A 57,671-nucleotide genomic window follows, 5' to 3' on the forward strand; every position below is an offset into this window, starting at 1 on the left:
TCCTTTCCAGACAGGGCAGGAGAACGTCTGGAAACGCCCCGTCCTGTCAATCAGATACCATCAATCCCCGCTGTTTACTTCCTTCTGTAATGCTTTAAGGAGTGCCGCCGCTTCATCAGCGTTCAACGTGATACCCTTTCCGCACTTCTCACGGTTCGGTGAAAAACTGCGGATGTCATATTTCGGCTCTCTCCCGTTCCATGAGATAAGATTGATTTCCTTTGTGTATCCGCTGTCACTCGCAGACAATACGGCGATTTCCTTTACAATCTCATATTGGATTTCTTTCATTCCCTGCCCCTTTTCTGTCTTGGCTTTCTGGTTTTTATCCGTCCAGAGTTTCATATTTACTTTCCGAAAAGAGAAGATTAGCGGCTGTCCCTGCCCCGTTTCCTCTGCAACTCACGCTCCAAAAGTTTGATGATGGTTTCCTCCATCTGTTTCGGCGTTGTGTTCTTCGGAAAATACTTTTTCAGCTTGCTTGTGTTGATTTTCAATGTTTCTTTCTGGTTTCCCTTTTCCTCGGTCATAATCGCAAATATCGTATCCATGTCAAGCTGCCCGCTCTGGCTTAACTGTTTCATCCGCTGTGCCTGTGAGAGTGAGGGCGTTGCTTCTTCGCTCTCCATCGTGGCAAAGAGGTTTTCCTGCTCGTCTTTCTTCAAAAAGGACAGCTCCACCGCAGGAGTGAGGGCGATTTTCCCCTCGTCCACCATCTGCAAAATCGGCGGTATCAATTCCGTCAAGCGGATAAATCTTTGTACGGTCATCCTGCCCACGCCGAAGCCCTGTGCCACTTTGTCGTCCGTCCGCAACTTCGTCACAACTTGTGACGAGGTTAAATCCGTGCGGAAACCCTGCCGCTTCATGGCTTCGGATTTCATCTTGTAGGCAAACGCCCGCTCGCTCGGCAGGATATTTTCACGCTGTAAATTGCTGTCTACAAGGGTAATGATGGCTCGGTCACGGTCTAAGGGCAGGACAAACGCAGGCACGGTATTTATCCCTGCAAGCTCAGAAGCACGGACACGCCGCTGTCCTGCAATCACTTCATAGCCGTTCCCGTCCTCTTTCGGGCGTGTGATTATCGGCGTGACAATGCCAAATTCCTTGATGCTTTCCGCTAACTCTGACAACGTTTCATCCTCTGCCACATGAAACGGATTGTCGGGAAACGGGTACAAGTCTTTGGTCTTTAACACCTTAAAATCCTGTTTCTTCATTCACATATCTACCTTTCTTTCACTCTGCTTTTATGGTTTTTCTGCAATTCTTCCAACACTTCTGGCGGTATTTTTGACAGCAGCCGCCCCATCTGCTCGTTGGTTCTCTGCAACTCAAATATCTTCTGATTCGCTTTCTGCACCTTTAGTTCCTGCTCATACTTTTCATCACGCATACGCCCCGCATAGTCTGATTCCTGTCCGATTTGCTCCTTTAGGCTGTCGATATAGGCACTCTGCTTACTGATTTCCTTTGAGAATTTCTCCACGTCTGGGAGCCATGCCGCAATCAGTTCCAGTGCCTTGTCACGCTTCTTCCCTGCATTAAAGGCGTTGATGTCGGACAGGGCAGACACGATTTCCTCATACTGTTTATCAAGCCTGCCGCCCAACTTATAGAGCCATGTGGGGACGTGTTTCCGTTTCGTTTCCATTGAGGACTGACCCCGTTCAAGCTGATTCCACCGTGAGGACATCCGCTTATGGTAGGCAGTCTGCCACTCGGATAATGATTTCTGGTTGCCTAAAATAGACTTTGCTGACAGCTTGTTGTCTGGCGTAATCGGCACAAAACAGAGGTGCATATGCGGCGTTCTCTCGTCCATGTGGACAACAGCGGAGAGGATATTTTTCTCCCCGACACGTTCCGAAATGAAATCCAGAGCCATCGTAAAATACGCTTTCTGTTCCTCTGGCGGCAGGCTGTTCATAAATTCTGGTGAAGCCGTGATAAGCGTTTCCACCATCATCACGCTGTCTTTCCTCGTCCTGCACCCCGCTTCGGCTACCATGCGGTTAATCTCTTTCTTGTAGGTGTAACGTGGCGGTTTTACAAGGTGGTAGTTATTTTTCGAGCGTTCCATATCTATATCTGGATTGCTTTTATAGGCTTCTTTCTTCCGCTCATTGTGGCGTTCGCAAGCCGCAACGCCGCCCGCTTTGCGTTTCTGGAAACGCAGGATTGCATAGGGCATAATCCATCATCTTCCTTTCTTCGGCGAGTAACTGCCCTTTGGGTGACAGCGGTGACGGCGGTGACAGCAGTTTTGGGATACCCCCTTATTGCCGTCACCGTCACCCCGATATTCTTTTATCCGAAGCCGCAAGGCGCAGGATAGCAGGGCGACAGCCCTGCTTTAAGGGAGTCCAGAGGGAACGTCTGGCACACGACTTTGCAGGGCAAAGTGTAGTGTGTTACACCCTGCAAACGCAGTCGGAAAAATCGGAGAGATTTTTCTGACCGCAGGGGTGGTTTTACACGCCCGAAAAGGGCGGGTGAATCCCACGCCTGCATTTTGCGTTTGCGGGGTGTTCTCCCGCAGGGATGACATCGGCGGGGTATCCTAAAATCACTGTCACCGCCGTCACCGCTGTCACCCGCAGGGCAGAACCGCCAACTTTACATGGCTTTAAGCGTCAATGACAGTAACAGGGGGTATCCCAAAACTGCTGTCACCACCGTCACCGCTGTCACCCGCCCTCCTTGCAAGGGCAATCTGCCTGCCGTCTTTCCTGCGGCTGTACTGGTAGCAGATACGGTTCTCGCTTAAAAATGTGGTGCGGTATTCATTCAGCCATTTCGTAATCACTGTGGGTATGGTTTCCGTTTCCCCCATAGCGGCTAACAGTTCCGTTGCCGTGCCTGCCCATTCTTCCTTATCCCTCATAAAATCCACCAACCGAAAAAGGACGTCTGGTATCGTTTCTTTCGCAAGCTGCTCCTGTGTTTTTCTCTCCACAAGTTCCCAACTGCAATCACGGAAACGCAGCGTGTATTCCTGATAAGGCGTGTCCCTGCCCGTCACATACAGCTTGGCGGTGTCGGATGCCCGTTTCTCCTTTTCCAACACAAAGGTAGCGTCTGCACTCCCCGTTAAGCCTGTCGTCCCAGACACCTTGTTGAACACGTCGCTGTCATTCTGCTTTCGGATGTGGTGTACGACAATGACCGCCAGAGAGTGCCTGTCGGCAAAATCTTTGATTAGGGAGATGTCCCCATAGTCGCTTGCGTAGGCATTGTCTTTGGATGCGGTTCGGACTTTCTGCAAGGTATCAATCACAATGAGCCTGCTGTCTGGATGGTCTTTCAGATAATCTTCCAACTGCACGATAAGACCGTCTGACAGCTTGCAGCTTGCCACGGCAAAATGAAGCCGCCCGCTTGCTTCATCCGTCAAGCGGAATAATCTGTCCTGTATGCGGCAGAACGTGTCCTCAAGGCAGAGGTAAAGCACATCGCCCTCCATTGTCGGCATGTTCCATAAAGGGATTCCCTGCGACACGCATAGGCATAGCTTCAGCATGAGCCAGCTCTTGCCTATCTTCTGTGAGCCGCAGAACAGCGACAAGCCTGTCGGGATAAGACTGTCCACCACAAAGGACGGCTTCTCAAGCGGCTCATAAAGGAGCGTTTCGGCGTTGACTGTCTGTAACTTCTGCATGGCTTTCCTCCTTTCGGGCAGTTATCTTGTTGTTGCACATAAGCGTTGACCTCCTTAAAAATAGATTTACTCCCATGAAAAAAATGAGAGTATGTAATGCCGCCAATCCCGTACAAATAAAAAACGGATTTCTTTTTCGGGCGGTGTCGGTCACGGTTGGAGATACTTTTTCATTTCCGCCTTTACTTTCTCCTTTGCAATCGCAACAGATTTCTGTATTGCCGAAGCGGTGCAATGCTCCATCGCAGCGATTTGATAAAAATTAAATTCGTACTCGTAGTAGAGCAGGAAACGCCGCCTTTGTATCTCTGGCAGTCTGTCAACCGCTTTACAAAGCAGTTCCGCCCGTTCTGCTTCAATCATTTGTTCCTCAATGCTCTTAGGCAGCTTTAACGCCCGCCTGTTCAGCGTTTCGTCCCATACTTCCGAAAACTCCCTGTGCCGCTCGTCCCATTGGAGAAGATTCCTGTTCCTGCGTTCCATTTGCCGAAACTCCATAAAGAACTGTTCCGACACTTCCAACTCGTGGGATTTGCCCTGCCCGTCCTTAAAGCTGATAAAATACCTTGTGCTGCTTTCCGTAGATTCCTCCCGAAGCGTGTATGCCTTAACTCTGTATGTCATCCTGCTTACCTCCTGCAAAAAATGAGTGAGGGGATTTCCATCCCTCACCCAGTAGCCCGCAGGACGGCAGGCTGTTTTAGACGCTATAAAATTTTCGTAGCTTCTTCCGCAGATGGTCTAACCTTGCGTAAATAGCACCAGTCGTCAAATGCACGAGCGGGGCAATTTCTTTTGTGGAATACCCCTGCATTTTCAGCAGGACGATTTTCAAGGTACGTCCGTCCACCGTGACTAATACTTGATAAAGATTTTCGCTCTCAATCTCGTCCAGTAACTCCGCAACCGTACCCACCTCCGTCTGCCGCTCCCTGTCTGCCATGTCCTCAAGGTATTCCGCAACGTCATTCGTCCATCGGTAAAACCGCCTGTTGGAATTGAAGTCTGCCCTGTCCGCAATGCGTATCTGCTCAATGGTCGCTTCATCAACGCCGCACTCACGCAGCAGCTTTTCCTCCGCTTCTTTCCAGATACGCCATTTCCTGTCCTCCCGTCCGTGGTTATATGCCATGCTTCTTTTCCTCCAATCAGAATTGATTGAGAGGGCAGAGAAAAACCCCCTCATTTTCCCAAAGGAAAAAACAAGGGGGCTGAACGCCTTAAATTTTAATTTTCTATTATCTTTCTTAGTTTTCTTAGGATTCTGGCTTTGCGTTTGTTCACAACGCTCTGGGTTATGCCGAACCTCGCCCCGACTTCACGCTCAGAAAGTCCGTCAAAAAAGATTGCCTGTATCAATTCCTGTTCACTATCCGACAGCAAAGGCAGGGCGGCTTTCAGCCTGTCCACCATAACCGCATTGACAACGGTTTCCGCAATGTCCGCCGCTTCATCAGCGATAAAGTCTAAAGGCTTCCCCTCGCTGTCCGTAAATCCATCCAGAGAAAGCAGGCTGTTCTTCGTATCTAATTTTTTCAGATAACGCCACCGTTCCTTATCTCGGTAGAAGTCCGTGTATTGCTCCCTCACGACTTCAAGCAGACAGCCTTGAACGGGAATAAACAGCTTGTCCATGTAGGTCTGGTCGGATTCCCTGCGGCGGCAGAAATCCATGTAGGACAGTTCCACATATCTGCCGCTTTCTTTGATAAATACCTTTCTTGGTGCATATTTCACCATAAATACCTCCCATCTGAATTTTTGAAATGTAAAAAATCCAGATGGAGAGGCGGAGAACGACACCGCATATCAGAAACAGCCCTACGGCACTTTCCAACAAAAATCGACAAAAGAAAAACCGCAAAGGCTCTGTGACCTTTACGGTTATAGGAAATAGTAATTCTATTGTATGGAGATTGTACTTCTACTTTCAAGGCAGGAAGTACCGCTGCACTGGCAGAAATTTTTTTAACTGGTTTCCTGCCGTTCTCTGATATGCTATGTATTGATAAATTTTGCTTCGTATGAGCAGATAGATAACTGCCCGAAAAAAGGACATAAAAAAATCCCTCCAAATTTAAAAACAAATTCAGAGGGTAATTTAGGGTATAACAAAATAACCCACCCGAATATCGTTTTTTTTATTTGGTGAGTTTGTTCTTTCAAATACGAAACAAAAAGAGCCGATGATTCGTGAATTGTTCCACAATTTCATCGGCTCTGCGTCTTAAGCGTCTGGCTCTTTGATGACAGTTATCTTCAAGTTGTCAACTTTAATCAATCTTTCTTGTCTGCATTTTGGACAATAAAGGGGATAATTCTCCAAAACAGTGTCCTTCCTAATTTTATTACGGGTTTTGCTCCCACAAACAGGACACAATATCCATTCGCATTTCATCATAATTAGTCTCTAATCCTTTCAAATCTCATTTTATATGACTTTTGCAAGCTGTTAAGCTAACTTGTGGAACATATGCCGAACCTTATCTATACGGCTATTCGGGCGGCGGGGTTGGCAAATAAATTTACCAATAGCTGTCTGGTATCCTTTTAACTCTGTCAAACAGACTCCCTGCCCATTTGTGAAATAAGTTAAATCGTTCCTGTATTCTTGAATACATCTGGCAGGGATTTCTCCTTTCAGAATGACCTCGTCATTCTTTATCTGAGTACTTACAATATCTGCACAATACCTTGGAGCATCATGATACGCCCGTGAGAGATATTCCTGCGGTGCATAAATTTCAAAGTGGAGATATGGCTCTAATAGTTCTGTCCCTGCTTTTTTTAAAGCCTGCTCCAATACGATAGGGGAAAGCAGCCGAAAGTCTGCGGGGGTACTTACAGGACTATAATACAATCCATATTCAAAACAGATTTTACAGTCTGTCACTTTCCATCCATACAGCCCCTGCTCGCAGCCATAAAGAACCCCCTCCATAACCGCATTTTGGAACGATTGGTTTAAATATCCAAGTGAAACTCTGCTTTCATACTGCACTCCGCTTCCAATAGGGAGCGGCTCTATGGACAACCCGACAGAAGCCCAGAAAGGATTTGGCGGGACTTCTATGTGGATGGTATATTCTGCTTTTCTAAGCGGTCTCTCCATATATATAACAGTAGGCTCTTTTATTTCTGCCTCCACATGATATTTTTCCTCAAGGATGGCACAAATGACTTCCATCTGCACATTCCCCAAAAAAGAAAGTATAATCTCATGCGTTGTAGTATCCACATAATATTTTAAAAGAGGGTCGCCATCTGAAATTTCTGTAAGTGCCCCAAGCAATATTTCCCGCTGTTCAGATTTCTTTACTGCAATCGTTGTTTGGAGCATAGGGAGAGGATTTTCAATAAATTTTCTCTGCGGCAACAGCATTTCGTTCCCCAAAATACTGTTTAGCTGCAAAACATCATTTGGTAAAATTACAATATCACCAGAGCAGGCTGTATCGGATGAATATAATTCACCGTTTGTCGGAACACACATCTCTGTGATTTTTATTTTCTCTTTTTCAGATATTCTAATAACATCCCTCAAATGCAATGTTCCGCTATATATACGCACATAAACAAAACGCCGCCTTTTCTCTGAATATTCAATCTTAAAAACCTGCCCGCATAGTTCAGATTGACCTTCAGGCGTTGATGAATAAAATTTACTGGCAATCACTTCTATAAGCTGCCGAATCCCCAGATTGTTTTTAGCGCTTCCGTGATAAACGGGAAATAACGTTCCGTTTTGGAATCTCCTGTTTTCTTCCTGTTCCAGTTCTGACATTTTAAACGGTTTCCCTGACATATATTTCTCTAATAGTTCATCGTTTCCCATAATTACCGTATCCCACTGTTCCATATCGTCATTGTCTGTTACATTTATATGGGGATGCTGCCCAACCTTTTGCTTCACTATAATTTCCGAAGAAAGCTTTGCTTTCATTTCTCGATATACCATTGGCAAATCAATCCCCTCTTGGTCAATTTTATTGATGAAAAAAATTGTCGGAATCTTCATTGTCTGTAGTGCATGAAACAGTATACGGGTCTGTGCCTGTATGCCATCCTTTGCAGAAACTAATAATACTGCTCCGTCTAATACGGATAAAGAACGGTATACTTCCGCCAAAAAATCCATATGGCCTGGCGTATCTATAATGTTGACTTTTACATCCTCCCACTGAAAAGATGTCACTGCTGTCTGGATAGTGATTCCCCTTTGACGCTCCAAATTCATTGTATCTGTCCTTGTTGTGCCTTTATCTACGCTCCCTGGTTCTGCAATTGCACCACTGGTATACAATAAACTCTCCGTTAATGTTGTCTTTCCTGCGTCAACGTGAGCCAGAATGCCTAAGTTAATTATTTTCATGTGATTTTCCTCCTATCAACACCCAAAAAAGGGCATAAAAATACCCAGTGATAAATACTCCTATCACTGGGTAAATAACTCCAATAGCCCCAAAACACTTATATGTTTTCGGGCATATAAAATTACATGATAAAAGCATTCTTAAACTGGGTACAAAAAACCAAGCCCCATATTAAAAGTGAAACGGGACTGCTACTTTTTGTTCCCACTATCAAATTGACAGTTTATTTAAGAATACCTTGCCGCATATTTATTAACTCCTTGTATAATACTGAATCTAATTATATTCCTTAACCCTTTATTTGTCAAGCTGACAAACTAAAGCAGAAAAAGCGGCAGGATTTCCCCCTGCCACTAATCATCTGTTTATGCAAAAATAATTTCCTTTTCCACAATCTCCCTCGCACAAGCCCTTATGTTATTGAGGCATCCTGTCCATTCTAAGGCGTTTTCTGCCTTTAGCCGTTATGCCCTGTGCCTGTTTCATACCCTCTATGAGCCTTTCAAAGCGTTCCTGTGCCTGTCTGTTGATGTCGGCAAGGTAGGCGTTTAGCCTGCCGCTTGTAAGAAGATTGGCGTATGTAACTTTACAGTACTGTTTTAGATAATCTAAATGCCGTTGCCCCCAGATGCCTATTGCCTGTTCTTCTTCGGCGGGTACAGTTAAGCACGGTATCAAATAATCCCCTTGCCTTTCGTATTTGCCGCCCAGTTCCTCAAATAATGATTTTGCCATTGTCTGTTACCTCCACATTCTTTTTTATTTTGAATGTCCGCAAAATCCGTCCTACATCTGTAGGTCAGTCCGGTCAGTAATGCTACTGCCATGGTGGCGCTCAGTCCTGGGAGCATTCCCATGATCAGTCCGGCAAATGTGGAAAGGAGCAGGACCCCCATGTTCATCGGTGTCAGCACAGCCCCGAACGCCTGCGCCAGATATTGTAAAGCCATAATCTTTCCCCTCCTTTATGGTAGTGGCACTCTGAAGCATACCTGGAACAGGAAGATAACCAGTCCGGTAACCAGAACCGAGATGACCACGATTTTAACAATGGAGCCCGCCTCCAGGAAGTACATCAGAAGAAGCATGAACAAAAAAGTTGCAAGCCAGAAAGGAAGCATTCCCAGAAGCACGAACGTGTACAGTCCCATCAGTACCACTCCCACCAGCATACGCATGGTGCCCCGGTCTGCCTTTACCTCACCGGACCAGGCTTTAAGCTCTGCGGCCCTGGCCTGCAGACCGCCCTCTTTCAGGCTCCCTGTAAACAGGACAATGGATAAAACCAGCAGTATGGTTCCCAGCATCAGCGGGATCAGGGCCGGTGAAAGATACAGCAGCTTTCCTGACTTTGTATATATGTTATATCCTTCAAAAAGCACGTACAGCGACAAACTAAATATCACGGCCGATGAAATAAAATCCTTCATTTTGTTGTTATTTTCCAAGATATCACCTCTCCCCATCAATCCGGAAGCGGAGGGTCCGTGTTCCAACCGCTCCGCTTCTTCTTAAGGCCTAACGGCTTATACCGAATTCTTCCGGTGAAATAGCCGCAACGCCGCAGTCATACAGTGTCCAGGTCACGGTAGAGGCCAGCTTGTCAACATAAGCCGCTGCTTCCTGTCTGCCCATACCGTTTACAATAAATCCTTTGGTCTCGCAGAATTTAAGGAAATCCTCGCTCTTTAGCGCCTCGTCAAAGGCCTTGTCCAATGCTTCCAGCACATAGTCCGGCTCACCCTTTGGAACAGCAATACCAGTGGTCTCGCCCATGGGCAGCTTTGACTCAAGGCTTGGAACAAACTGTAAAATAGATGGAATCACAGTACCGTTTTCCAGGGTGATATCTTCCGCCGTAAAGTTGGCAAGCGCCCTCATGTCTCCTGAAATAAACATATCCTGCATCTCAACCAGCAGCTGGCTGGTGAAATCAACCTCGCCTGCAAGGGCTGCCGTGATTGCCTTTCCGCCGCCCTCATAAGGAACATGCTTATATGTAAGTCCTGTCTCCGCGCAAAGCACCTCGATGCCAAGATGTCCGCCGGAACCCATGCCGCCGGTTCCGTCCGTGATGGAATCCGGGTTGGCCTTCATTGCATCCAGAAGTTCCTGTGCTGTCTGGTAGGGTGAGTCCTTGCGTACAGCCAGCACATTCGGTGTAAATGTAGCCAGATAGAAGTCCCAGTCCTTCTGTGTTGTTTCAGTATATCCCAGAACCGGCATGGCCGTAAGGGCCAGCATGCCGTTTGCCAGGATGTTATACCCGTCCTTTTCAGCCTTCTGTACGGTCAAGGAACCAACAGAACCGCCGGAACCAGGCGTATTGGTAACCACGATGTTTGTCCCCATGCTCTTGCCCATGGCGTCAGCCAGCGCGCGCCCTGTCAGGTCCGTGGAACCGCCCGGATTCCACGGTACGACCATATTGATGTCACGTGACGGATATTTATCCGTCTTATTACCTGTCTGCTGGTAGATGACCCCTGCTGCCAATGCAACCACTACGATTCCCGCTACTGCCATAAGAGACTTTTTGTTTTTCATTTCTTTCCTCCTTAAATATTAAGAAACTTATTTTATACGGAACCTTCCCTTTGGGAACGGCCTGTATTCCTGTAAGCAAACGATTGCCTATGCGCTATATGATAACAGCCTGCCTGGCACTTGCCAGTATGCCCGCCTCCTTTCAGGCTTTTCTTAACAACTTTTTATCGGCAAACGTTTGCCTATTGCTCAGAAAGAATCGCCTGCCGATTACAACCGGCAAACGGAATCCCCTTCTTTTAATGTTGCTTCCTGCACCCTCTGATAAGGTGCGATGGGCTGGTCATTGTTAATGATGTCAAACAGCATCTCGGCCGCCATGATCCCCATCCCCGTACCATTAAGGTCCACACAGGTATAATGGTTATTACCGGTCTGTACCCAGTCCGGCGCGCCTATAATCAGCACTGACAGATCCTCTCCCACCCGGATTCCCTTCCTGGACAGGAAGTCCACGCCGCCCCGGGCCTGTATGTTGTAGGCGTAGAGCACTGCCGTGATTTCAGGATGCTCTGCCAGCGCCCTGGCGGTCAGTTCCTCGCCGCTTTCCTCTGTAAATTCACCGTTATATACAATCTGGTCCTCACCCGTGACCCCATAGGCCTCAAGAATGGTGCGGTATGCCTGTTCCCTTCGCTCCAGACCGCCGAAATCAGCCTTCCATCCAATGAATGCAATGCGGCGGTGGCCGTTCTTTAACAGATGCTCTGCAGCCATATAGGTACTCTCATAGTTCTGGGCCGAAACCAGGAAATAGTCCTCATTGATATTCAGCAGACGGTCAACCACAACCATGGGCACGCCAATCTTGCGTATCTGCCGTGTATTCTTCCCCCCGTCCCTGCTGGGGGTGATGATATATCCATCCACGCGCTGGGCCTGCATCCTCCTGATGATCTCCAGTTCACGCTGGGGATCGTCGAATGTATTGCAGATGGAAAGGATATATCCGTAGCGGTCAGCCACCCTCTCCACCCCCAGCACCAGTTCCGTAAACATCTGGTTGGCAAACTGCGGGACCAGGACAGCTATTATCTTGCGCTTCTTGCCCTTAAGGCTGCTGGCCGCGCTGCTCTTGACATAATTCAGCTCTTTGGCCGCTGCCTCAACCCTGCGCCTCATGTCCTCGCTTACATAGCGCTTTGTCGAACCATTCAGGATATAGGATACCGTTGCCGCTGTCGTTCCCGCCCTCTCCGCCACATCCTTGAGCGTGGCATATTGTCCTTCCATAAAGTACCCTCTTTCATTACCATCGGATATCGGCAAACGTTTGCTTGTGATAAAATTATCATACCATAGTTCATTGGGACCGTCAATACCTACATTTTATCCAATTATAAACAGCGGGATCTGTCCATATCGCACAAGGAAGGGCCTGGCTCACATTCCCTGTGAAGCAGGCCCTTCTTTGTGTCTGTATTTGAATCATGGTTCCACATGATTCCCTATAACCCATGCAAACCCATAATCATCCTTTATAAGCCTTATGATTGCCGGACAGCCGACAGCTGTGCCAGCTGCGCCTTCAATGCGGCAATCTCCGTTTCATAGGACTGAAGCATCCTGTCTTTTTCTTCCAGTATCCGGTCCTTTTCCTCCAATATCCGTTTCTGCTCATTCACAATGCGCTGTACCATGCTGCGGTCCATCATGGATTCTATGATGTCCCTCAGCTCATCCACGGTCTCCCCAGGCGTCTTGCCCTCCTCGTCAATGGTGATGTCTGCATACTTCTCATAATAGGGCACCCTTTCATTGTAAAGGTCACGCAGGGTAAATCCTGGTTTTAAGGCCACGCCGCGGTCCACCACGTTGCCGATGCGTTTTTCCATCTCCTCGTAACTCATCTTAAGATAAACCACTTCGCTGATTTCCTTCAGATGGTTCATGGCCGCCTCGCCGTATATCACGCTGCCTCCCGGCGCGATGACGGAAAGCTGCACATCCAGTCCCGCATTGACGCGCTCCTCCACCTTCAGGAACCCGTCCATGCCTTCCCCGGCAATGATTTCCTTCAGCAGCCTTCCTTCCTTTTCCTGTATCACAATATCCACATCCACAAAGGAAAATCCCAGCCTCTTGGCCAGCAGCACGCCCACGGTGCTCTTGCCGGATGAAGGCATTCCAATCATGGTAATATTCGGTTTCACTGTCGTATCCTCCTGGTCTGTCGTCTTCCTGAAATACTTTAATCCAAACTATCCCTTTTTAGGGCCGTTCCTTTTCGGATGCCTGGGTTTAGTGTTTTTTCCATCCGGTACGCCGGGGCGTCTCTTCTTAATGTTCTTCTTCACCGAATATCCGAAGCTGCCCAGCTTTTTCCCCAGTTCAAAATACTCGCCGTGGGAATAGCATACAAGGCCGGAGGCGTTCAGGTTGAACCTGCCCCTGTCATCCATGTACTGGTTGTCAATGGTCACGCCCACCACCTCTGCAATGAACATATCGTGGCTTCCCAGTTCCTTTACTTCCTTCACCTTGCACTCAATATTAACCGGGCTTTCCTCAATCCCCGGCGCTTTCACATAACGGGATTCCTGGACCGTAAGCCGCGTCTCAGCAAACTTATCCACATCACGGCCCGACTTGACGCCGCAGTAATCCGTTGCCCGCACCAGCCTTTTATTCACCAGGTTTATGACAAACTCCCCTGTATCCCTGATGATATCATGGGAATGTCTCTCTTTTCTCACGGAAATGGACACCTGCGCCGGATCGGAACAAATGGTGCCCGCCCATGCCACCGTGATGATATTGGGCGTCTCCCCGGGACGTGCGCAGCTGACCATGACCGCGGGCACGGGATACAGCATATTGCCCGGCTTCCAGTATTCTTTTGACATATTTTCCCCCTAATCCTGTTCCGCCAGCATCAGCTCCGGAATCAACTGTTTTTTACGTGATACCACCCCCGGCAGGCTCAGGACCGGCTCTTCCTGGTCCTTTGCTTCCTCCGGATCCAGATGGAACGCCTTGGCCGCCAGCTGGACCGCTCCCTGTCCCTGGCATATGAGGTCCGTGGACTCGGTCAGTATATTGGTCAGCATGAAGAAGGTCATGTCCAGGCCGCTTCCCTCATGGGCCTTTTCCATGAAGGCAGTCATCCTGCCCCTCAGGTGCTGCAGCTCCTCGCCGTTCAGGGATGTGATCTGCCCCACGCCGATCAGCACCTTGCCGGCTGTAAAGCGCTTGAAATCCTGATAGAAGATTTCCTCATCCGACTTGTCCTTCAGGTCGCTGCCTGCCCCGAACATCTCCATTGCGTATTTCTCAATGTCCAGTCCCGCCATCTTGGCCAGGGCCCTGGCCGCCGTCTCATCCACGGACGTGCAGGTGGGCGAGCGGAACAGCAGGGTATCGGACACAATGGCGCTGCACAGCAGTCCGGCAATGGTCTTATCAATCTTAACCCCGGCCTCCTGGTACATCTGATAAATAATCGTGGCCGTGCAGCCCAGGGGCTGGTTGCGGAAAAATACAGGCGACATGGTCTGGACCGTGCCCAGCCTGTGGTGGTCAATGATTTCCTGGATTTCCGCGCTCTCAATGCCTGCCACTGCCTGGTTCTTCTCATTGTGGTCCACCAGGATCACCTGTTTGCCCCTTGCGCCCAGCAGGTTCCGGCGTGAAATCATTCCCAGGTATCTTCCCTCCTTGTCAAGGATCGGGAAGTCCCTGTGCCTCTTGCTGGCCATGACCTCACGGATTTCATCCGTATAGTCATCGCTGTTAAATGTAATCAGGTGCTCCCTTGTCATGAAGTAGCTGATGGGCATGCTCTGGTTAATCAGACGGGCAGCCGTATACGTGTCATAGGTTGTGGCTATCACGGTGCAGCCCCTGTCCTGGGCAATCTTCTTGATGGTCATGGACACCCCTGCCCCTTCGCACACAATGATGCAGGCAGCCCCCATCTCGATGGCGCACAGCTGTGACTCATACCGGTTGCCCAGGATGACCAGGTCGTGGGGTTCAATGTAAAACTCCATCAGGTCCGGATTGGCCGCTGCAATCAGGACCTTTCCCTTGTCAAAGTAAACATCCGCATCCCCTACCAGCAGGTCTGCCTCCAGGGTCTCGATGATATTGGAATACTGTGTATTGGCCTTGGACAAAATGCTGCTGTCATAGATATTCATGTATGTCTTTGTAATATCGCCCACCGTTATCAGGCCTTCCAGGGTCCCATCCGGCCTTACGGATGGAATGGTCACAACATTATTCTCCTGCATGATCTTCCATGCCTTTTTCAGGGAAATATTGTCCGCCACACCTTTGGTCTTGCGGATCTCGATATCCTTAACCTGGGTCCTCACATCCTCCACCAGCTTCGGCTCCTCAAGCCCAAAGTAGTTAAGCACGAACTGTGTCTCCCCGTTTACATGCCCGGCCCTTGCCGGGACATACTCATCCCCTGTCAGGGCGCGCTTCAGATTGGCATAACAGATAGCCGAGCAGATGGAGTCCGTATCCGGATTCCTGTGCCCGATTACCATTGTCTTTCTTTTTAATTCCTGTTCCATTCTCTCTCCCTCAATTCTCTGCAGCCCCGGCTGCCCGTGGTATGGCCAAAGGCAGTCCATGGCAATCTATGGTGATTTGTAATCTTTCATAATCTGTTTACATTGGATTCACATTTCGTTCATATTTATTTTTTATACTAATTTCATAAGAACTTGATATGTTCAAACAGGTTTAATGGTAAAATTGCACATAGATTTTTCATAATTGCCCCGGTTGTTGTTTGACCGGGGTCTCCTCATGTCATGGGTTGCCATACGGCATGGCTTCCCCTCATGTTCACGATTCTTCCCGCCATTTCAGTATATCAAACCAGATTTCTTTTTTCAACCAGAATATGGGCCGGGCGCCTCCATGGCATGTCCAAAACACATCCATTCCACGCTTCACGGATATCCCCTATACAAAAGCAGAGGGAGTGCAGCATCTGCCGCACTCCCTCTGCCCATGGATTCCATTTTCCTGCAGCCGCCTGCTTAGAGCGTGTCTGAAAATCCATTCCCGCCAGCCGCACGCCCTAAAGCTTATACTCCGCATCACACTCAAACTCCGGAAGCGCCGCGCCGGCGGACACCTTGCCGCCCTTTGCGCCGCTGCTGTCCGTGTGGTACAAGATCCCGCCGTCCAGCCGGTACTTATAAGTCCCGTCCACCTTGTAGGCCTTCTCATTGGTCTGTATCTTGCCCGCGGTATTCACCAGATACACCTTGCCGTCCACCTTAAAGGCCTGGTAGCCCGTGCCTTCCCCTGCCGCCACAAGAAGCCCGTCATAGTAAAGGAATCCGTCCTTTTCCCCGCTGAGCCCGGCTCCCTTGCCTGAACCGGATGCATTGAAATAAAACGTATGCTTTTCCCCGGAACCGTCTGCAATCCCGTCAATCCTGCCGGTGCGCATCTTACCGTCAGAATCCCTGTCCCCAAAATATCCGGTCAGGACCGTGTCCGGGGCCGTTACCCTCACAAGCCCGTTCTGCCTGCATCCATACTGGTCAAAGAAATATGCCTCTCCATTAATCTTAGTAATGGCCCCGTTCATGGTCCTTGCCGTGGTCTTAAGATATGCCGGGACACCGTCTTTCTCAAAGTAATACCACTCTTTATCCCCTTCCTGGGGCCCTTTGTAGGAATCCAGCCGGTTCAGCACGCCCTTATCCACGGAATCCCCCGGATGCCGGGACAGTTCCATCCACTGCCCCTTTACCAGATATCCGTCATCCGGTCCGCCCAGGTACACGAAACGGCTGATTCCCACCGCGTCCCCGGACTGCGGGGATGTCTTGACTGCGTGCCAGCCCGTAAGCATGACGCCATTTTCATCAAAGTAATATTTCTTCCCATCAATGGATGCATCCTTAAAGTCCTTGGAATCCGCCCGTTTAGCCCTGCCGTTGGACTGGAAATAAAACCACCGGGCCTCCTCACCCGCGCTGGCATATTCCTTGGATACCGAACCTTCCTGGGGCAGCTTATCCTCATCAAACCCCAGGCACATCCATCCCCTGGCCATGGCGCCGTCCTCACCCAGGTAATAAATGTTGTTGCCCTCATAATACCAGCCCGTACGCATCCTTGCATCACTGTCAAAACAGTATCTGCCGTCCCCTATATTCTTCCAGCCGTCTTCCTCGGCCTTGCCGTCCTTGCCAAGGTAATACCAGCCTTCTTCCTTAAGGCCGTCCTTGCCGTCGGCATGGATCCAGTCATTCCTGACCATGGCGCCGCTGCCATCCACGTAATAGGTGTTGGCAATCCAGGTGCTCTTCTCTATCTGCCCTTCGCTTCCCAGATAATAGGACTTTCCGTCCCTGGTCTTCCAGTCATTGACAACATAATTGCCCTTGCTGTCCTTATATCTCCAGCTTCCGTCTTCTTTTACCCAGCCGCCCGCGGACTTCTTCACGCCTGCTGCAACCGTTCCGTCCCCAGGCCCCTTTTCCTTTGGCACATCTTTCTTAACCCCTTCGGTAATGGTGTCATATGCCGGGCCCTTATCTGTGTCTTCCTCTCCCATGGCTGTCCCGGCTGCCGCTGCCGCCATCCACAGCCCTGCCGTCACTGCCCATATCACTCTTTTTGCGGTCATACAATCCACCTCCTTATAGATTTCATTTTACCAGAAACCGGAACAAAATAACAGGAATACAAAGGGGAAAATTACATAAGAATTCATTAATTTTCATGGGCGCCCCGGCTCTGCCCCATGCGTTTCACAGGTAAGCCATCTTTGGTAGGTCAGGTCAATGAGGAACGCCCCCAAGGGCGCCGTAATCAGGATTGAAAGCACTGCCACTGTCAGCACGATATTCCCGCAGGCCAGCCCCATGGACAGGGGAACGCCTCCAATGGCGGCCTGGACCGTTGCCTTGGGCATATACGCTACCATGCAGAACAGCCGTTCCTTAAGACTGAGGCGGGTCCTTACGAGACAGCACATGACACCCGCCATCCGGAATACCAGGACGCCCAGTATAAGCAGGATGACGGCCGCGCCGGCCGACACCGCATAACTTACGTCCACGGTTGCGCCCACCAGGACGAACAGAAGGATTTCCGCGCCCACCCACAGCTTGTTAAACTTCACGGAAAGCCGCATGGCCACAGGCCCCCGCCGCTTTTGAAGGCTGATACCCATGCACATGACGGAGATCAGGGATGAAAATGTAAATGCTCCTTTCAGGGAATCCTCAAGGGTCACCAGGATAAATGAGATGCATAACAGGATGATGACCTTCACCGTGTCCCGGATATGGACCTGTTTAAAATACAGGGCCAGAAGCACGCCGGCCCCGCACCCAATCAGGATACCGGCCAGGATGGAACCTGGTATCTGCACAAAACTGACCGGCGAGACCCTTCCCCCCTGCGCCAGCCCTGTAAATGCTGAAAACAGTACAATCACAAACACATCATCCACCGATGCCCCTGCCAAAATCAGCTGGGGGATGCTGTTGTCCGTGCCATACCCCTCCTCCATGAGTCTTATCATCTTCGGCACAATAACGGCAGGCGAAACAGCCGCAACCACGGAGCCCATGATTGCAGCCTCCAGGACCGTGATCCCAAGGAGCCTTGGCGCCAGGACCAGCATGCCCAGGATTTCAAAACAGGCCGGCACAAAACACATAAGGACAGCCGGCCGCCCTACCCGTTTCAGGTCGTCCACATCCAGCGACAGCCCTGCCCGCATCAGTATGATAATCAGGGCAATCTTACGAAGCTCCGCTGAAATCCCCAATATGGAGCCGTCAATCAGATCAAGGGCATAGGGTCCCAGCAGGATCCCGGTCAGGATCATTCCTGCAAGGCTTGGAAGGCGCAGTTTCCTTAAGACCCAGCCGGCCGCCATGCCCACCATTAACATGTACGCAATACTTAAAAGCATTTCCTTTTCCTCCTTAAGACGCAAAAAAGCCGATGGTTCCTGCGTGAAATCACACAGAAGTCATCAGCTTATATAAGCGGTTTTAGTGCAGCACTAAGGGAGAACCTCATTCCCTGTAAACAATCTTTGCTTGAGCAATCTTTACTATATCTCAATATGGACCGGTTGTCAATCCATTCAGGCACCGGGGCACAAAAAAGTGCAGAAAAAGCCGGGACAGAAGCTGGCAAAAATGGGGATTAAGTGCTAGAATGGGATAAAATCCGATTCCATACCCAAGAAAGGAGCAAAAGAATGCATACATCCACCATCAACATACGCACCGCCTCTCCCAGCGATGCGCCTGCCCTACTCTCCATCTACGCCCCCTATGTTGAGAATACAGCCATAACATTTGAGTATACGGTCCCCACCCCAGAGGATTTCAGGGAACGCATTGCCCGCACATTGGACCGGTATCCCTACCTTGTGGCCCAATTAAACGGGACCGTCATGGGGTATGCCTATGCCTCCGCCTTTCATCCACGCGCTGCATATGACTGGTCGGCAGAGGTGTCCATCTACGTATCAGAGGACGCAAGGGGAAGCGGCATCGGTACCCGGCTGTATGCCGCCCTGGAAGATATCCTGAAGCAGCAGAATATCGTCAATGTCAATGCCTGCATTGCCTTCCCCAACCCCGGCAGCATTTCTTTCCACGAAAAGCTGGGCTACCAGACAGTGGGGCATTTTACAAAATGCGGATATAAGCTTGGAAGGTGGTGGGATATGATCTGGATGGAAAAAATGCTGGGAGACCATCCGGATATCCCCGGCAGATTGATTCCTTATCCGGATTTGGACCTCTGACCCTTACCCGATTGGCAGGGCATGTGGGGCAGGAATCACGGACCGGTCCTGGCCTGGCTGGCGCCGCAGACCGGCCTATTCCTGGCCGCCATCACAGACCGGCCCAGTCCCGGCCGGAATTGCAGACCGGCCTATTCCTGACCGACATCACAGACTTGCCCATTCCCGGCCGGCATCCTAACAGCCCAGTCTGCCATATATCTTAGCCATACGCCTGCATTTTCCAATCAATGTCTCATCCAAATCCCCGGAGCACATCCTCCATCTCCAGTTCTTCCCCAGTGTTGACGGCTCATTCATCCGGGACTCCGTGCCCATGCCCAGGTAATCCTGTACCGGAATCACAGCCAGCCGGGCCGTACTTGCAAGCGCCAGCCGGATGAACTCCCAGTGCATCTCCTCCTTGGGCGTATAACGGCTGCCTATGTACTCCCTTGCAAATGCCTTATCCCTTTCATTCATGGATGCAAACCACCCGGCCAGGGTATCATTGTCATGGGTTCCGGTATAAACCACACAGTTCCTGCCGTATTTATGGGGAAGGTAAGCACTGTCCTCTGTATCGTCAAAGGCAAACTCCAGCACTTTCATGCCAGGAAAACCGGTGTCACTGACCAGCTTAAGGACAGTAGGGGTAAGGAATCCCAAATCCTCTGCAATGATAGGCAGGTCCTTACTGCCAAACCGTTCCTGCATTGCCTCAAATATCCCGATTCCCGGCCCCTGTTCCCAGTGTCCGTATTCCGCAGTCTTATCCCCATAGGGAATGGCATAATATTCATCAAATCCACGGAAATGATCCACCCGCACCACGTCGTAAAGATGAAAACAGTATGTCATGCGGTCCATCCACCATCGGTATCCGGTATCCTTGTGGTACTTCCAATCATAAAGGGGGTTCCCCCAAAGCTGTCCCGTGGCCGAGAAACCGTCCGGCGGGCATCCGGCCACTGCCACCGGCATGTTATCCGCATCAAACTGGAACAGTTCCGGATGCGACCAGCTGTCCGCGCCGTCAAACGCAACATAAATCGGGATATCCCCTATAATCCGGATTCCCAAGTCATTGGCATACCGCTTCAGGCTGCTCCACTGCTCCTCAAACTTAATCTGCAGGAATTCGTAAAAGCCAATCTCATCTGACAGCCTTTCACGATAGGCCGCCACTGCCTCCGGTTTCCTGAGACGTATATCCTCGTCCCACAGATTCCAGCTCTTGGAATCAAAAAAGTCCTTAACCGCCATGTAGAAACAGTATTCCCTGGTTTCATCCCCCAGGGTCCTGGCTGCAAGTCCATGGACCGCGTCCCCGTCCCCGGCTGCATCCGCAGCACTGTATTCCGGGTCCACTACCACCCTGGCCGCATCCGCAGCACCATCTTCCGGGCCCATTGCCGCCCCGGCTGCATCCGCAGCACTGCCCTGGGTTTCCTCTGGCACCCAGTCCCTGCCTGTCAGCCTACATTTCCATCTTCCATACGCCTTTCGAAGAAGCGGGAACCGGCCGTCATACAATTTTCCATAATCAATATCCCTGTCATCATTCCCAAAATCCACTGCCTGGCATTCCTCTTCTGTCAGCAGCCCCTCCTCTGTCAGCTTTTCCAAATCAATAAAATATGGATTCCCTGCAAAGGCTGAAAAGGACTGGTAAGGCGAATCCCCGAAACCAGTGGGGCCCAAAGGCAGGATCTGCCAGTACTGCTGTCCCGCCGCCTTTAATTTATCAATAAAATCATACGCTTCTTTTGAAAATGCCCCGATGCCGTACCTCGAAGGCAGGCTGGCAATCGGAAGCAGCATACCGCATTCCCGCATCCTGTTTATCTCCTTTATTCCAATCCTTGCTGAATCTGATTCCACTCCCTGGAAAATGTCGCTTAATTGTATCACAGTTTTATTCCGGATACAAGCCTGCAGCAGGCCGTTATACGCAGCGGCAGCAGCCAGCCATGTACAGCGGCAACCTGACTACATACAGCGGCCGCCTGGCCACATACACCGGCAGCCTGGCCACATACACCGGCAGCCTGGCCACATACACCGGCAGCCTGGCCACATACACCGGCTTCAGTCCATTTCCCAATCTTTCCTATACGCGCCCGGCGTCCCATGATACTTTTTCCGGAACAGCCGGTTAAAATAGGAAATATTATCAAAACCGCACTGCTGTGCAACGTCCGTCACCGGCAGCAATGTGGTCCGCAGTAATCCGGCTGCCTTTTCCAGCCTGAAATCATTGAGATACTGTGTAAACGGCATCCCCATGTACCGTTTAAAGAACTTCATGAAATGGGAATTGCTGTAAAAGCACAGGGCGGCCCCATCCTCCACCGTAATACGTTCCCCATAGTGTTCCTCGATATATCCAAGCAGCAGCTTCATTTTTTCCCTGGACTTGCTGGGACGCTCCCCATGGATTGGAAGGCTTTTTGCGGCCAGAAGGCACAGAAGCGAAAACAGTTCCCCCTTAACCCCCAGCTGGTAGCCATAGGGCTTATCCCTGCACAATGTATCCAGACGCCGGATGCATTCCGACAAAGACGCATAATCCTCCATACCCGCCTTCATATGGACCGGGCTTTTAATCCGGCCTTCGGCCAGGGGCAGGAGGAACTCTGCCGTGCACACATCCTGGTCAGCCGCCATGAGCATGGATGGGCGGAATATGATATTCTCATATTCCATTGCCTCCCCGCCCGTCTGGCTGATTCCATGCAGCTGTCCCGGAAATACAGCAACCGCATCCCCGGTCCCCACCTCGTAGGGAACCATGTCCACCGTGACCAGACCACGCCCCTTTTTTACGGAAATGATTTCCATTTCCTCATGCCAATGGACCGGCACCAGCTTAAAATCAAGGGGAATGGAGCAAGGATAAATATTAAAAGGGAAATCACGTCCCGCATGTTCCTTAATCTCATGGTAATCATAATAATGCCAATTTACGCGCCCATCCAACCGGTTTCATCCTCCCTGTCCATTTAATTTGATAGTATTGTACTATATATGGGCATAATTATGCAAGATTTTCTTTCCGCATCACACTATAATACAGACAAACGTATTAGAGCGTGTTTGAAAATTGCTTTCCGTCAGCTGTGCGTCCCACTTTGTGGGAGATTTGGTCACGATGAGGGAGGCGTAGCGGGCTACGTTGACCGAATTGGGACCAAATATGCCCGCGAAGGGGGGCGGGCTTTGCCCTAAGGGGTACCTATGGTGGATTCCTTAGGGCAGATGGCGGGAATGAATTTTCAAACACGCTCTCGAGGTGTATCTGAACACTGCTTTTTTCCAGGTGCCCTCTGTCATCCATATCCATAATATAGTTACGTAACCCCATGTCAGGGCGCGTCCGAACATTCATTCCCGCCATCTGCGCGCCCGGCATTCATTGAAAGGAAGTAATCCCATGAATCAAAAACAACTGGAAGAAATGCTCACCGCTGCATGTAAAAAGGACCTGTCTGCCTGCTCTGACCAGGAGATTTACACAGGCCTCCTGGGCCTGGTAAAAGAACTGGCCGGTACGCACAGATCTGGTACAGGGAAGAAAAAGCTCTATTACATTTCCGCTGAATTCCTTATTGGAAAACTGCTGTCCAACAATATGATTAACCTTGGGATTTATGACAGCGTAAAAAACATCCTGGACACCCACGGCATATCCTTAAGCCGGATTGAGGAGATGGAACCGGAACCCTCCCTTGGCAACGGAGGACTGGGCCGCCTGGCCGCCTGCTTCCTGGATTCCATTGCAACCCTTGGATTGAACGGGGATGGGATTGGCCTTAATTATCATTTCGGCCTTTTTAAACAGCTGTTTAAAGATAACCTTCAGGACGAGGAACCGAATCCCTGGATTAAGGACGCCTCATGGCTGACCAAAACAGACGTGACCTACAAGATTCCCTACAAGGGCTTTACCCTTACCTCCAGGATGTACGACATCCAGGTAACCGGCTATGGAAACCGCACCAATACCCTTCATCTGTTTGACGTGGAGACCGTGGACGAATCCCTGGTAACAGAAGGCATTTCCTTTGACAAAAAGGATATCCGCAAAAACCTTACCCTGTTCCTGTACCCGGACGACAGTGACAAGGCAGGCCAGGTCCTGCGCATCTGCCAGCAGTATTTCATGGTCAGCAATGCCGCGCGCCTGATTCTGTCAGAAGCACTTGGCAAAGGCTCCAGCCTTTACGACCTGCCCGATTATGCGGTCATCCAGATCAATGACACACACCCGACCATGGTCATACCGGAACTGATACGGCTGCTCACCACGGAACACGGCATGGAAATGGACGATGCCATCCAGGTGGTAAGCAGGACCTGCGCCTACACCAACCACACCATACTGGCGGAAGCCCTGGAAACATGGCCCATGGAATATTTTAAGGAAACCGTGCCCCAGCTGATTCCAATCATGGAGGTGCTGGATGACAAGGTGCGCCGCAGGTTTGACGACCAGTCCGTGGCCATCATCGACAAAGGCGACCGGGTCCATATGGCCCATATGGATATCCACTATGGCTTCAGCGTCAACGGCGTTGCCGCCCTCCATACGGATATCCTGAAGGAAAATGAACTGAACAACTTTTATCAGATTTATCCTGAGAAATTCAATAACAAGACAAATGGCATCACCTTCCGCCGGTGGCTCCTTCACTGCAATCCCCAGCTGACCGCGCTCATTGAAGAATTAATCGGCAGCGGGTTTAAAAAGGATGCCATGGAGTTAAAGAAGCTGGGCGCCCCGGAATTCATAAATAACATGAAGACGCTGCACCGCCTCTTAGCCATCAAGGACAGGAAAAAAGAAGACCTGGCCCTGTATCTTAAGGAGACCCAGGGAGTGGAGATAAATCCTCAGTCCATATTTGACATCCAGATCAAACGCCTTCACGAATACAAGCGCCAGCAGATGAACGCCCTGTATCTGGTCCACAAATACCTGGAGATTAAAAAGGGCAAAAAGCCGACCACCCCCATTACCGCCTTATTCGGGGCCAAGGCAGCGCCTGCTTATGTGATTGCAAAGGATATCATCCACATGATCCTCTGCCTGGAACAGATCATTGACAATGACCCGGATGTAAAACCATGGCTGCAGGTAATCATGGTCAATAACTACAACGTGACCCTGGCTGAGAAGCTGATACCTGCCTGCGATATATCCGAACAGATTTCCCTTGCCTCCAAGGAAGCCAGCGGCACAGGCAACATGAAGTTCATGCTCAACGGCGCCGTTACCCTGGGAACGGACGACGGGGCCAATGTGGAAATCCACGAACTTGTGGGAGATGACAATATCTATATCTTTGGTGATTCCAGCGAAACAGTAATCCAGCGTTACAAGGACGGAAGCTACTGCTCCAGGGCCTACTATGACGGGAATCCATCCATCCGGGAAGCCGTGGACTTCATCACCGGTCCCCAGATGATGGCCGTGGGTTCAAAGGAACACCTGGAGCGTCTGTCAAATGAACTGCTGACCAAGGACTGGTTCATGACCTTCCCTGACTTTGACGCCTACTGCCAGGCCAAGGAACAGGCATACAATGACTATGAGGACCGCACGGACTGGGCCAGGAAAATGCTCATCAACATCAGCCAAGCCGGTTTCTTCTCTTCCGACCGCACCATTGAAGAGTATAACCGCGATATATGGAAGCTGGATTAAGCCTGATTTGTAATATATTTGAAGAAAATTTCATAAAATCTTCAAGATCATGTGATATCTTATGTGCTATACTATTACAATGCAGCGTAAGCGCGGTTTAGATATATACATGAAAAGGAGTAACTCAGATATGAACAAATTCACGGCGGCTGCCCTCCCGCTTGCCATGACAGCAGCACTTGCGGCAGCCCCAATCCATACGGCACCTGCGGCGTACCCGGGACAGGGCGTATTCACACAATACGATGCTGACTCAGGACAGGATTCATTCGCACCATATGCAATAGGACCAGGCCTCAACAACCTCTCCACCCAGGATGACTATGCTGCTTACCAATGGGCCTTTAAGAACGACGGACAGGTACAGAAGATTGAGCGGAAGCTGGATATAAAGACAGTGGAACCCATTATCCGGACAGATGAGAACGGAGTGGACACCATATCCCTTCCGCCTCTTGGACCCAGCAACTTTAAGGCCAGCACCATTGACGCGGTAAAGGGGATTGATATCAACCTACAGCCTGCCTGGGAACTTTATAATCAGATTGAGAACAAACGTCCGGTCATTGTGGCAATCATTGACACGGGTATTGATGTGGATCACCCGGACCTTAAGGACGCCATGTGGGTCAATGAGGATGAGATTCCCGGCGACGGTATTGACAATGACGGCAATGGCTTCATTGACGATGTGAACGGCTGGAACTTCATTGACAATAACAACCAGCTCTACACAGGGAAGGAAGACAACCACGGCACCCACGCCGCAGGCACCATCGCAGCTTCCAGGAACAACGGCGGTTCGGTGGGAATCACGGATAACCAGTATGTCAAAATCATGTCCATCAAAGCCCTTGGGGGTGAGGAAGGAAAAGGAAGCCCGGAAAGTGTGATTGCCGCTATCCGCTATGCAGAAGCCAACGGGGCCCAGATATGTAACCTAAGCTTTGGTTCCGAAAACTGCACCGAGGAGTTCCGCGCAGCCATCCAGGGTTCCAAGATGCTGTTTGTGGTTGCGGCAGGCAATGGGAACGAAGATGAAATCGGTTATAATATTGATCAGAATCCGGTCTACCCTGCCAGCCTGCCATACGATAATATCATCACCGTGGCCAACCTGATATTCAACGGCAAACTGGACAGAAGCTCCAATTTCGGCCCGGCCAGCGTGGATATTGCCGCGCCGGGTACATTCATCCTGAGCACCATCCCGGATAAATCCTATGCCTTCATGTCCGGCACTTCCATGGCAGCGCCCATGGTGGCCGGCGCTGCAGCCATGCTCTACTCTGCCCGGCCGGAACTGAGCCTGCAGGATGTGAGGAATATCCTCATTACCTCGGCCCATAAGCTGGATACCCTGAACGGAAGGGTATATAGCGGGGGGATGCTGGATGTTTATTCTGCCCTTCAGTGGGCACGGCAGTAAGATAAAATACATCAAAACAGGACGGGCCATCTGCTAAAACCCGTCCTGCTTTTTTAACCCTGAAAGCTAACCCTGAGAGCGTTTCCTCATCTCCAGAATCCCTTTCTTCAATAACCCCAGTTCACTGTCACAGCTGAACATGGTCATACCTTTACAGCGGCACTGTTTAATCAGTTCGGTCTTGGATGTAATGATTCCGCTGGGCAGTCCTGCTTTTTTTGATTCCTCAATCACAGTGCTGATGCAGCGTTCCATTGCTGGTGTAGAAAAGTCTCCCATTGTACCCAGGTCACACGCCAGGTCATTGGGCCCGATAAAAATACCATCCAGACCGGGGACTGAAACGATATCGCCTATATTATCAACTCCCTTTTTCGTTTCAATCTGGGCAAACAGCATAATCCGTCCATTGGCTGCCGATGTATACTCCTGCAGGCTCCCCGGATTGTAATTACTGTGGGGACGCATGGTAGATATGCCACGTTTCCCTTCAGGTGCATATTTCCCATACCTCACCAGCATCCGGGCCTGCTCTTTTGTCTCCAGCATGGGAACCAGAAGTCCGTCCACGCCTGCGTCCAGATACTTCTGGATACAATCCCTTGCCACGGACGGGATCCGGACAATTACAGGAAAATGGATTCCATTTCCCACCGCTGCTAAGGCCGCTACCTGTGAATAGTCAAAATATCCGTGCTCACAGTCCACAATCACATAATCAAGCCCTGATGCCTGCATCAGACGCAGTAGGTTCGGAGCCGCGATTTCCGACAGGAATACACCGGTTACTTCCTGCCCCCCTCTGATTTCCTGTTTCATCCCAATCCATCCTTTCCGCACACTTAAGCACTAATTTCTGCATTCCCCTGAATACCTCATCATCCGCAGCACAGACAATCTCCTGAATTTCCAGTTCCTGCTGTATCGCCTCCTGTAATTTCCTGTTTTTCAGGATTGCTCCCCCTGTAAAATATATGGTTTTCTTCCGGGCTTCCTGTCCGCTCAGATAATCCGCGAATTCCCTATATTTTCTTCCAAAGTCTAAAGCAGTTGCCCACATTACATTCTTAAGTTTCAGGTTATCATGGTTTATATGCCGTATACTCCCATCTGCCAGCCGATCCGGCAGTTCATAGAACCCGCAGTCCACCTCCAGCCCCTGTGTGTCATGCCAGGGTTCCATGTGATGCAGTCTGTTCCATATCTCTTCCCGGTTCAAGGATGAACCGAATATCTGCCTTCCTATATCCCGGATATAATCAATCTGTACATCAAAATTCCGCCCTCCCGGCATGCAGGATATGACATTACAATAATTGTTCTCATAGAAAGGCCTTATTTCATAATTTCCCGGTACATACCGGTCCGTTATGTAAATCAGCTGCCCACTGGTTCCTATATTAATAATAAGGTCCCCTGTCACGGCATCTGTCCCATATACGCTGGTCTGTACATCCCCCACATCAGGAAACACGCCTAACCGTACATCCCCCTCCTGATAATACCCGCAGCATTCCATCTGGCTGGTTATGGCAGGCAGCTTTATGAACCCCAGCCCGGCCTGTTCCAGCATATCGGTACGCCATGTATTATCCAGGATATTGGCAAACCCCATGGGAGCGGCATTTGTAATATGGCAGATTCCATTTCCTGTCAGCTTTTCAATGATGTAAGAGCCAAGCGTATGCACGTGTGTCTCACATTTCCTTGACAACCCCTGTTCCTCAAACAAAGTATACAAGTTACACAGCGCCAATGCCGGTTTTATATAAACACCGTTGGGTTCCATCATTTCTCTGGAAAACCGCGCCTTCAGCTCTTCTATGTAGCTGTATCCACTGCTTTCCCTGCGCTTCAGGCACCTGGTATCCTGCCATGAAATATAAGTATCCCCTTCAAGTTCCGGATGGCAGACAACACATCCATGCTGCTGGGTAGAAAACAGGATTCCAGTTGTATCCGGATGTTTCCTGCAGCAGTCATGAATAATTCCCTTTACTATCCCCACCACTTCCATGGCGTCATTCTCATAATAACTGCTGTCATGATTTGCCTTTCTGGGAGGTGTGGGATATTTTGTCTTCTCTATCTGCTTCTTCAGGCCTACATCAAACAGACCGGCTTTTATGAATGTACTCCCTATATCTACCATTATAAATTTCATGGACTATCCCCTCTATCTCATCAGCATATTCGGGATTCCGGTTACAAGCCACGGAAACGCCCATAATATAATAACCTCAACCATCAGGACAAACAGAAACGGCCAGAGTTTTTTACACACCTGTTCCATGGATAGATGCTCTATGCTGCAGGTCGTCATCAGCACCACCCCTACCGGCGGTGTGATATTGCCTATCATCGCAATTACGATAATACAGATGCCTGCATGTACCGGATCAAATCCCGCTGCATTCAGCAAGGGCAGTATCATAGGAACGAATACCATGATATTCACATTTGGGTCACTCAAACAACCAAGTATGAGAAACAGCACAGTAACACAAAGAGCCACTAAAAACTTGCTGTCTCCTGCAAATGATGTGAGAAGCGCATATAATTTGACCTGCAGGTTTTCTGCTGTCATGACAAAGCTGAAACATTTGGCCGCCGGAATCACAAGAAGCACAGAGCCGCTGGTAATAAATACGCTCTTCAGGCTCTCAATAAAATCTTTGATCTTCATAGTACGGTATACCAAGACCCCCAGCACCAAGGCATATAATACTGCCAGCGCTGCCGCTTCCGTGGTAGTGACCACTCCCAGATAAATACCTCCTAAGAGGATGGCCGGGGTCAGAAGGGGAAGTATGCAGGAGAACAGCGAATACAGCAAATGTACCAGATAATACCGCCATCCCTGCCATTTCAGCCTTGGCCCATTGTGCCGCAGGGAGTAAAGGTATACATATGCCATCAGGATAAGGCCCATAATCAGTCCTGGCAGTATGCCTCCGAACAAAAGACGGCCTACCGACACATTGGCCACCATGGCGTAAACAACTGCCGGTATACTTGGGGGTATGATCGGGCCTATGGTAGATGAGGCAACCGTGGTGGATGCGCTGAATTCCCTGTCAAACCCCTCATCCACCATTGCCTGATAGGCCAGATGTCCGATTCCTCCGGCATCTGCCACGGCTGAACCTGACATTCCGGCAAATATGATACTTGTTGTAATGTTAACGTGCCCCATACCTCCCGGTATATATCCCACCATGTCCCTGCAGAATTTAAAAATACGGTCCGCCACGGATGTACGGTTCATTACTTCAGCAGTAAGGATAAACAGCGGAATCGCTACCAGGGCAAAGTTATTAAGCCCTGTAAACATCTTGGTCCCCATGATGGCAAGCCCCATCCCGCTGTTTAATGCGTACATAAAGGAGGATATGATCATGGCTGCTGCAATCGGCATCCCTAATACAAAAAATGCGATGAAACTAACTAAAAACAACGCGATGCTAGACATTTACCTTTCCTCCTCCCTTATGTGCCCTCATGAAGCATTGGGTATCCATTATCATATTACACAAAATATGATAGCTCATAAGCCCAAAACTAACCGGCAGGATTGCATACACATATTTTAAAGGAAGCCTCATCACACTGGATATGGCCAGCTGCCCCAGGAGTTCCATGAGGGCCGGAATGTACATCACAAAAAATACCAGCATAATAATGTTCATCAACTGCCTTATGACATATTGGACAGATTTCGGAAACAGGCTTACAAAGGCAGCCACATTCAGATGCTTGTCATCGCCCATGGCATAAGCCGATGCCAGGAATCCCATCCATACAAACAGGAATTGATTCAGTTCATCAGACCAGTTAAATCCGCTGTGCAGACAATACCGCAGCATGGCATTGGAAATCATGACTGTAAATAGCACGCCAAGACAGATACATCCACAGGCCTTTTCTATCTGTTTCAGTTTTGTGTTAATCCAAAAAATCCCCTGTAATGCCTTTTCCATGGAACCTCTCCCCTTCTGCTGTTATTTCATCGCCTGAATCTGATTGTACCACTCTTTCCATGCAGGATAATTTTCTACCACCTTCTGTGCATTTTCCTTAAACGGCGTGGTGTCAATATCTTCAATTAATGTCATACCGTTGGACACACACTCGTCAATCAGGGCAGACTCATTTTCAACGGTCATTTTATCCACGTTATTACCCATATTGGTAAATACTTCTGAGAAAATAGCCTTATCATCCTCAGGCAGTCCATCCCACAAACCTTGATTAATGATGGTCGATGAACAGGCAAGCATATGCTGTGTCATAATCAGATAATCCTGGACTTCATAGAACTTCATGGTTACAATCTGTGTTACCGGATTTTCCTCACAGTCCGCAACGCCTGTCTGCAGGGACATGTACACATCCTCAATGGGTATTGAGGTAATGGCTACCTGGAAAACATCCTTCAGTGTGGAATACGGCTCAAAGTTCACGCACCGCAGTGTCAGTCCGTTGAAATCTTCTAATGTACGTATCTCCTTATTGGCAGTCAGATTGCGGAAACCGAAGTTATACATGTTCAGCTGATTAATGCCTCCCACTGCTTTACTGATTTCCCCGCGCATCTCCGTACATAAATCACTCTCCTTAAATGACTGCCAATGTTCGTAGCTGTCAAAGCAATATGGCGCAAACAGCACGCCTCCTGCTTCCAGCCAGTCGGACGCACTGTCCAGACATGCGATATCCAGAGTCCCCATCTGGCATGCCGTAATACTGTCCGTATAATTTCCATATGTACCGTTAGGATAAATAACCAGTTTATACCTCCCTCCGGTCTTATCATAAAGTTCATCCGAAGCCTGCAAAAACGCCTGATGGACCGGATGGCTTTCTGCAAATACATGGGATACCTTAAGCTCCTTGGTTTCCACATCCCCATCTGCCTGTGCAGGTGTTTCCTCACTTTTCCCTGCTTCTGTTGAGGAGGCTGCCTCTGTCCCAACAGATGGACCCGTTGATTCCGTCTGTGAAGAATTCCCCCCTGAACAAGCCGTAATGCCTAATGCCATTGTTAATGCCAACCCCATTACCACTAATTTCTTCATATACCTTTCTCCTTTTCATTTTAGATATGGTTTAAATTATCTGCTACTAATGTAGCACATTTTTTATAAAGTGTCAACTTATTAACACAAAATGTCGACATTTTATTTCGAGTTGTATATAACAAAATGGCAGTATCTGATACCATTGATTTCAGATACTGCCATTGACTATTTCTCCATGTACACACTATTTAATACTGATTTGGATATTATCTCCGCATCCATAATATGTTTCTTTAATTCCTGATAACTGTCCTTATCATCTGACAGCCACAGCTCATATAACCGCCGATGTTTTTCAAAAAAAGTAGATGCATATTCCTCGCCATATCCGGCAGATGTATTAAAACTCATAAGAGTGTAGATGAGTTGGGCGTTGCTTTCCCAGGCATTTATGACAAACAGGTTTCCTGAAGAACGTACCTGCGCCCTGTGGAACTGGACATCCAGGTCATACCAGTCAATATTCCCATCATTGGACAGGCATGCTTTTTCTATCTTTTCCAGTACCTTGGCTATTAAAGGAAACATGGAATTCTTCTGGCTCAGCATTAATCTCAGGGCTTCCTGTTCCAGCAGGCAGCGGAAATTATATAATTCCATTACCTGTTTCTCAGTAAATTCCACCACTTCCCGCCGTCCGTTACTGTGTGTGATGATCAGTCCTTCGTTGGATAGGATCTGCAGGGCTGTCCTCACGGAACTTCTGCTTGCGCAAAAACGCCTGGCCAGCTGGTTCTCCGCCATCTTATCACCCTTTTTTATTGTCTGCCGCAGGATATCCAGACGCAGCTGGGTGGCTATTTTATCCGGTGCAGCCGCAGACCCACGGTTTACCACATTTCTCTCCTGTACCATCTGATGGATTTTATTACTGAGCATCTCGTTAACAGGTACGGCAATACCTGCCTTCCTGCCCAGTTCCAATACAGTGTCACCTAATATGTCCATCTCCAGAGGGCGCCCCTGCCAGTAATCCTGAAGCATGGAGGACCGTCCCTGGGAGGTCAGGTTTTGCAGGCTGTCTTCCCAGGCCCTGATATTCTCTTCACTTAAAGAAACCCCAAAATGGTTGGCCAGCGCAATCACCTCACGTTGGGCACTCCTCATTGTCTCCATGGCTCCTTCGCTCTCCCTCATCTGACCATAATTCATCTGATATGCTGTGCTGGTCTGATTGCATCCCACATTGATAAGGAATTTCTCCCAAAGCTTGTGTTCCATATCCTCCGGTATCTGATAATCAATACCGCTTTCCTCTAAAAATGCAGCTACTTCCCGAACCGGCCCTGAATATTGCCCTTTGTTTATCTTCTCTCCAAAATGCAGGCACCCCGCCTTATTAAAGGTCACCTGATTACCGTTTTTGTTGGCATCCGCGCCAGTAACAGTTGCATACAGCACATGTCCATCCCCAAATGCCTGAATCAGCTTCTCCTCGCTGGTCAACCCGTTTAATAATGACAAAATCTTCGTGTCCGGCCCCACCATTGACGCCATATGCTTAATCACATCCGGCAGATTATATGATTTCACAGCCACAATAATCAAATCCATTGGGTGGTTCATCTGTTCTTCAAAAGAACAGTACTGCAGGGAAAGTTTCCGGCCATTTACTAAGACAGGTTTTTCTCTATATCTCCGGGAATCCTTCACAATACCATACAGGACCACATCTTTATTACATTCTGCAATCTGCCAGGCGTACCCCGCTCCCATTGCGCCTAACCCAATTATTGCCACTTCTCTTATTTTCCTCATCACACAACCCTCTTAACCGCCTTCTGACACCGCTCCGGCCTATCATATATTTAAATCCTAGTTCTATCTTACGAAGGTTTTGACATTTACGCAAGTTTTATTTTAGCTCAGGGGGTACATGACCCCGGTTATCAGGAAAGGCTGCCCCCAACCGGAGACAGCCTTTGCATACATATCATCATCAGTTATTTCGTACTTCCCTCTGTTACAGCCCTTATCCCATTTACACAGGATAAGCCTTACTCTCCTTATCAGCCACAGAGCTGTCCACCTTGGTCTGCTGGGCGGCCCTGTACTCAAAGAAGTCCTTTGCAACAGCCGGGAACAGTGCATAACTCAGCACATCCTCATCCTGCTGCTTCCACTGTGCGCATTCCTTCTCAAACTGAGGAAGCTGAGGCGGAATCAGGTCGGCTGGACGGCAGGTGATTGGCGTCTCATCGCCGATGATCTTCTTCTGGACTTCAGGATTAAAGGGCTTAACGGTCTGGCCGAACTCGCCCAGCATGATCTTCTTGGACTCCTTGGGAACCATCTTATAGCGCTCGCCCATGATGACGTTCATGACAGCCTGGGTACCGACAATCTGTGAAGACGGAGTAACCAGGGGCGGCTCGCCAAAGTCCTTACGCACCCTGGGGATTTCCTCTAAAACCTGGCGGTACTTGTCTTCCTGTCCGGCTTCCTTTAACTGGCTTACCAGGTTGGAAAGCATGCCGCCCGGAACCTGGTACTGAAGGGTCTTGATATTAACGCCCAGCACCTTTGGATTCAGGAGGCCGCTCTTAAGCGCCTGCTCACGCACGGGCTGGAAGTGGTCTGCAATCTCAGCCAGCAGCGTCTGGTCATAACCAGTGTCGTAAGGTGTGCCGCGGAAGGTCTCAACCATGACCTCGGTTGCGGGCTGGCTGGTTCCCAGTGCCAGAGGAGACATTGCACAGTCAATGATCTCACAGCCTGCCTCTACTGCCTTTAAGTAGGTCATGGAAGCAACGCCGGAGGTGTAATGGGTATGCAGGTCGATTGGAAGCTTGGTTCCTTCCTTCAGGGCCTGTACCAGCTCAGCTGCAGCGTACGGTGTCAGAAGTCCGGCCATATCCTTGATACACAGGGAATCAGCGCCCATGTCCTCAATCCTCTTGGCAATGTCCTTCCAGTAATCCAGTGTATATGCGTCACCCAGTGTATAGCACAGGGCAATCTGGGCATGACCCTTTTCCTTGTTGGTAGCCTTAACAGCTGTCTCCAGGTTGCGGATATCGTTCAGACAGTCAAAAATACGAATGATATCAATACCATTGGCAATGGACTTCTGTACAAAGTACTCCACCACATCATCTGCATAGTGGTTATATCCCAGGATATTCTGTCCGCGGAACAGCATCTGCAGCTTGGTATTCTTAAAACCATCCCTCAGTTTCCTCAGTCTGTCCCATGGGTCTTCCTTCAGGAAACGAAGGCAGGAGTCAAATGTAGCGCCGCCCCAGCACTCAACTGCGTGGTAGCCTACTTTGTCCATCTTATCAATAATGGGCAGCATCTGCTCAGTAGACATCCTGGTTGCAAGCAAGGACTGATGGGCGTCACGAAGGACGGTCTCCACAATCTTTACTGGCCTCTTCTCTATCTCTGCCATAGTTATAATCCTCCTATAATTGTCAAAATGTTATACCGTTATACCCCAAAGATTGCCATGAACGTACCGGCTGCAACCGCAGTACCGATAACGCCTGCAACGTTGGGTCCCATGGCATGCATCAGCAGGAAGTTGGTAGGATCTGCTTCAGAACCAACCTTCTGGGATACACGCGCGGCCATAGGAACTGCAGATACGCCTGCGGAACCGATTAACGGGTTGATCTTTCCTCCGGTAATCTTGCAGAGGAGCTTTCCGAAAAGAACGCCGCCAATGGTGCCGAAACAGAATGCAACAAGGCCCAGGACAACAATCTTAACGGTGGTTGCATTTAAAAATGCTTCAGCGCTGGTGGTTGCTCCGACTGAAGTTCCCAGCAGGATGACTACAATATACATCAGCGCGTTGCTTGCCGTGTCAGCCAGCTGCTTCACAACGCCGCTCTCACGGAACAGGTTGCCTAACATCAGCATGCCCACAAGAGGAGCTGTGGACGGCAGGATCAGACACACTACCACGGTTACGATGATTGGGAATAAAATCTTCTCCAGCTTGGATACCGGACGAAGCTGTTCCATCTTGATCTTACGTTCTTTCTCAGTTGTAAGCAGCTTCATGAACGGCGGCTGGATGATCGGCACCAGCGCCATATAGGAATATGCTGCCACTGCAATGGGTCCCATGATCTGTGTCTGTCCCAGCTTGCTGCACAGGAACAGGGATGTGGGGCCGTCCGCTCCGCCGATGATGGAGATGGCGGCCGCTTCCTTGCCCGAGAATCCCAGCAGGATAGCCAGGAAATAAGCGGAATAGATACCCAGCTGCGCCGCGGCTCCCATAATAAAGCTGATTGGGTTGGCTATCAGCGGACCAAAGTCCGTCATGGCGCCCACGCCCAGGAATATAAGGGACGGTAAAATGCTCCACTCATCCAGCTGGAAGAAATACCACAAAAGCCCTCCGGTCCCATTGGATGTCTGTTCCGGTGAATACATGATCTCAGGATAAATATTAACCAGCAGCATACCGAATGCAATGGGAATCAGAAGCAGGGGCTCATACCCCTTCCTGATGGCCAGATACAAGAACACCAGGGCTACTACGATCATTGCATAATTGCCTGCGTCCAAATGGAAAAACGCCATCTGGTTCAGCAGGTTGTTAACTATATTGCCAAAATCCATAATGTTCCCTCCATAATGAATCCCATATTACTATGGACCCACCTATTTTATTAGTTCAGAGTAGCCAAAACCGCGCCTGATTCAACGGAATCGCCAGTGGATACATTAATGCTGGCAATGGTTCCATCCTGAGGAGCCACGATATCATTTTCCATCTTCATTGCTTCCAGGACCAGGATGACGTCGCCCTTCTTCACAGCCTGGCCAACAGCGCCCTTAACAGCCACTACCTTGCCAGGCATTGGAGCCGCAACCTGTACGGAGCCTGCTGCGCCTGCCGGTGCAGGAGCTGCCGCCGGCGCGGGAGCTGCTGCCGGTGCCGGTGCCGCTGCTGGCGCAACAGGAGCTGCTGCCGGTGCAGCACCTGCGGCTGCGCCTTCTTCTACGGTTACTGCATATGCTTTTCCATTAACTGTAATTGTATATGTCTTCATTATATAATTCCTCCTGAAATTAAGAATAATTACGGAATCCTGTTCCTATCTCCGCCTGGAACCCTGTACGCGGCGGATGGAACGAACCACCAGACCGTTAGAAGAAGTTCCCTCATAAGCGGCTATGGCCGCTGTGATAACTGCTACAAGCTCGGCATCGCCGGATAAATCCGGGCCTGCTGCCGGTGCTGCGGGCGCTGCCTTTACCGGAACCGGTGCTGGCGCCGGCGCATCATTCTTTGCTTTAAGCCCATTCTCCCACTTGTGGATCAATTTGAAGCAGGCAATCAGCAGGCTGATGAAAATCAAAACAGTAAACACTGTCCCGATACCAATCACAGCATATACCGTGGCTGTCTCCAGCAGGCTGCCCACGCTCTTATCATCTTCCGACGCATCAACCAGTTCGGTAAACTCAGATACAACCTTGCCGGTGGCATCATTTACATTGACCACATACTGCATCTTTCCTTCGGTGAAGGTAACCGGAAGGGCAACCGTATAGCTGCCGTCAGACAGGAGCACCACCGATGCGCCGTCCAGATCCACATCCCTTACTTCGCCGAATTCATGCTTCGCATCAATCAGGACATTAAAGTAATTAACGCTGTCTTCGGTTCCCACTTTCTCATACATGGCCTTCTGGACATTCAGCTGTTCCAGGGATACTGACAAATCCTGTGCCGCCTGTATTTTCTTACTGATGGCCATGTTCTCATCTACGGGGGTTCCCTCCATGCTGATCTGGGGAACTTTTGCTGCAGCATCATCCTGTTTAGCAGAGCAGGCAGACAGGCTCATCAGGCAGGCAGCCATCAGAACCGCTGCTGCCGCTCGTTTCATTAATCGTCTCATATACCTGTCACCTCTCTTTAAACCGTGCCATGCTTCTTAGACGGACGGTCCTCTCTCTTTGTGAACAGCATTTCAAAGGCCGCGATTACCCTCTGACGGGTCTCCTCTGCCTTGATGATATCATCTACATATCCTCTCTTAGCAGCCGCTACGGCGCTGGACTGCAGCGTGGTATACTCTGCTGTCTTCTCCGCAATCAGGGCAGCCGCGTTCCCGGATGCGCTGATTTCGCCTGCGTACATGATTTTAACTGCTTCAGCCGGATTCATCATGCCGATGACAGCGTTCGGCCATGCGTAAACCACATCCGCGCCAATGGACTTGCTGCCCATGGTCAGGTATGCGCTGCCGAATGCCTCCTTCACAACAACCGTTACCTTTGGCACGCTTGCATTGGCATATGCATAGGTAAGGCGCGCCGCTGCCTTGGCAATCCTTCTCTCGCTGCACTTCTTAGCCTTGTAGCCCTTAACGTTCACAAGGGTAAGTACAGGAATGTTGAAGGCGTCACAGAAATTGATGAAGTCCGTTGCCTTATCACAGCCCTTGCCGGACAGTACGGCCTCAAACTCTTCCTTCTTCTCACCGTCTTCATAAACCTCGGTGCGGTTTGCAACGCAGCCAATGGTTGTCCCATTCAGGCGGATGAAGCCGGTTACCATGCAGGGTTCATAAGCTTTCTTAACTTCCATAAAGAAATTATTGTCAGAAATCATGGACAATGCCAGGGCCGTATCCCCTGTGCATGCACCCAGGTTCTCACATATGCGGTTTAAATCATCCTGGCACTCGCCATAGGACATATCATCTTCATTATTGGATGGCAGTATGGATACCAGGCTGCGTATCTGGGACAGGATAGAGGCTTCGTCCCCTGTAAAATCAGCCAGACCTGACTCCCTGGCCTGGAATTCAGCTGAGGAAGTGTCACATTTTTCCTTGTAGTTCCCATCAATTGCATTCGGTGCATTGACAAACAGCCTGCCGGACTTCTCTTCCATAAAGGTGAAATCCGTAATGCCTGCAGATACCGCCATGCCGCCGCCGCAGGTTCCAAAGATTGCTGTTATCTGTGGAATCACGCCGGATGCCATGGTCTGGCTTAAATACAGCTTCCCAAAGCCGTCCAGTGCGTCGGTTGCTTCCTGAAGACGCAGTCCTGCACAGTCCACTAGGCCAACCACAGGCGCTCCCATCTTCATTGCCATGGAATAGATGTTGCAGATCTTCTTTGCATGCATTTCACCCATGGAACCGCCTAATACTGACGCATCCTGGCTGTATACATACACCAGGCATCCACCGATGGTACCATAACCGGTAACCACACCATCAGCCGGGGTCTCCTGCTCAGTCATGTTAAAGTCCGTACTTCTGGCAGTGATGTACGCGCCGACTTCAACAAAACTGTTCTCATCAAGCAGTGCCGCGATGCGGCTGCTTGCTGAAGTTTGTGCTGAATTACTCATTTTCCAGTCCTCCATCATTCATAAGTTTAACAATATCTAAGCATCACAGCCGCCCAAAACAGCCATGACGCAAAAAAAAGCAGAAATATTGCCACATACTATTATAATAATAAATTTGTCAAATTTCAAGTTCTTTCGGTATAAAAAGGTGAAAATATTAACGAACCGCCAAATGGGGAATATGGAAAGGAGTTGTAGCATTTCCAAAAGAAAAAGAAAGGCTGCAGCTCCATTTTTGTTAGATAGTACTCAATAATTTTTATCCGATTGAAAAAAATTTGTCATGGATGACCTGGACCGCTTTATCCGCATCCTTCTTGTCAACCAGTACCGATATCTTAATCTCGCTGGTGGAAATCATGTTGATGTTGATATTGGCATCGTAAAGCGCCTCAAACAGCGTGGCTGCCACCCCGGGATTGTTGATCATGCCCGCGCCCACAACAGAGACCTTTGCGATTTCCGTGTTGGTCTCAAGCCGCGCATAGCGGATTTCATCCCTGTGGTCCTCAAGAAGCCCGGCCGCCCTTAAAAGGTCTGATTCGGCAACGGTAAAGCAGATGTCCTTGCCCTCCTCATGGCCAATGCCCTGAAGGATGATGTCCACATTGATGTGGTTCTGGGCCAGAAGGGAAAACACCTTAAAAGAGGTTCCTATTTCGTTGGGCACCCCAATCAGTGCAATCCTTGAAATATTCTTATCCTTTGCCACGCTGCTGATATATGACTTTTCCATACGCTTTACTACTCCCTTCACTTTTGTGCCCGGATGGCCCGTAAAGCTTGAGAGCACCTCCAGTCTCACATTATATTTCTTTGCCATCTCCACCGAACGGTTATGTAACACCCGGGCGCCCAGGGTGGCCAGCTCCAGCATCTCGTTGTAGGTCACCTCATCCAGCTTCCTGGCTCCCTTTACCGTCCTTGGATCCGCGGTGTATACGCCGTCCACATCCGTGTAAATCTGACATAATTCCGCATCCAGGGCGGCTGCCAGGGCCACTGCCGACGTGTCGGATCCCCCCCTTCCAAGGGTGGTGATATCCTGGTTCCTGTTGATTCCCTGGAATCCGGTGACAATGACAATCTTCCTCTGGTTCAGCTCCGCCTCAATCCGCTCCGTGTCCACCCGCTTGATCCTGGCGTTCCTGGAAACCGTGTTGGTGAACATGCCGGCCTGCCAGCCCGTAAGGGATATGACGGGGCAGCCCAGGGCTTCAATGGCCATGGCGCACAGGGATACTGATATCTGTTCCCCTGTGGACAGCAGCATATCCATCTCCCGGTTGGATGCATTGGGATTCACCTTCCCTGCCATCGCTATCAGGTCGTCCGTGGTGTCTCCCTGTGCGGAAAGCACGGCCACTACCTGGTTTCCCGCCTTATAGGTGTCCGTGATGATTTTTGCCACATTACGGAGCCTGTCTGTGTCAGCTACCGAGGTCCCTCCGAATTTCTGTACAATTAAACCCATACCTGTTCCTTTCCATACCTGTTCTGTGTACTCCCGGAATCTCCGGGAGTACACTTCTATAAAAAGGAGCAGCGACCACCAGGTACACTGCTCCTTAAGCCTTTTCTATTAATATTTTACACGCTGGGCCTTGTTTGTCAACCAGAGCGTGTTTGAAAATTGCTTTCCGTCGGCTGTGCGTCCCACTTTGTGGGAGATTTGGCCCAAATGAGCGCGGCGTAGCGGGCTACGTTAAGTGAATTTGGGCCAAATATACCGCGAAGTGGGGCGGGCAGACGGCGGGAATGAATTTTCAAACACGCTCCAGGGCCTTTAATTTTCCAGGCTCCTCCACTTAAAGTTTGGCACCACATCGGACCATTTGCTGATACCGATGATGGGTTTGGCAAACTCCGTTGCCTCCAGGGTGGCATTTTTCTTATCAATATCCCTGAATACCTGCCATATCTTCTTGCGCTTGGTTGCCACTATCAGGTTGGGCTGGTTCATATCGCATTCCCAGAGTCCGAACTTCAGGCCGTCCTTTGCCTCTGAAGGCGCATCCACCTGGCGGCTCACCGTATAGGCGTCAATATATGGGTTGCTGTCCACCAGGTAATAGGAGTAGGCATAAGCTGCCGCCTGGATTTCAGGTATGTTGCCCCTGGTGGGGCTGTAGGACGTAAAGCCCTGCTCGGTCAGTATGATATGGCGCACATGGCCGGAGGGGGTGCGCAGCGTATCCTGCACAAAATAATCCGTCAGCACGTTCAGGTTGGCAAAGTTGATGACCGGGGAATTAAAATCATTGGTAAAAAGTCCTGTGGACTGCGGGTCATCCCAGAATTCCGGCTCCGTCATGGGGCATGGATACGGATGATATGCCAGCCCCCACTCCATCTGTCCCTCTGTGTTGGCAATGGAGTTGAAACTGTCCACAATCTGCTTGCCGCCGTATTTTAGCTTGCCGTCAATCTCGTTCATCCAGTTATAGTCCAGGGAGAAGTAGACCCTGTCGTTGGCATTGGTGCTCTTGATGGCAGTGTAAATCACGCGGAAGGCTTTCTGGTACGCCCTCACATAGGCGGTCAGGTCCGTTGGCCCCATGTAATTCCACTGCTGGTTATTAATCTCATTGCCGATGATCCAGTTGGACACCTTGCCGTAATTGGGGTTCTTGCCGCTGTAATGGTCTGCCAGGAAGGAGGCGATTGCCTTGGTCTGCTCAAATCCGTTCTCAGTCTGCGCATTGAACATATAGTAAAATGCATTGGAATTCTTCTGGGTCCCCGGGTAGATAAGGTCGGGGGTGTTGGGGTTCCAGTCGTTAAGCAGGATGACCGTAACGGTCATTCCCTTGCCGGACAGGGCGCTTATGGTCTCGTCATAGGCATCCACCACCGCCTTGTTGAAGTTGTAGGTCACCCCGTCATAATCATAGGTGATGCCGGTACCCATGATCTGGGAAAATGCAATGTTGGTGGTCACATGCTTCACGCCCAGGTCAAAGGCGTCGCTGAGCATGTCAATCTCAATATTCAGGCCCTTCTTGGTTAACGGGTCCTTGAAGGCTTCCTGGTTCTTTGCCACGATCTCCGGATTGGTAATATAGTGGGGTTTGCTGACCGACAGGAAGTCCGCTCCGTCATACACAGCCAGCACGAACCTGCTGTACAGGCGGTCCTGGGGTGTTCCCAGGTTCAGGGGAATGGTCACCGAAGTGCTCCCAAGGGCTGCTGCCGATGCGGCATAATCCCTGCGGCTTCCAATCTCATCCTCAAAGGGCTGCATCTCAAAGATATAAATCTTCCCGTCCGTGCCGGCCGCGTCCCCGCTGCTGCTAAACCCAATCTCAATGTTCTGTTTATCCCCGGTAATCTTGCAGGAGGTTATCTGCCCCGACACGGCCGGGACAAATGCCTGGTCCTGGGCCGCCGCCTGGGCTGCCTGGTCCTGGGCCGTGTCCGCATAAGCGTACGTGCTGCCCAGTGCCGCAGTGGAACATAGCAGGGCTGCTGCCAGCGCAAACATCTTTCCTCCCTTGAATATGGTTCTTTTCATTCTTTTATTCCTCCCAGCTTTCTCCAGAATAGGATACAAGGTACATCATACAGGATTAAGTTTACATTTTCCGTGAACTTTTTATTACATGTCTCTTAATTTTCCCACCGCAAAAACAGCGGTATTTTGCTGCTTTTCTCAGATATCGGTGACTGAACCGTGTCCAATGAGGCATGATGCCAGGAGGATTTTAAGAGATACCGGGATGGCGCCCTTAACACAGGATGGCGTCCAGGCAGTCCCTGCCTCGAAGTGGGGCGTATAGATGGCGGGAATGAATTATCAAACACGCTCTAGGGCAGATGGCGGGAATGAATTTTCAAACACACCCTGGTACGCGTTCTTTTGGTACCCTTTCATTTTATGTCCACTCTGTATTTTTATGATAGGATGGAAGAAATTTTACATTTTACCCGGTGGAAACCCAGGCTGATATACTATTGATAAAACATTTCCCATGTGATACCATGTAAATAATACCATGAGACTAATTTAAAGCGGAGGGACAACCGTGAGTATCAGCCAGGACGCACAGGAAAGAATCAATCAATATGCAAAAAAACGTGTTGTAAGTACTCTTATCAATGACATGGTCTCAGAGGCACCGGCCCCGCAAGAGTCCATTCAAAGCACTGGCAATACTGACGACACCAGCCTTGCCGACAATACCATCCATACTGACAATACCGGCCATACCCACACTGCCGTCAATACCCACAATGCCGGCTATACCCACAATGCCGGCCATACCCACTATACCGGCCGGGAAACGGAAGGCCTTATTTATGGCGGTTTCATCATCATTGGTATTGCCGCAGGGGCATTGTCCGGGTATTTCTGCGGCGGCGGGCATAAAAAATTCTTATCCGGCGGCTGGGCCGATACATTCGCCGGAAGCATGGCAGGGCTGATGATTGGCATAGGTTTAGGGAAGATTGTAAATGCAGTCCTTCATATAACGTGTAATAAATAACCGCCCTGCCCCAGTTCCGGATTGATATCACGTATCAATCCAGCTTCGACACATCAATTACAGCCCCTGTATCAGCCGGACCTACCAGCGCCGCATACTTGGCCATGGCAGGTTTCCTGGGCTTTCTGATTGGCACGAATGTTTTCCGCCTTCTGTCAAATTCCTCTTCTGTCACCTCAATATGCAGGCTGCGGCCCGGGATATCAATCTCTATGATATCCCCGTCCTCCACCAGACCGATGGGTCCGCCGGATGCTGCCTCAGGCGATACATGGCCCACGCAGGGCCCATGGGTTGCGCCTGAGAACCGTCCGTCCGTGACCAGGGCGCAGTCCTCATCCATGCCCCGGCCCATGATAAGGGCTGTGGTGGAAAGCATTTCCCTCATGCCCGGGCCTCCCTTGGGGCCTTCATACCGGATGACAATGACAGTTCCCTTTTCTATCCCGCCGCCGCTGACAGCCGCGTCCGCTTCCTCCATGGAATCAAAGACCCTTGCCTTCCCACGGAAATGATACATGGCAGGCTTTACCCCTGACTGCTTTACCACCGCGCCCGAGGGCGCCAGGTTTCCCTTGAGGACCGCAATGCCCCCTTCCGGCTTCTGGGGCTTATCCATGGATTTTAACACCAGGTCCGGCCGGGCCTGGATTGATTCAAGAAGTGCTCCCAGCGGCCTGCCGGTAATGGTCAGGACATCCTTATGAAGCCTGGTCTCAATTGTCTTAAGCACTGCCTGGATTCCGCCGCTGGCATCCAGGGATACAATGGGATAATCCCCTGAGGGCTGGAGATTGCACACAAACGGTACCTGGCGGCTGATGCGGTCAAAGTCCTCCAGTGTCAGTTCCACCCCTGCCTCATGGGCAATGGCCATCAGATGAAGCACCAGGTTGGTGGAGGAACCGGTTGCCATGGCCCCGGCGATACCGTTGAGCATGGCCTCCCTGGTCAGTATCTTTCTTGGGGTTAGGCCTTCCTTAAGCAGTTCCATCACACACCGCCCCGATGCCTTGGCAATACGTTTCCTCTTATTGGACACGGCCGGGGCGGTTCCCGCGCCGGGCAGGGCCATTCCCAGTACCTCGGTCAGCATGCACATGGAATTGGCGGTTCCCAGATGGGCGCAGCTTCCAACCGTTGGAAGGGCGGCCTTCTCAGCCTCCTTCATCTCCTCCAACGTCACGGTCCCCATCTCCAACCGGCCCGGATACTCCCGCAGCTCTGAGGAACAGAACAGCGGGTTGCCCCCCACGTTGCCGGGAAGCATGGGACCGCCGGGTACAATCACGGCCGGAATATCCAGCCTGGCGGCAGCCATCAGCATGCCGGGTATGATCTTGTCACAGCCAGGCAGCAGTACCATGGCGTCAAAATGATGGGCCTCCACCACCATTTCCACGGAATCCGCAATCAGGTCCCTGCTGGCCAGCGGATAACACATCCCCTTATGTCCCTGGCACAGGCCGTCACAGATTGCAATGGTTTCCGACTGCCTTGGCACTCCGCCCGCTTCTATGATACCCTGCTTCACATAGTCCGCCAGTTCCCGAAGATGCACATGCCCCGGCACCATCTCGCTGAAGGAGCCGATAACCGCTACAAATGGCTTCTTCATATCCTCCTCGTCCATGCCCGTGGCGTATAAAAGAGCCCTCTGGCCGGACCGCCCAAGACCATTGGTCAATGTGCTGCTGCGGTACCTCCTGTCCTTCATCTCAAATTCATCCTCAATCCCTTTCCCAATTTCTTCCCTGATTTCTTTCCCAATTTCTTTCCCAGTTTCTTTTTCAGTTTCTTTCTCAGTCCCTTTCCCAAAATCCATATCACGGCCTCCTTTGTCCATCATCAATCCTGCACTGCGCAGATATTCCATATCTTTATTATAATCCCCGGTTTTCAGGAAGTAAAATTAATAGTTATTGATGCAGTGTTAATTTTTCTAACAGTATTATTTTTCCATTATTGTTTTTCTTTTCATTTCCTTCTATAATAAAGATAGAATGAAGAAGGAGGCTTCCATGAACCTGAAGGAAATTGAATACATTGTGAAAATATCCGAGGAACGCAATGTGACAAGGGCAGCGGAAAAGCTTTTTATCACCCCGTCCGCCCTGAACCAGCAGCTGCTGCACCTGGAGCGGGATATCGGCACGCCTCTGTTCAACCGCTCCCGCACCGGCTGGACCCCTACAGAAGCCGGGGAAGTCTATCTGGAGACCGCAAGGGAGATGCTGCGCATGAAGCGTGAGGCCTACCACCGCCTGCAGGATATCGCGGCAGTCAAAAAGGGCACCCTTTCCATTGGTTTCCCGCCGGAAAGAGGCGCCCACATGTTCACGTATGTATATCCTGATTTTCACAGGGAGTATCCGGGGATTGTCATCCATGTAACTGAGGCAAGCGTGCGCAGGCAGCAGCAGATGATTGCCCGGGGCGGCCTGGATATCGGCTTCATGACCCTGAGCGACAGCCAGAAGACAGAGGATACATATATCCATATTGCCTCTGAGGAACTGATTCTTGCAGTCCCTTCCGTCCATCCCCTGTGCGGCCAGGCTTACCGGGACGGCAGCGGCCCCTATCCGGTGCTGGATATCACCGGGCTTAAGTACGAACCATTTGCCCTGATGTACAGGGAGTCCACCATACGGGAATGTGTGGACAGCATTTTCCGGCAGGCCGGTTTTGTGCCTAATGTACTGTTTGAGACTTCCAGGGCCAAAACCATCATTGATATCATTGCTGCCAGGATGTGCTGCGGACTGGTCCCCTACACGGATTCCATCCCGCCCAGGAAGGAAGTGGCCTTTTTCTGCCTTCCCGGCCATCCCACCTGGAACCTGGCCGCCAGCTACCGTAAGAACAGCTATCTGAGCATGCCTGCCAGACATTTTATTGAACTGGCATCCGCCTACTGGAAAGAGGAACTGGCGCCGCACCATATGGATACCAGTGCTTCATCCGGCCAGTAACTACAGTGACAGTACCGTATATTTTGTCAGTCTGCAAGGCGGAGGAGGGAAGCGGAGTGGTTCCTCCGCTGACTGACGACAACGCGGCAGATGGCGGGAATGAATTTTCAAACACACCCTAGCACAGCTTTTCCATGACGGATGCGGATGTCTTTTCATTATTAATACTGCAGGTATCATAGTACCTTCTGTAATATTCCGTGTACAGAAGGTCAATCAGGAACAGCTGGCTGATTTCCGCGGATGAGGAACCTGCCTGAAGAGGGCTTTCATTGGCTCCGCAGAGCAGCACCATGTCCCCGTAGGCGGTAAGGGGGGACTTGATGAAACGGGTGATGCATACAATATCCGCCCCTGCCTTCTTGGCCAGTTCCGCCACATGGATGGTGTCCTTGGTTGCGCCTGAATAGGAAAATACAACCGCGGTTTCCCCCTTTGTCATGGTGGAGGCCATCATGGCCTGCATGTGGGAGTCCGGGACACAGTATACCTTGGGTTCGATTTTTAAGAACTTATCGGCAGCCTTCATGGCAGTGGTCATGCTGGTCCCCACTCCGTAAAAGCAGATTCGCTTTGCACGGCGGAAGCACTCAATGACCTTCTCAAAGTTCTCGCGTTTTAACAAAGAATGGGTCTCCCTCAGGGCGTCGATATTGGAAGCCAGGACTTTCTGCGCCACCTGGGCAAAGGAGTCTTCCCTGCTTATATCGCCTTCAATCTGTCCCAGACCCTGCTTGCCTTCATTCAGGCTCAGTGACAGAAGCATTTTAAATTCCTGGTATCCTTTGCAGTCCATGGTCTTGCAGAAACGGAAAACGCTGGTATCCCCCACGCCGCAGGCTTCTGCCAGTTCCGTGATGGACATGAACAGAACCTTTTTGGGATTATTGAGGATAAAATCCGCCACCTTTTTTTCCGCTTTTGTAAATTGGTTGTATTCTCCCCTGATTCCCACTAAAAAATCCGCTGTCATATGCCTTCCTCCTTTGGATGCCCGCTATATGAAAAATTAATTTATCTTTATTATAAAAAAAAATATTTCTTTTAGCAAGAGAGGGGTGTTCCTATTATGAAGAAATTTTCCAAAAAAGAGCTTTTATCCATTCCTAACCTGATGGGATATTTCCGTCTGCTCATGATTCCGGCCTTTGCCTGGCTGTATCTGACCGCGTCCACGGACATGGATTATTACATGGCTGCCCTGGTCATGGGTATCTCCTCGCTGACCGATATGTTTGACGGCATGGTGGCAAGGAAATTCAACATGATCACGGAGTTCGGCAAGTTCCTGGATCCCCTGGCTGACAAACTGTCCCACGGCGCCATCCTTCTCTGCCTTTTAAGCCGGTATCCGCTGATTCTTCTGATGCTGGTCCTCTATGTGATAAAGGAAGGCTTCATGCTGGTCATGGGCATCCTCAAACTGCGCCAGGGCAAGAAACTCAATGGCGCCAAGTGGTTTGGGAAATGCTGTACCGCCCTTTTATACGTGGTCCTGTTCATTTTCCTGCTCTTTCCCCGTCTGCCGCTGGGGATTGTTAACGGGCTGATATATCTGTGCGCTGCCGCCATGGCCCTTACCCTGGCCCTGTACATACCGGTCTTCCGGAACCTGTAGGCGCTGCGGCCCTGTGGGCCGGTCTTCCGGTTCCTGCAGGCGCTGCGGCTCCAGCCATTGCTCATTGGTCCCCATCGCCGTAATCAGCCTCCTGGTACGCAGCGTCCTGGTATACCCGTTTCATGGTAAAACCGCGCCCCCTGACCTCATTAATCTGGTTGATTATCATAAATGCTTCCGGGTCCTGGTCCATCACAAGCTGGTTAAGCTTTGGCAGGTCGCGGCGCGCAATGACGGCCAGTATCATGTCCTGTTCCTTGTGCAGGTAACCTGTCTCCATATGCAGCAGGGAGGTGCCGCAGTCCAGGCGCTCTGCAATCAGCCGGTTTATCCGCTCATAATACCGGGTGACCACCTTCACCTGTATCCTCACATTACCGGACATCAGAACCTTGTTAAGCACCATGGTATATACGATGATCAGCAGGATTCCGTACAGGATTGCATGGGAATCAGCCACAATGAACTGCAGTCCCAGCACCACGCAGTCCATCAGGTAAAGGCTGAAGGAGATATTGACATCAAATTTCTTCTTAAGGATCAGGGATGGTATGTCCATGCCGCCCGTGGACGCCCCTGCCCGCATGACGATACCGATGCCGCCGCCTATAAGGATACCTGCGTAGATTACCGCCACCATCTTTTCCTCAAGCACAAACCCGCCAAAGCCGGAGCCTTCCAAAAGCCCCAGCATCACAGGGTAGATGATGGTGCTGATTACCGTGGTGACCGCAAACTGTTTTCCCAGGATCCACGCCCCCAGGATGAACATGGTAATATTGAAAATGCTGACAAAAAGGCTGATTGGTATTCCCACGGTGTGGGAGGCAAACAGGGCCAGTCCCGTGGTTCCTCCTGTTATCAGCCCATTTGGCACGATGAACATTACCACTGCCAGGGCATACATGGTGTTGCCAAGGACAATCTGTCCGATTCTTATGAGTTCCCTTGTTATCTTGTTTTTCTCTTCCATGTTTTTAGTCCTTTCTCACTGTAGCCGGGTAAAATCCGCAATAAAAAACAGCAGATTTCTCTGCTGTCATATCGTTCTATATGGAATGCTGCATGTAGTGCGGCCGCGCCGGGCCCTTAATGGTGATAAACCAATCTTCATCTGTTTAACCTTCTGTTCCTGTTCTGCCAGCCAAACGTAACCTGCCGAAAGGATATGGCATATCTGCCCGGCGGCCGGATCATCCTGCTGTATGCGTATGATAACACGCAGAAATAATGGTAACACGTTTTCTGCTGCATGTCAAGGCGGCCATTTGCGTCCCATTTTTTTCATTTCCATCCATCCCTCACTTCCAATCCCATCCGTCCTGTGTTAAACTAGAACTATAAAATACATAAGAGGGGGTATCACCATGAAACGACTCATCCGCTGCGCGAACCAGTATATCTGGGAATCTGACTGGAAACTCATCAGCTTACTGAAGTTCTGCCTTCTGTCCCTTGGCATCTGTATCGGTCTTTATGTGCCCAGCCAGAAGAAGAAACCCGTATTTTACATAGCTGCCGCCGCCTTCATCGTGAGCTACATTCCGCTTATGGCAAAGTTCCTCCGGATTGTGTGCGCCGATGATGGGAAATGATGGCGGATGCCGGTAACAGCAAAGCCTGAAATCACAGATGTCTAAAAACACAGATATTTAAAATGACAGATATCTAAAATCACAAATATGGCAAAAGCCGGCATCCCCCCACTTATTCATCGGGGACTGACCGGCTTTTGCCATATTCTTATATTCTACCATCCCTATGATGGCCTGCCGTCCACACGCAGCAGCGGATCCCTGCTTATGACCTTCATGTAAATACCGCAGAGCGCAATCTGCAGCAGGGTGGAGGCCGGCGTTGCCAGGCCGATCCGAAACAGGGAAACCGGTGCCAGCCTGCTCATCAGGTAAGACACGGGAATCCTGACCCCAAACGCCCCTGCAATTCCCTGAAGCATCACAAAGGCAGTTTTGCCGCATCCGTTGAAAAAACCTGTCATGCAGAACATGAAGGACACCAGCAGACAGTCAATGGCGTAGGCCCTCAGGTAATCAGCTGACGCCAGGACCACTTCCCTGTCCCTGGAGAAAATACCGGACAATATGTCTCCGTGGAAAAAGGTGAACCAGGCCAGGAACACACCGGCCCCCAGGGAGGTCAGGATACCGTATGCCAGGGCCTTCCTTGCCCGGTCCGGGCGCTTTGCCCCGATATTCTGTGCCACAAAGGCTGACATGGCCTGGCTGTAGGCCGATGGCACCAGAAGCACGAAGCCGGCCAGCTTTTCCGCCACCCCTACTCCGGCTGAAGGTATGACTCCCAGCGTGTTCACGATGGCTGATATGACAAGAAAGGAAATGGACACCAGCACATCCTGGAACGCAATGGGGAACCCCAGCTTTACGATGTGCCGCACCAGCGGCCGGTTCCAGCGGATGCTCTTCCGGTCAAATACAAAGGGCAGTTCCTGTTTCCTGATGATTGCAAAGGACAGCACAACGCTCACCACCTGCGCAAAGACTGTTGCAATGGCCGCGCCCGCCGACGCCATGCCAAGCGCCCCCACCAGCAGAAGGTCGCCTGCAATATTGACCAGGCATGCAATGGACACGGAAATCAGGGGAATCCTGGAGTTTCCCAGTCCCCGGAATATGCTTCCCATCACATTATACGCCACGATAAACACGGCGCCTGCCGAACATATCCTTACGTATGATGCGGTGCTGTCAAATGCTTCCATGGGCGCGCGCATCCACCCGGCGGCAGGCACTGCCAAAAACTGCATTACCACAGTGACCACAATCCCAATCCATGCAAATAACCAGATGCCCGCGCCTGCCACACGGCCCGCCTCTTCCGGCTGTTTTTCCCCAATCCTCCTGCCCAGCAGGATGGTGGTCCCCATGGAAAGTCCCACGATTGCAGTGGTTATGGTCTGCATGATCCAGCTTCCCGTGGACACGGCCGACACCTCTGAGGCCTGGCTGAACCGGCCCACAATCATCATGTCCACTGCCCCGTACATGGTCTGCAGGAACAGGGCTGCCAGCACCGGAAGTGCAAACCCCATAAGGGATGACAGGATATTCCCTTCTGTCAGGTTCTTTGGTTGGCTCATCTCTTCATTTCCTCCAAAAAAACCCCTGAAATGCTTTCACATTCCAGGGGTTCAATTTACGCTTGGACACAATATCTATTCAGATATACCTATAAAGGCAAATATGATTCATATAAAATGAATTATTCGATAACGCTTACAACCCTGCCGGAACCAACAGTCCTTCCGCCTTCACGGATAGCGAAACGAAGACCCTGCTCCATAGCTACTGGATGAATCAGCTCTACGGTCATCTCTACGTTATCGCCAGGCATACACATCTCAATACCTGCAGGCAGTTCGCAAACGCCTGTTACGTCAGTTGTCCTGAAGTAGAACTGAGGACGGTAGTTGTTGAAGAAAGGTGTATGACGGCCACCCTCGTCTTTGGTCAGAACGTAAACCTGAGCGGTAAACTTCTTGTGGCACTTAACGGAACCTGGCTTACACAGACACTGTCCTCTTTCGATTTCAGTTCTCTGGATACCACGCAGCAGAGCGCCGATGTTGTCACCAGCCTGAGCCTCGTCAAGCAGCTTACGGAACATCTCGATACCGGTGATAACAGTCTTGCGGATGTCCTCATGGATACCGATGATTTCAACTTCATCACTGAGGTGAAGGGTACCACGCTCAACCCTACCGGTAGCAACAGTACCACGGCCGGTAATGGTGAATACGTCCTCAACTGGCATCAGGAAAGGCTTGTCAGTCTCACGCACTGGATCTGGAACCCACTCGTCAACAGCACTCATAAGCTCAAGGATCTTATCGCCCCACTCGCTGGAAGGATCTTCCAGAGCCTTCAGTGCAGAACCCTGGATGATTGGTGTATCATCGCCTGGGAACTCATATTCATTTAACAGTTCACGGATTTCCATATCTACTAATTCAAGCAGCTCTGGATCGTCAACCATATCACACTTGTTCATGAAAACAACGATATAAGGAACGCCTACCTGACGGGAAAGCAGGATATGCTCTCTTGTCTGAGCCATAACACCATCGGTAGCAGCTACAACCAGGATAGCGCCGTCCATCTGGGCAGCACCAGTAATCATGTTCTTAACATAGTCAGCATGTCCTGGGCAGTCAACGTGTGCATAGTGTCTCTTCTCGGTCTCATACTCAACGTGAGCAGTAGAGATGGTGATACCACGCTCTCTCTCTTCTGGAGCCTTATCGATATTCTCGAAAGCAACAGCCTCGCCGGTACCTAATCTCTCATGAAGAGTCTTTGTGATTGCTGCGGTTAAAGTTGTTTTACCATGGTCAACGTGTCCGATGGTACCAATGTTACAATGAGGTTTGTTTCTTTCAAACTTAGCTTTAGCCATTTTATAACGTCCTCCTTAATTTGCGCCCTGTATAATGGGCTATTATAGTTAATGTCAGGCTATCAATCATTATATTCTATTTTCCTTGGATTTACAAGCCTTTTGTTAATTATTTCTTGTGGTCGGAAAGCACCTTTTCCTGTACATTCTTGGGAACCGGCTCGTACTTATCAAAGAACATTGAGTAGTTTCCGCGGCCCTGGGTCCTGGAACGCAGGTCTGTTGAATAACCGAACATTTCTGACAGCGGGACGTATGCCCTTACCATTTTTCCGCCGCCGATATCTTCCATACCTTCGATACGTCCACGACGGGAATTGATGTCACCGATGACATCGCCCATGTAGTCTTCCGGCATGGTTACTTCTACCTTCATGATCGGCTCAAGCAGGATTGGGTTGCCCTTGTGCATTGCATCCTTGAATGCCATGGAACCGGCAATGTGGAATGCCATTTCAGATGAGTCAACCTCATGGTAAGAACCATCGTATACATCAGCGTGGACGCCCAGTACCGGGAATCCGCCAAGGATACCGGTCTTGCATGCTTCTGCGATACCTTCTCCAACAGCCGGGATGTATTCCTTCGGAATGGCGCCGCCGACAACGGAAGAAGTAAACTTGAAGGTTTCCTCTGCGTTTGCTTCCATTGGCGTGAAGTGAACCTTACAGTGACCGTACTGTCCACGTCCGCCGGACTGCTTCGCATACTTGCTGTCAACATCCACAGCCTTGGTAAATGTTTCCTTATATGCAACCTGAGGAGCACCTACGTTGGCCTCTACGTTAAATTCACGCAGCAGACGGTCAACAATGATGTCCAGATGAAGCTCACCCATACCGGAGATAATGGTCTGGCCAGTCTCTTCATCGGTGCGTACACGGAAGGTCGGGTCTTCCTCAGCCAGCTTAACCAGAGCGTCGCCCATCTTATCCTGGCTTGCCTTGGTCTTGGGCTCGATTGCGATGTCGATAACCGGCTCTGGGAATTCCATGGACTCCAGGATAACCGGGTTCTTCTCATCACAGATGGTATCGCCTGTGGATGTCACCTTAAATCCAACAGCTGCCGCGATATCACCGGCATAAACCTTATCCAGTTCGTTTCTCTTGTTGGCATGCATCTGAAGGATACGTCCAACACGCTCCTTCTTGCCCTTTGTGGCATTCAGTACATAAGAACCGGAGTTCAGGCTTCCTGAATACACGCGGAAGAATGCAAGCTTACCAACGAACGGGTCTGTCATGATCTTGAATGCAAGGGCTGCAAAGGGCTCTTCATCCGATGAATGACGCTCAACCTCATTGCCATCCAGGTCAACACCCTTGATGGAAGGAATGTCTAATGGAGAAGGCATGAACTCGATAACCGCATCCAGCAGCTTCTGGACTCCCTTGTTCCTGTAAGCAGTACCGCAGCATACCGGAATCGCGGCACACTGACAGGTAGCTGTCCTCAGCGCCTTTTTCAGCTCCTCGTTGCTGGGCTCCTCGCCCTCAAGGTAAGCCATCATTAAATCGTCATCCAGCTCGCAGATTTTCTCCACTAACTCGGAACGGTATAATTCAGCATCATCCTTCATATCCTCAGGGATATCAACAACAGATATATCATCGCCCTTATCATCATTATAGATGTAGGCTTTCATTTCAAACAGGTCAATGATTCCTTTGAAATCATCTTCCTTGCCGATTGGCAGCTGAATGCAGATTGCATTCTTGCCAAGTCTGGTCTTAATCTGGTCCACAGCGCCGTAGAAGTTCGCACCCAGGATGTCCATCTTATTGATGAAGGCCATACGGGGTACGTTGTAGGTATCAGCCTGGCGCCATACGTTCTCAGACTGGGGCTCTACACCGCCCTTTGCACAAAATACGCCAACAGCGCCATCAAGTACACGCAGGGAACGCTCAACCTCAACAGTGAAGTCAACGTGTCCTGGAGTATCAATGATGTTGATACGATGCTCTAATGCACCTGGCTTTGGCTTGCAGTTTTCCTGCAGGGTCCAGTGACAAGTGGTAGCAGCGGAAGTAATGGTGATACCTCTCTCCTGCTCCTGAGCCATCCAGTCCATGGTAGCAGTACCCTCGTGGGTATCGCCAATTTTATAGTTTACACCAGTGTAATAAAGGATACGCTCAGTCGTTGTGGTCTTACCAGCATCGATATGGGCCATGATTCCGATATTCCTGGTTCTCTCCAATGGATATTCTCTTCCAGCCAAGGGATTTTCCTCCTTAAATAATCAAACAGGTCTCGCACACGACCGCAATTAGAAGCGGAAGTGTGAAAACGCCTTGTTTGCTTCTGCCATCTTGTGCATGTCTTCTTTCTTCTTTACAGATGCGCCGGTGTTGTTGGCAGCGTCCATAATCTCGTTTGCCAGTCTGTCCTTCTGGGTCTTCTCGCCTCTCTTGCGGGAGTACAGGGTAATCCAGCGAAGAGCCAGTGTCTGTCTCCTCTCAGGCCGAACCTCAATCGGTACCTGATAGGTAGCTCCACCGATACGTTTTGCCTTAACTTCCAGAACAGGCATGATGTTGTTCATTGCTTCTTCAAATACTTCCATAGCGTCCTTGCCGGTTGTCTCAGCAACACGGTCGAAAGCGCCATATACAATTTTCTGCGCAACACCCTTTTTACCATCTAACATAATGTTGTTGATTAACTTGGTAACAACCTTGTTATTGTAAATCGGGTCTGCCAGAACGTCTCTTTTCTGAGTATGTCCTTTACGTGGCACGTTACTTCCCTCCTTAATAGAGCTGTCCGGACCTGCCGTGCAAATCCATTCCAGCGTTTCATTAGATCATAGGTACTCGCATTGAGTGCTTAGCGAGGTCTTTTCGAGCTTAGCAATCAAGCGCGCCTGCGAAACGAGCGCGTCTTTTGCGCGACATTGAGCATGGTGCCCCAGCTCATTGTACTTCCTCATAAAGCCTTCCCGCCAGCTAATACGTTCATGCACGGTACTACAATATATAATCCTGCAACCCACAGGTCAATATCATCATTCCGGCACAATTCCTACAATTCAAATTTGCGGTCTAACTGAATTATTTCTTGTCTTTCGGTCTCTTAGCGCCGTATTTGGAACGGGCCTGCCTTCTGTTGGCAACACCTGCTGTATCCAGTGTACCTCTAACGATATGGTACCTGGTACCTGGCAGATCCTTTACCCTGCCTCCACGGATAAGAACAACACTATGCTCCTGAAGGTTGTGACCCTCTCCTGGAATGTAGCTTGTAACCTCGATGCCGTTGGAAAGACGGACTCTGGCAATCTTCCTCAGTGCTGAGTTAGGCTTCTTAGGGGTAGCAGTCTTAACTGCGGTGCACACGCCGCGCTTCTGTGGTGCGGATGCGTCGGTTGCCTTCTTCTGTAAGGAGTTGTAACCCCTCTGCAGAGCGGGTGCAGTAGACTTCTTTTCGCTGGTCTGTCTTCCCTTTCTCACTAACTGGTTAATTGTTGGCATTCTTTTCACCTCCTGTGATATTGTCTGCGGTTGCTGTATGTCAGCTTTTTGCGCACAAAAACATTACGTGTTCAAGCACGCCATATTATTATATACATGTAAAAATATTCTGTCAAGGAATTTCTTTTTATATTCCTGAAATATTCCCAAATTTTCCTTAAAATACGCCCAGCGCCGCGGTATACACAAGGGTGACTGCAAAAAACAGCAGTATCATGGGTATGTTCCGTTTCACCAGGTCGCCCATATTTACCTTAAAACACTCTGCCGCAATAAACAGGCATACATGGGTGGGGCTTATCTGCATGGCCGCATAAGCGGAACTCATGAGCAGCACCAGCAACGGCACGCCGCCCTCCGGCATGGCCGCCATGGCCATGGGCATGCACAGGGGAATGATTGCATTGGAACCGCTGATGATGGTCCCAAAAAAGAAAATCAGCGCAAACACCAGGGGCATCGGAATGGGCAGGCTGCCAAAAAAGGCGGGCAGTTCATGAATCACCCCGGTGGATGTGATGATGTCCTTGAACATCATGATCAGCACGGTATTAAAAATAATGACAGGTTCAAAGGCAGTCCCGAACATGGGCTTGATTTCCCACGGCTTCAGCCTGTCCACAAACATGTTCAGTACAGCCACCAGAGGCGTGGCTATGTAGACCGGTATGTCAAATGCAATGATCAGCGCCACAATCAGTATGATGGACCACAGGCTGCGCAGCAGCATTTTAGCAGCCGCCTTCCTGCCGCCTTCCGAAACCATCCCGGTAGGTTTTGGCACCTTGCGCAGGAAGAAAAGATAACCGATAAAAAACAGCGCTGCCACCAATGGGAGCATGGCCACCACAAACTCCCCGGCCCCTATCCCGGACACGGCCAGGGCAACCAGGATGGAGGAGTAGGTGGGCAGGAAGCACTCCGGTATATGCCGGTAAAAGCTGGTAACTGCGGTCATATCCTCATTGCTCAGGTAATCCTCGCAGGAGGACCGCACAATCTCCGCACATATGGTCATGGCCCCGGCCGAGGGCAGCAGGCCGATGACAGCGGGGGCGGCCGAGGCATTAATCCTCCGGTTGTTGAATAAACCGTTCAGGGATTCCTCTGCCTGCTTCAGCCTGCTCCTGCGTTCCAGCATCCGCTGGAGAAACGTGATGAAATAAAAACTCAGCACAACCGTAATGGTGTCCTTGCTGACCATGGATTTCCCCATGATCAAAAGGGCATCCTGCAGCCGGATGCCGTACAGCAGCACTGCCCCTGCCAGCCCGCCGGAAATAGCCAAAAAAAGAGGCCGTTTCATCCAAAGGATTGCGATGATGACCAGAAAGACAAGACAGAGTTTCAGTATCAGAATGTTCATTTTAAATCTCCCATACCCATTATTTATCTGCCGCCCCATAAAGGCGGGGGCGCCGGTCCGCGTATCCGCGCCGGAAAGCGCCGATATCCACAGCCTCCTTATCCCCCGGATCGGACGCAAAGCGGCTGTCATGATTCCCATTCTATCATGACAGCCGTCTTTTCCACAACCTCTTTTTTATTTACCGTCAGCGGCCCAAAAGCCTCTTATGAAGCCTGCCCCTGTGCGGATCATGTCAGCGAATCCCTCAGGGTCCGCCTGCCTGCTTAAATCCCTCCACACACAGATCTTGCTGGAAATAGGAAGCCCCTGTACCAGGAAGGGTTCCATTGTAATCATCCCTTCATATCCAATGTCCCTCAGGGTACCGAAAAATCCTTCCCAGTCCATATGGCTCTTTCCGGTTCCCGGAACCCTTCGGTTGGCTTCCCCAATATG

Annotated in this window: 54 protein-coding genes and 1 riboswitch (1 of these 55 running past the window's edge); of the genes, 8 read left to right on the plus strand and 46 right to left on the minus strand. The window is 50.2% G+C overall.

Annotated features, from left to right (window positions below; all coding sequences use genetic code 11):
* Window positions 1–60: 60 nt before the first annotated feature.
* From DWX59_RS04500 to DWX59_RS04600, 19 genes are all read right to left on the minus strand, one after another.
* A complete protein-coding gene (locus DWX59_RS04500) occupies window positions 61–291 on the minus strand; it encodes a YdbC family protein (RefSeq protein WP_039862476.1) in 231 nt (76 codons plus the stop codon).
* Between the two features lie 77 nt (window positions 292–368).
* Window positions 369–1,223 (minus strand): ParB/RepB/Spo0J family partition protein, encoded by an 855-nt coding sequence (locus tag DWX59_RS04505; protein WP_009265000.1) that lies wholly within the window; start codon window positions 1,221–1,223, stop codon window positions 369–371.
* 8 nt (window positions 1,224–1,231) lie between these two features.
* The gene (mobV, locus tag DWX59_RS04510) at window positions 1,232–2,197 is read right to left on the minus strand and encodes a MobV family relaxase (RefSeq protein ID WP_009265001.1); all 966 of its coding nucleotides are present in this window, start codon (window positions 2,195–2,197) and stop codon (window positions 1,232–1,234) included.
* A gap of 435 nt (window positions 2,198–2,632) precedes the next feature.
* Complete coding sequence (locus tag DWX59_RS04515; RefSeq protein WP_009265002.1) at window positions 2,633–3,664, minus strand: AAA family ATPase; 1,032 nt, start codon at window positions 3,662–3,664, stop codon at window positions 2,633–2,635.
* Window positions 3,665–3,814: 150 nt separating this feature from the next.
* The gene (locus tag DWX59_RS04520) at window positions 3,815–4,288 is read right to left on the minus strand and encodes an RNA polymerase sigma factor (RefSeq protein ID WP_009265003.1); all 474 of its coding nucleotides are present in this window, start codon (window positions 4,286–4,288) and stop codon (window positions 3,815–3,817) included.
* A gap of 76 nt (window positions 4,289–4,364) precedes the next feature.
* Window positions 4,365–4,796, minus strand: coding sequence for an RNA polymerase sigma factor (locus DWX59_RS04525; protein ID WP_009265004.1), 432 nt, complete (start codon window positions 4,794–4,796; stop codon window positions 4,365–4,367).
* 95 nt (window positions 4,797–4,891) lie between these two features.
* Complete coding sequence (locus DWX59_RS04530; protein ID WP_024376807.1) at window positions 4,892–5,401, minus strand: sigma-70 family RNA polymerase sigma factor; 510 nt, start codon at window positions 5,399–5,401, stop codon at window positions 4,892–4,894.
* A gap of 490 nt (window positions 5,402–5,891) precedes the next feature.
* Complete coding sequence (locus DWX59_RS04545) at window positions 5,892–6,065, minus strand: cysteine-rich KTR domain-containing protein (RefSeq protein ID WP_002779755.1); 174 nt, start codon at window positions 6,063–6,065, stop codon at window positions 5,892–5,894.
* Between the two features lie 51 nt (window positions 6,066–6,116).
* Window positions 6,117–8,036, minus strand: coding sequence for a tetracycline resistance ribosomal protection protein Tet(O) (tet(O), locus tag DWX59_RS04550; protein ID WP_095122938.1), 1,920 nt, complete (start codon window positions 8,034–8,036; stop codon window positions 6,117–6,119).
* 418 nt (window positions 8,037–8,454) lie between these two features.
* A complete protein-coding gene (locus DWX59_RS04555; RefSeq protein ID WP_009265008.1) occupies window positions 8,455–8,772 on the minus strand; it encodes a TnpV protein in 318 nt (105 codons plus the stop codon).
* Complete coding sequence (locus DWX59_RS29190; protein ID WP_235844916.1) at window positions 8,712–8,987, minus strand: hypothetical protein; 276 nt, start codon at window positions 8,985–8,987, stop codon at window positions 8,712–8,714. The genes DWX59_RS04555 and DWX59_RS29190 overlap by 61 nt, the downstream gene beginning before the upstream one ends.
* Window positions 8,988–9,002: 15 nt before the next feature.
* On the minus strand, window positions 9,003–9,485 hold the full coding sequence (locus DWX59_RS04565) for a tripartite tricarboxylate transporter TctB family protein (RefSeq protein ID WP_165640715.1): 483 nt from the start codon (window positions 9,483–9,485) through the stop codon (window positions 9,003–9,005).
* A gap of 70 nt (window positions 9,486–9,555) precedes the next feature.
* Window positions 9,556–10,584, minus strand: a complete 1,029-nt coding sequence (locus tag DWX59_RS04570; protein WP_117556488.1) for a tripartite tricarboxylate transporter substrate binding protein — start codon at window positions 10,582–10,584, stop codon at window positions 9,556–9,558.
* A gap of 210 nt (window positions 10,585–10,794) precedes the next feature.
* Window positions 10,795–11,817, minus strand: a complete 1,023-nt coding sequence (locus DWX59_RS04575) for a LacI family DNA-binding transcriptional regulator (RefSeq protein ID WP_117556490.1) — start codon at window positions 11,815–11,817, stop codon at window positions 10,795–10,797.
* 254 nt (window positions 11,818–12,071) lie between these two features.
* Complete coding sequence (locus DWX59_RS04580) at window positions 12,072–12,737, minus strand: shikimate kinase (protein ID WP_117556492.1); 666 nt, start codon at window positions 12,735–12,737, stop codon at window positions 12,072–12,074.
* 48 nt (window positions 12,738–12,785) lie between these two features.
* The gene (locus tag DWX59_RS04585) at window positions 12,786–13,430 is read right to left on the minus strand and encodes a flavin reductase family protein (protein WP_117556494.1); all 645 of its coding nucleotides are present in this window, start codon (window positions 13,428–13,430) and stop codon (window positions 12,786–12,788) included.
* A 9-nt stretch (window positions 13,431–13,439) separates the two neighbouring features.
* A complete protein-coding gene (locus tag DWX59_RS04590) occupies window positions 13,440–15,110 on the minus strand; it encodes a putative manganese-dependent inorganic diphosphatase (protein WP_117556496.1) in 1,671 nt (556 codons plus the stop codon).
* 515 nt (window positions 15,111–15,625) lie between these two features.
* Window positions 15,626–17,191, minus strand: coding sequence for a cell wall-binding protein (locus DWX59_RS04595; protein WP_227115869.1), 1,566 nt, complete (start codon window positions 17,189–17,191; stop codon window positions 15,626–15,628).
* 93 nt (window positions 17,192–17,284) lie between these two features.
* Window positions 17,285–18,490: a cation:proton antiporter gene (locus tag DWX59_RS04600; protein ID WP_117556498.1), complete on the minus strand. Its 1,206-nt coding sequence runs from the start codon at window positions 18,488–18,490 to the stop codon at window positions 17,285–17,287.
* Between the two features lie 47 nt (window positions 18,491–18,537).
* Window positions 18,538–18,613: riboswitch (Fluoride riboswitch) on the minus strand.
* A gap of 171 nt (window positions 18,614–18,784) precedes the next feature.
* Between DWX59_RS04600 and DWX59_RS04605 the strand changes: the two genes are divergently transcribed.
* Window positions 18,785–19,339: a GNAT family N-acetyltransferase gene (locus DWX59_RS04605; protein WP_117556500.1), complete on the plus strand. Its 555-nt coding sequence runs from the start codon at window positions 18,785–18,787 to the stop codon at window positions 19,337–19,339.
* Between the two features lie 177 nt (window positions 19,340–19,516).
* Here DWX59_RS04605 and malQ read toward each other — a convergent pair whose 3' ends face one another.
* The 3 genes from malQ to DWX59_RS04615 all read right to left on the minus strand — a co-directional run bounded on the left by malQ (window position 19,517) and on the right by DWX59_RS04615 (window position 22,300).
* Window positions 19,517–21,157 carry a 4-alpha-glucanotransferase gene (gene malQ, locus DWX59_RS04610; protein WP_117556502.1) on the minus strand — a complete coding sequence of 547 codons (1,641 nt, stop codon included), beginning with the start codon at window positions 21,155–21,157 and terminating at the stop codon, window positions 19,517–19,519.
* A 109-nt stretch (window positions 21,158–21,266) separates the two neighbouring features.
* The gene (locus tag DWX59_RS28630) at window positions 21,267–21,425 is read right to left on the minus strand and encodes a hypothetical protein (RefSeq protein ID WP_166460163.1); all 159 of its coding nucleotides are present in this window, start codon (window positions 21,423–21,425) and stop codon (window positions 21,267–21,269) included.
* The gene (locus tag DWX59_RS04615) at window positions 21,410–22,300 is read right to left on the minus strand and encodes an AraC family transcriptional regulator (RefSeq protein WP_117556504.1); all 891 of its coding nucleotides are present in this window, start codon (window positions 22,298–22,300) and stop codon (window positions 21,410–21,412) included. The genes DWX59_RS28630 and DWX59_RS04615 overlap by 16 nt, the downstream gene beginning before the upstream one ends.
* 60 nt (window positions 22,301–22,360) lie before the next feature.
* Here DWX59_RS04615 and DWX59_RS30215 point away from each other — a divergent pair, with 60 nt between their 5' ends.
* From DWX59_RS30215 to DWX59_RS04630, 3 genes are all read left to right on the plus strand, one after another.
* Window positions 22,361–22,549, plus strand: coding sequence for a DUF6783 domain-containing protein (locus DWX59_RS30215; RefSeq protein WP_409337922.1), 189 nt, complete (start codon window positions 22,361–22,363; stop codon window positions 22,547–22,549).
* 205 nt (window positions 22,550–22,754) lie between these two features.
* Complete coding sequence (locus DWX59_RS04625; protein WP_117556508.1) at window positions 22,755–25,028, plus strand: glycogen/starch/alpha-glucan phosphorylase; 2,274 nt, start codon at window positions 22,755–22,757, stop codon at window positions 25,026–25,028.
* A 130-nt stretch (window positions 25,029–25,158) separates the two neighbouring features.
* Window positions 25,159–26,457: a S8 family peptidase gene (locus DWX59_RS04630; protein ID WP_117556510.1), complete on the plus strand. Its 1,299-nt coding sequence runs from the start codon at window positions 25,159–25,161 to the stop codon at window positions 26,455–26,457.
* 66 nt (window positions 26,458–26,523) lie between these two features.
* Here the strand turns inward: DWX59_RS04630 and DWX59_RS04635 are convergent, their stop codons facing one another.
* The 14 genes from DWX59_RS04635 to DWX59_RS04700 all read right to left on the minus strand — a co-directional run bounded on the left by DWX59_RS04635 (window position 26,524) and on the right by DWX59_RS04700 (window position 42,388).
* Complete coding sequence (locus DWX59_RS04635) at window positions 26,524–27,276, minus strand: HpcH/HpaI aldolase family protein (RefSeq protein ID WP_117556512.1); 753 nt, start codon at window positions 27,274–27,276, stop codon at window positions 26,524–26,526.
* Window positions 27,176–28,621: a sedoheptulokinase gene (locus DWX59_RS04640; protein WP_117556514.1), complete on the minus strand. Its 1,446-nt coding sequence runs from the start codon at window positions 28,619–28,621 to the stop codon at window positions 27,176–27,178. The genes DWX59_RS04635 and DWX59_RS04640 overlap by 101 nt, the downstream gene beginning before the upstream one ends.
* Before the next feature lie 12 nt (window positions 28,622–28,633).
* Window positions 28,634–29,929 (minus strand): TRAP transporter large permease, encoded by a 1,296-nt coding sequence (locus DWX59_RS04645; RefSeq protein ID WP_117556516.1) that lies wholly within the window; start codon window positions 29,927–29,929, stop codon window positions 28,634–28,636.
* The gene (locus tag DWX59_RS04650; protein WP_117556518.1) at window positions 29,922–30,437 is read right to left on the minus strand and encodes a TRAP transporter small permease; all 516 of its coding nucleotides are present in this window, start codon (window positions 30,435–30,437) and stop codon (window positions 29,922–29,924) included. The genes DWX59_RS04645 and DWX59_RS04650 overlap by 8 nt, the downstream gene beginning before the upstream one ends.
* Before the next feature lie 21 nt (window positions 30,438–30,458).
* Complete coding sequence (locus DWX59_RS04655; protein ID WP_117556520.1) at window positions 30,459–31,535, minus strand: TRAP transporter substrate-binding protein; 1,077 nt, start codon at window positions 31,533–31,535, stop codon at window positions 30,459–30,461.
* 168 nt (window positions 31,536–31,703) lie between these two features.
* A complete protein-coding gene (locus tag DWX59_RS04660) occupies window positions 31,704–33,296 on the minus strand; it encodes a 2-dehydropantoate 2-reductase (protein ID WP_117556522.1) in 1,593 nt (530 codons plus the stop codon).
* 223 nt (window positions 33,297–33,519) lie between these two features.
* Window positions 33,520–34,932, minus strand: a complete 1,413-nt coding sequence (locus DWX59_RS04665) for an oxaloacetate decarboxylase subunit alpha (RefSeq protein ID WP_117556524.1) — start codon at window positions 34,930–34,932, stop codon at window positions 33,520–33,522.
* Window positions 34,933–34,970: 38 nt separating this feature from the next.
* Window positions 34,971–36,116 (minus strand): sodium ion-translocating decarboxylase subunit beta, encoded by a 1,146-nt coding sequence (locus tag DWX59_RS04670; RefSeq protein WP_117556526.1) that lies wholly within the window; start codon window positions 36,114–36,116, stop codon window positions 34,971–34,973.
* Between the two features lie 50 nt (window positions 36,117–36,166).
* Window positions 36,167–36,550 (minus strand): biotin/lipoyl-containing protein, encoded by a 384-nt coding sequence (locus tag DWX59_RS04675; RefSeq protein ID WP_008719698.1) that lies wholly within the window; start codon window positions 36,548–36,550, stop codon window positions 36,167–36,169.
* 45 nt (window positions 36,551–36,595) lie between these two features.
* Window positions 36,596–37,405: an OadG family protein gene (locus DWX59_RS04680; RefSeq protein WP_117556528.1), complete on the minus strand. Its 810-nt coding sequence runs from the start codon at window positions 37,403–37,405 to the stop codon at window positions 36,596–36,598.
* Window positions 37,406–37,422: 17 nt separating this feature from the next.
* Window positions 37,423–38,874: an acyl-CoA carboxylase subunit beta gene (locus DWX59_RS04685; RefSeq protein WP_117556530.1), complete on the minus strand. Its 1,452-nt coding sequence runs from the start codon at window positions 38,872–38,874 to the stop codon at window positions 37,423–37,425.
* Window positions 38,875–39,133: 259 nt separating this feature from the next.
* The gene (locus DWX59_RS04690) at window positions 39,134–40,348 is read right to left on the minus strand and encodes an aspartate kinase (RefSeq protein WP_117556532.1); all 1,215 of its coding nucleotides are present in this window, start codon (window positions 40,346–40,348) and stop codon (window positions 39,134–39,136) included.
* A gap of 137 nt (window positions 40,349–40,485) precedes the next feature.
* Window positions 40,486–40,761, minus strand: coding sequence for a DUF6783 domain-containing protein (locus DWX59_RS30220; RefSeq protein WP_409337923.1), 276 nt, complete (start codon window positions 40,759–40,761; stop codon window positions 40,486–40,488).
* The gene (locus tag DWX59_RS04700; RefSeq protein WP_117556534.1) at window positions 40,661–42,388 is read right to left on the minus strand and encodes a DUF5722 domain-containing protein; all 1,728 of its coding nucleotides are present in this window, start codon (window positions 42,386–42,388) and stop codon (window positions 40,661–40,663) included. Before DWX59_RS04700 ends, DWX59_RS30220 begins: the two co-directional genes overlap by 101 nt.
* Before the next feature lie 511 nt (window positions 42,389–42,899).
* Between DWX59_RS04700 and DWX59_RS04705 the strand changes: the two genes are divergently transcribed.
* The gene (locus tag DWX59_RS04705) at window positions 42,900–43,361 is read left to right on the plus strand and encodes a hypothetical protein (protein ID WP_117556536.1); all 462 of its coding nucleotides are present in this window, start codon (window positions 42,900–42,902) and stop codon (window positions 43,359–43,361) included.
* A gap of 34 nt (window positions 43,362–43,395) precedes the next feature.
* On the opposite strand, the gene ilvD is transcribed toward DWX59_RS04705, so the two are convergent.
* Window positions 43,396–45,186 (minus strand): dihydroxy-acid dehydratase, encoded by a 1,791-nt coding sequence (ilvD, locus tag DWX59_RS04710; protein ID WP_353626745.1) that lies wholly within the window; start codon window positions 45,184–45,186, stop codon window positions 43,396–43,398.
* 196 nt (window positions 45,187–45,382) lie between these two features.
* On the opposite strand from ilvD, the gene DWX59_RS04715 reads away from it, so the two are divergent.
* Window positions 45,383–46,336 (plus strand): LysR family transcriptional regulator, encoded by a 954-nt coding sequence (locus DWX59_RS04715; RefSeq protein WP_117556538.1) that lies wholly within the window; start codon window positions 45,383–45,385, stop codon window positions 46,334–46,336.
* 118 nt (window positions 46,337–46,454) lie between these two features.
* On the opposite strand, the gene DWX59_RS04720 is transcribed toward DWX59_RS04715, so the two are convergent.
* Window positions 46,455–47,309, minus strand: a complete 855-nt coding sequence (locus DWX59_RS04720; RefSeq protein ID WP_117556540.1) for a MurR/RpiR family transcriptional regulator — start codon at window positions 47,307–47,309, stop codon at window positions 46,455–46,457.
* A gap of 96 nt (window positions 47,310–47,405) precedes the next feature.
* Here DWX59_RS04720 and DWX59_RS04725 point away from each other — a divergent pair, with 96 nt between their 5' ends.
* Entirely contained in the window at window positions 47,406–47,954 is a 549-nt protein-coding gene (locus tag DWX59_RS04725) for a CDP-alcohol phosphatidyltransferase family protein (protein WP_117556542.1), read from the plus strand.
* Between the two features lie 61 nt (window positions 47,955–48,015).
* On the opposite strand, the gene DWX59_RS04730 is transcribed toward DWX59_RS04725, so the two are convergent.
* A complete protein-coding gene (locus DWX59_RS04730; protein WP_117556544.1) occupies window positions 48,016–48,927 on the minus strand; it encodes a YitT family protein in 912 nt (303 codons plus the stop codon).
* A 394-nt stretch (window positions 48,928–49,321) separates the two neighbouring features.
* Here DWX59_RS04730 and DWX59_RS04735 point away from each other — a divergent pair, with 394 nt between their 5' ends.
* Complete coding sequence (locus DWX59_RS04735; protein WP_117556546.1) at window positions 49,322–49,549, plus strand: permease of phosphate ABC transporter; 228 nt, start codon at window positions 49,322–49,324, stop codon at window positions 49,547–49,549.
* Window positions 49,550–49,713: 164 nt separating this feature from the next.
* On the opposite strand, the gene DWX59_RS04740 is transcribed toward DWX59_RS04735, so the two are convergent.
* The 7 genes from DWX59_RS04740 to DWX59_RS04770 form a co-directional block, all read right to left on the minus strand.
* Window positions 49,714–51,072, minus strand: a complete 1,359-nt coding sequence (locus tag DWX59_RS04740) for an MATE family efflux transporter (RefSeq protein WP_117556548.1) — start codon at window positions 51,070–51,072, stop codon at window positions 49,714–49,716.
* A gap of 122 nt (window positions 51,073–51,194) precedes the next feature.
* Window positions 51,195–52,388, minus strand: coding sequence for an elongation factor Tu (gene tuf / locus DWX59_RS04745; RefSeq protein WP_117556550.1), 1,194 nt, complete (start codon window positions 52,386–52,388; stop codon window positions 51,195–51,197).
* A gap of 109 nt (window positions 52,389–52,497) precedes the next feature.
* Window positions 52,498–54,615 carry an elongation factor G gene (gene fusA, locus DWX59_RS04750; RefSeq protein WP_117556552.1) on the minus strand — a complete coding sequence of 706 codons (2,118 nt, stop codon included), beginning with the start codon at window positions 54,613–54,615 and terminating at the stop codon, window positions 52,498–52,500.
* A 48-nt stretch (window positions 54,616–54,663) separates the two neighbouring features.
* Window positions 54,664–55,134 carry a 30S ribosomal protein S7 gene (rpsG, locus tag DWX59_RS04755; protein WP_002568226.1) on the minus strand — a complete coding sequence of 157 codons (471 nt, stop codon included), beginning with the start codon at window positions 55,132–55,134 and terminating at the stop codon, window positions 54,664–54,666.
* 313 nt (window positions 55,135–55,447) lie between these two features.
* Complete coding sequence (gene rpsL / locus DWX59_RS04760; protein ID WP_117556554.1) at window positions 55,448–55,867, minus strand: 30S ribosomal protein S12; 420 nt, start codon at window positions 55,865–55,867, stop codon at window positions 55,448–55,450.
* 157 nt (window positions 55,868–56,024) lie between these two features.
* Window positions 56,025–57,233: a DUF401 family protein gene (locus DWX59_RS04765; protein ID WP_117557255.1), complete on the minus strand. Its 1,209-nt coding sequence runs from the start codon at window positions 57,231–57,233 to the stop codon at window positions 56,025–56,027.
* Between the two features lie 177 nt (window positions 57,234–57,410).
* A protein-coding gene (locus DWX59_RS04770) for a sugar phosphate isomerase/epimerase family protein (protein WP_166460164.1) crosses the window boundary here: on the minus strand, window positions 57,411–57,671 show its 3' portion. The gene runs 648 nt beyond the window's last position; the window shows 261 of its 909 coding nt (coding positions 649–909); its start codon lies off the right edge, out of view; its stop codon occupies window positions 57,411–57,413.

The sequence above is a fragment of the Enterocloster aldenensis genome (assembly GCF_003434055.1).
GTDB lineage: Bacteria > Bacillota > Clostridia > Lachnospirales > Lachnospiraceae > Enterocloster > Enterocloster aldenensis.

Bases quoted from the DNA above. Each gene is read 5' to 3' on its own strand.
- DWX59_RS04660 (WP_117556522.1), bottom strand. From the start codon at position 33,296: ATGAGGAAAATAAGAGAAGTGGCAATAATTGGGTTAGGCGCAATGGGA.
- DWX59_RS04545 (WP_002779755.1), bottom strand. From the start codon at position 6,065: ATGATGAAATGCGAATGGATATTGTGTCCTGTTTGTGGGAGCAAAACC.
- DWX59_RS04595 (WP_227115869.1), bottom strand. From the start codon at position 17,191: ATGACCGCAAAAAGAGTGATATGGGCAGTGACGGCAGGGCTGTGGATG.
- DWX59_RS04640 (WP_117556514.1), bottom strand. From the start codon at position 28,621: ATGAAATTTATAATGGTAGATATAGGGAGTACATTCATAAAAGCCGGT.
- DWX59_RS04625 (WP_117556508.1), top strand. From the start codon at position 22,755: ATGAATCAAAAACAACTGGAAGAAATGCTCACCGCTGCATGTAAAAAG.
- DWX59_RS29190 (WP_235844916.1), bottom strand. From the start codon at position 8,987: ATGGCTTTACAATATCTGGCGCAGGCGTTCGGGGCTGTGCTGACACCG.
- DWX59_RS04665 (WP_117556524.1), bottom strand. From the start codon at position 34,932: ATGGCAGAGATAGAGAAGAGGCCAGTAAAGATTGTGGAGACCGTCCTT.
- DWX59_RS04575 (WP_117556490.1), bottom strand. From the start codon at position 11,817: ATGGAAGGACAATATGCCACGCTCAAGGATGTGGCGGAGAGGGCGGGA.
- DWX59_RS04655 (WP_117556520.1), bottom strand. From the start codon at position 31,535: ATGAAGAAATTAGTGGTAATGGGGTTGGCATTAACAATGGCATTAGGC.
- DWX59_RS04520 (WP_009265003.1), bottom strand. From the start codon at position 4,288: ATGACATACAGAGTTAAGGCATACACGCTTCGGGAGGAATCTACGGAA.
- DWX59_RS04525 (WP_009265004.1), bottom strand. From the start codon at position 4,796: ATGGCATATAACCACGGACGGGAGGACAGGAAATGGCGTATCTGGAAA.
- DWX59_RS04735 (WP_117556546.1), top strand. From the start codon at position 49,322: ATGAAACGACTCATCCGCTGCGCGAACCAGTATATCTGGGAATCTGAC.
- DWX59_RS04590 (WP_117556496.1), bottom strand. From the start codon at position 15,110: ATGGAACAGGAATTAAAAAGAAAGACAATGGTAATCGGGCACAGGAAT.
- DWX59_RS04725 (WP_117556542.1), top strand. From the start codon at position 47,406: ATGAAGAAATTTTCCAAAAAAGAGCTTTTATCCATTCCTAACCTGATG.
- DWX59_RS04650 (WP_117556518.1), bottom strand. From the start codon at position 30,437: ATGGAAAAGGCATTACAGGGGATTTTTTGGATTAACACAAAACTGAAA.
- malQ (WP_117556502.1), bottom strand. From the start codon at position 21,157: ATGCGGGAATGCGGTATGCTGCTTCCGATTGCCAGCCTGCCTTCGAGG.
- DWX59_RS04505 (WP_009265000.1), bottom strand. From the start codon at position 1,223: ATGAAGAAACAGGATTTTAAGGTGTTAAAGACCAAAGACTTGTACCCG.
- DWX59_RS04585 (WP_117556494.1), bottom strand. From the start codon at position 13,430: ATGTCAAAAGAATACTGGAAGCCGGGCAATATGCTGTATCCCGTGCCC.
- DWX59_RS04680 (WP_117556528.1), bottom strand. From the start codon at position 37,405: ATGAGACGATTAATGAAACGAGCGGCAGCAGCGGTTCTGATGGCTGCC.
- rpsL (WP_117556554.1), bottom strand. From the start codon at position 55,867: ATGCCAACAATTAACCAGTTAGTGAGAAAGGGAAGACAGACCAGCGAA.
- DWX59_RS04630 (WP_117556510.1), top strand. From the start codon at position 25,159: ATGAACAAATTCACGGCGGCTGCCCTCCCGCTTGCCATGACAGCAGCA.
- DWX59_RS30215 (WP_409337922.1), top strand. From the start codon at position 22,361: ATGCAAGATTTTCTTTCCGCATCACACTATAATACAGACAAACGTATT.
- DWX59_RS04635 (WP_117556512.1), bottom strand. From the start codon at position 27,276: ATGAAACAGGAAATCAGAGGGGGGCAGGAAGTAACCGGTGTATTCCTG.
- DWX59_RS04605 (WP_117556500.1), top strand. From the start codon at position 18,785: ATGCATACATCCACCATCAACATACGCACCGCCTCTCCCAGCGATGCG.
- DWX59_RS04720 (WP_117556540.1), bottom strand. From the start codon at position 47,309: ATGACAGCGGATTTTTTAGTGGGAATCAGGGGAGAATACAACCAATTT.
- ilvD (WP_353626745.1), bottom strand. From the start codon at position 45,186: ATGGATTTTGGGAAAGGGACTGAGAAAGAAACTGAAAAAGAAACTGGG.
- DWX59_RS30220 (WP_409337923.1), bottom strand. From the start codon at position 40,761: ATGCCACCCTGGAGGCAACGGAGTTTGCCAAACCCATCATCGGTATCA.
- DWX59_RS04685 (WP_117556530.1), bottom strand. From the start codon at position 38,874: ATGAGTAATTCAGCACAAACTTCAGCAAGCAGCCGCATCGCGGCACTG.
- DWX59_RS04740 (WP_117556548.1), bottom strand. From the start codon at position 51,072: ATGAGCCAACCAAAGAACCTGACAGAAGGGAATATCCTGTCATCCCTT.
- DWX59_RS04515 (WP_009265002.1), bottom strand. From the start codon at position 3,664: ATGCAGAAGTTACAGACAGTCAACGCCGAAACGCTCCTTTATGAGCCG.
- DWX59_RS04690 (WP_117556532.1), bottom strand. From the start codon at position 40,348: ATGGGTTTAATTGTACAGAAATTCGGAGGGACCTCGGTAGCTGACACA.
- DWX59_RS04715 (WP_117556538.1), top strand. From the start codon at position 45,383: ATGAACCTGAAGGAAATTGAATACATTGTGAAAATATCCGAGGAACGC.
- DWX59_RS04500 (WP_039862476.1), bottom strand. From the start codon at position 291: ATGAAAGAAATCCAATATGAGATTGTAAAGGAAATCGCCGTATTGTCT.
- DWX59_RS04730 (WP_117556544.1), bottom strand. From the start codon at position 48,927: ATGGAAGAGAAAAACAAGATAACAAGGGAACTCATAAGAATCGGACAG.
- DWX59_RS04600 (WP_117556498.1), bottom strand. From the start codon at position 18,490: ATGCTTTTAAGTATTGCGTACATGTTAATGGTGGGCATGGCGGCCGGC.
- DWX59_RS04570 (WP_117556488.1), bottom strand. From the start codon at position 10,584: ATGAAAAACAAAAAGTCTCTTATGGCAGTAGCGGGAATCGTAGTGGTT.
- DWX59_RS04645 (WP_117556516.1), bottom strand. From the start codon at position 29,929: ATGTCTAGCATCGCGTTGTTTTTAGTTAGTTTCATCGCATTTTTTGTA.
- DWX59_RS04675 (WP_008719698.1), bottom strand. From the start codon at position 36,550: ATGAAGACATATACAATTACAGTTAATGGAAAAGCATATGCAGTAACC.
- DWX59_RS04555 (WP_009265008.1), bottom strand. From the start codon at position 8,772: ATGGCAAAATCATTATTTGAGGAACTGGGCGGCAAATACGAAAGGCAA.
- DWX59_RS04670 (WP_117556526.1), bottom strand. From the start codon at position 36,116: ATGGATTTTGGCAATATAGTTAACAACCTGCTGAACCAGATGGCGTTT.
- DWX59_RS04765 (WP_117557255.1), bottom strand. From the start codon at position 57,233: ATGAACATTCTGATACTGAAACTCTGTCTTGTCTTTCTGGTCATCATC.
- DWX59_RS04700 (WP_117556534.1), bottom strand. From the start codon at position 42,388: ATGAAAAGAACCATATTCAAGGGAGGAAAGATGTTTGCGCTGGCAGCA.
- mobV (WP_009265001.1), bottom strand. From the start codon at position 2,197: ATGCCCTATGCAATCCTGCGTTTCCAGAAACGCAAAGCGGGCGGCGTT.
- tuf (WP_117556550.1), bottom strand. From the start codon at position 52,388: ATGGCTAAAGCTAAGTTTGAAAGAAACAAACCTCATTGTAACATTGGT.